This is a genomic window from Ruegeria sp. BE9 (assembly GCF_056538765.1).
This window is the reverse complement of the sequence record NZ_JBQFTS010000001.1, coordinates 111,998-169,668: the sequence shown is the minus strand read 5'-3', so window position 1 is coordinate 169,668 and position 57,671 is coordinate 111,998. Positions and strand designations below refer to the sequence as shown.

Here is a 57,671-nt window from a genome sequence, read left to right as displayed (position 1 = left end):
GCGCGACGTCCTGCCCGATCTGTGGGCTTAGCAATCGGCACGTCACTCTCTTCTACTGAAACAACCACCAGATTTGGATCTTCGGCATCTGTGATGTTTTCCATGAACAACGCCTTTTCCCCGTCGGCGATGACAACCCATGTTCCCTGTGCAAGTGCTACCATTGTGATCTCCTGTTATGGTTTTGAAACCATCCCTCATCCGTTAAGCACAGCTCTACCCGAGACGCGCTGGCCGATGGCCTGCGCGCTGACTGCTTGCTATATCAATTGGTTGGCGGCTCTCTCCCTTCCGCAGACTTTAGGTAAGCACTGCCCAGTCCCATACAATGCCGTCAGGATCGAAAGTTGACCTATAGGCAAGTTTCCACCTGTCAGGCGGACATCTCGATCACAGTGATTTCTGGCGTCACGCCGAAACGAACAGGGAGAATCGAGCAACCGATTCCCCCCGAAACGACTAAATCACGGGAATCCTCGCGCACGTGCCCATAGGCATATCGGTTGCCAAATCGCGAAGGTACGACCGGCGACCAGCCGAACAGCCGCACCTGCCCGCCGTGCGTATGGCCGGATAGTGTCAGCGCAACGCGCGCCGGAACCTGTGGAAAAATATCCGGTTCGTGCGCCATCAGCACGACCGGAGAGTCATCCGTGATTTGCGCAAGTGTTCCGGGCAAATCGTCCAACCCTCGGAACTGACCATGACCTTGGGCGATGGCCAGTTGGTCCTCAAGACCGGCTAACCAGATGCCGGCGTTCTCAAGTTTGAGCGCCTCATTTGACAGCACTCTGATACCGTTTTGCTGCAGGGCATCCGCATAGAGATTTGGTCCACCACCCCGCTTTTGGGCCTTTAGGTCATCCCACCAGTCGTGGTTTCCCAACACGGCGAAAACACCTTGCTTGGCCTGCAGCTTAGCCAATTCCGGGGCAAGGTCAGCTATAGCTACTGGCTGAGAAACCATTTTGTGCCCAGCAGCAAAATCACCCAGCAATAGAACCAGATCGGGGGACATTGCGTTTGTTCGGCGTACGACCTGCTTAATCCGGTTCAACCCGACATGAGGCTCGCCAACATGCAAATCAGCGAGAACCACTATGCGTAATGGCGGCGCAGTCCAGTCCGAACGCTTCAAGCGCCACTGCTGAACACGCAACCGAAGAGCGGGCTCGATAAAGAACCCGTATAAAGAAGCAAAAAGGCCTGCCAGCATTACCGCCAGCAGGCCCTTTATGAACCCTCGTCGGGTCAAAGATTACATCCGCGATGCAACGTTTTCCCAGTTCACCAGGTTGTCGAGGAAGTTCGACAGGTAAGCCGGACGCTTGTTGCGGAAGTCGATGTAGTACGAGTGCTCCCAAACGTCACAACCCAGCAGAGCGGTTTGGTTGAAGCACAGTGGGTTCACGCCGTTTTCGGTCTTGGTAACGGCCAGCGAGCCGTCTGCGTTCTTAACCAGCCACGCCCAGCCTGAACCGAACTGACCGGCACCAGCCGCGCTGAACTGCGACTTGAACTCGTCAACCGAGCCGAAGCTCTCGACCAGAGCTTTTTCCAGCTCGCCCGGCATCGCGTTGTCGCCGGGGCCCATCATTTCCCAGAACTGGTTGTGGTTCCACAGCTGGCTGATGTTGTTGAAGATGCCGTTTTGCGCGACAGCGTTTGCATCGTAGGTGCCAACGATGATCTCTTCCATCGACTTGCCGTCCCACTCGGTGCCGGCGATCAGCTTGTTGCCGTTGTCGACATAGGCCTTATGGTGCAGGTCGTGGTGATATTCCAATGTTTCCGCGGACATGCCCTTGGCTGCCAGCGCGTCATGTGCATAAGGAAGATCAGGAAGTTCAAAAGCCATCTCGGCCCCCTGTTGAAATGAATGTTGCGGTTTCCAAAGGTTACATGCTTTGGCAAGCGCCGTAGGTCAAGGGCCGTGACAAGAAAACCCGGAGGTCCGCGATGCTGACGCAGGCGCGCAAGATGTTTTACCGCGCCCGCGGATACTATGCAGGCAACCTGAACGGAGAACCGTTCCGACTGGATCCCTATCATTCGAAGTTCTGGCGCAAAGCAACCGCCGGAGCGTGGGAACCTGAGACATTTGCGGTACTCGATCAATACCTGACGCCAGAAAGCGATTACCTCGACATTGGCGCGTGGATCGGCCCCACGGTGCTCTATGGCGCACGCAAGGCACGCCACGTTTGGTGTTTCGAGCCCGATCCCACAGCTTACCGCCATCTTGCATGGAATCTGGAGCTTAACGACATAAGCAATGTGTCGGCTTTTGGAGTGGCACTCTCGGACAGGTTCGGCGTGGCCCGCATGGCGTCGGTGCGCGGCGAACCCGGCGACTCAACCAGTTCGTTGCTGCATGACGCGGCTCACGGAAACGATGCGCTGACGATCGGCTGGGATCAGTTTGAGGCCGCAAATGATCTTTCTGGTGTTTCGCTGGTCAAGATGGATGTCGAAGGGGCTGAGTTCTTCGTTCTTCCCACGTTGCTTCCTTGGCTAAAGCAGGTCCGACCCGCGCTCTACCTTTCTCTACATTCACCGATGATGGCCCAAGAAGATCGTTTTGAAGCCACATTGAACTTGCTGGAAAGCCTTTCGTTTTACTCGGAGATATACGACGAAGCTGGGCAAAAGATCAGTATCCAGCAGATGTTGGAACCGCAGGAATTGGATCGGTACAGAGCGATCGTTCTGCGAGGCTAAATCGCGAGTTCCTTACCCCGCATTACTTGCATTGAGATTTGTTCTCATCGGCAATGTACGCGCGTCCAACAAGCCTTACGGAACCGGGCGCTGCGTGCTGGTCAAATGAGAAAAGCCCCAGAACTTCCCGGGCTTATCAATTCCGATCGGGCTGATACCGGGGCCCGCAAAGATTAGGAGTCGTAAAGTGAATCGTTGGGCTGCACGGTGTAGCTGCCACAAGCCAATGGCCTATTGAGCGCCTTAACCTGCGGGAATCTTGCGTTCAAATCTAAACGCTTTCTTTCCGGGTTCAGTTTGGCGGTGCAATTCAGTGAAACAAGTCCACTGTTGCAGGCAGGGATTTTCATGTTCCACATCAATCTGAACTCGCCCTTGCGGGTTTTCTTATATCTTACGTCCTTGGGCTGCTCGTTATTGTGATGATGTATGTATGCATTATAAACCCGCCCTCGTTTGTTTTCATCTTCCACGCTCAGGATCACACGCTCGAAAATTCATCCACGCTCCATCCGATACAGGCTGCAGTCATAGGTGAAGACTTCGGCTTTTCCTGAAGTTGCGGCCAAGGAAATTACAAGGGCAGCTGTACTTTTCTTAAGCTTAGATCGCACATTACCATCTCCGATAAGATGCGCTCAAAGGTTTTACATTCCCGAAAGCAAGACGACCGCCTGATGGAACAGGCGGCCGTTTATTGTGACACTTCTAGTTTGGAGGAGATTAGTAAAACCCAACCTCACTACCTGGCTGCGCAGCAACCTTGAGTAGCTTGAACGCGTAGTCGGCAGCCGACCGGAAACAAACGATGCGGAAGGTCTCTGCATCATCCATCCAGAACGCCCCTGCGACCTGTGCCAGACGCGAGCGGCGGATTTGACCCGGCTGAAACGCCTCAGCCGAGAGGTCGACCGGTGTGAGCTTGCCCAGAACCTCGCGTGCGTTTGCACCCGAAACCCGGAAAACTGCACGCGCGTCAGAAACGTTCACCGCCAAGGCGTGCGTACCGCTGAGCGCGTTGGCCATAGCAGCCAACTTGGCTTCGACCTCGGCATAGGGGACCAGGATCAAAAGCTCATCGGTGGACATCCAGCACACGCCAGTATCGCCATTGACCAGAACTTCACGCTGACCGGGCACAGCCTGCCCGGTCGCGTCTTTTACGGCCTTGGCCAGCACTTTGTCTGACAGGTCGCCGCGCAAGGTGATCATACCCTGCAGGCCGCATTCCTGGACCTTGGCAATGCCATCATAGCTGGCGTGGTTCAGTGCGCTGATAGGCTCAGACATTCTGCTTCTCCCCATCTTTGTCGAAGAAGATCGGGTCCACGATCTTTGCTTTGTAAGATTTACCGTCGGTGCCCGGGAACTCGACAATCTCGCCCATCCGATCAGGACCGTGCTTGATCAGACCCATGGCAATGCCCTTACCAAGGTTTGCCGAGTAATAGGTCGAGGTCACGCGACCGATCATATTGCGTTGACCGTTTGCGTTGACGCCCTCGCCCACTGCGTAAGCGCCGTCAGGAATGACCGAACCATCCACAGTCTCAAGCCCAACCAGTTTCCAACGCTCTGGATCCGCCATGTGAGTACGCGAATGGGCGCGTTTTCCGAGGTAGTCCTCTTTCTTTTTCGAGAGCGCCCAGTGCAGCCCAAGATCCTGCGGGATCACAGTGCCATCGGTCTCGTCCCCGATCATGATAAAGCCCTTCTCGGCCCGCAGAATGTGCAGACATTCGGTACCGTAAGGCATCACTCCGAACTCTTTGCCTGCCTCCATCAGAGCGTTCCAGAACGCCTGACCCTGGCTGGCAGGAACGGCGATCTCATAGGACAGCTCACCCGAGAACGAGATGCGGTAGGCACGGCAATCGAACTCACCGATCTTACCGTCGCGCCACTCCATGAACGGCAACGCCTCTTTGCTGACATCCATGCCCCCAAGCTTCTCCAAAACCTTGCGGGCGTTGGGGCCGACAACGGCGACCTGAGCGTACTGCTCGGTCACGTTGGCGACATAGACTTTCCAGTCCCACCACTCGGTCTGCAGCCACTCTTCCATGTGCGCGTGGATACGTTCCGCTCCGCCGGTGGTTGTGTGACACAGCCATGTATCTTCATCGATACGGGCGACAACGCCATCGTCGATCAAGAAGCCGTTTTCCGAACACATCAGGCCATAACGGCATTTGCCGACCTTCAGAGTGGACATCATGTTGGTATACAGCATGTCCAGGAATTTACCGGCATCGGGGCCCTTAACGATCAGCTTACCCAGCGTCGAAGCATCCAGCAGGCCGAGGTTTTCACGAGTGTTCTTCACCTCGCGATTCACGGCGTCATGCACGGATTCACCGGGACGGACATAGGCATAAGTCCGGCGCCAGTGACCGACGGGTTCCCAGTCAGCACCGTTCTTGTCGTGCCAGTTGTGCATCGGAGTTTGGCGAATCGGCTGGAAGACCTCACCACGTGCCTCACCACCGATCGACGCCAGCGAGATGGGCGTATAAGGCGGACGGAATGTAGTGGTTCCGACTTTTGGAATCTCGGCATTAAGTGCATCAGCAAGGATCGCCAATCCGTTGATGTTGCTCAACTTTCCCTGATCGGTAGCCATACCCAAAGTGGTGTAACGCTTGGTGTGCTCAACGCTCTCGTAACCTTCACGGGCTGCCAGTTGGACGTCGGATACTTTGACGTCGTTCTGGAAGTCCAACCAGGACTTCATGCGCAAGCCGATCTCGGCATTAGATGGCATCAACCAAACAGGCTCCATCGCAGCTTCTGCGGTGGTCTCTCCTTTCGGAGCATCAGCCGACTTGGGCTTGAAGCCAGCACCGTTGGCTGCAGCTTCACCTGCGGTCTGAGCGTCTGCTAGTACGTCGCCCAGCGCCAGCGGGCCATTGGCCGAACCGGCGGCGACGACAAAGCCTTCGCCATTTGCACCCAGCGGCGGGCGTTCTGGATCGGGGCGGAAGTGTGCGTTCGCCTCATCCCAGATCAGCTTGCCGCCGCAATGCGACCACATATGCACAACTGGGGACCAACCGCCGGACATGGCAACTGCATCGCACTCAACTTCTTCGCGAGCACCGCCGATGCCTTCCTGATTACACAGTGCGACCTTTTTAACGCGCTTGCCACCTTTGACTTTGGCGATCGCCTTGCCTGGGTCGACCTGGATCCCAAGCTGACGCGCTTCCTCAGCCAGAGGACCGGCCGCAGTCCGGGCGTCTACGATACGCAGAACGTCCAATCCGGCTTGCTTCAGGATGATCGCAGTGCGGTAAGCATCGTCGTTGTTGGTCGCAACAATTACGCGCTCACCCGGGGTTACGCCCCAGTTGACAACGTAATCGCGCATGGCCGAAGCCAGCATCACGCCGGGCACATCGTTACCCGCAAAAGACAGCGGACGTTCGATTGCGCCAGTGGCGGTCACAACCTGGTTCGTACGGATGCGCCACAGACGGTGACGTGGTCCCTGAACGCCCGGTGTGTGGTCTGTCAGTCGTTCATAGCCCAGCACATAACCGTGGTCGTAGACCCCCGCGCCCATGCAGCGATTGCGCATGGTGACGTTGCCCATTGTTTCGAGTTCGGAAACTAATTGTTCCACGAACTTATCCACAGGCTCGCCATCAATGGTTCCACCGTCGACAGGTGCACGACCGCCCCAGTGCGCGGTCTGCTCGATCAGCATGACCTTGGCACCGGACTGCGCCGCAGCTTTTGCCGCCTGCAAACCAGCAACACCGCCGCCGATCACCAATACATCGGTGAAGGCATAGAAGTGCTCATAGGTGTCCGCATCACGCGAGTCCTTGTCGGGAGCTTTGCCCAAACCGGCGGATTGACGGATGAACGGTTCGTAGACGTGCTTCCAGAACGGCTTCGGATGGATAAACGTCTTGTAGTAGAAACCAGCCGGTAGGAACCGGGCCAACGCCGTGTTAACTGCGCCGATGTCGAACTCGAGGTTCGGCCAATGGTTCTGCGAGATAGCAGTCAGACCGTTGAATACTTCGGTGGTGGTGGCACGCTGGTTAGGCTCGAACCGGTTGCCCTCGCCCAGCCCAACCAGAGCGTTCGGCTCTTCGGCACCACTGGCGACAACGCCGCGTGGACGGTGATACTTGAACGACCGGCCCATCATCATCTGGTCATTGGCCAGAAGAGCCGAGGCAAGCGTGTCACCTTCAAAGCCCTGCATCGAGGTGCCGTTGAAGGTAAAGGTGACCTGTTTCGACCGGTTAATCAGCCGGCCTTGTTTTGCGAGACGGGTGCTCATGTTGCGGACCTTTCGCAGGCGGAATTACGGATGGCGGCGCGGATCATTCGAACTCTCTCCACTTCCAGCCAGGGCGCTTGGCGGCAATCGCCTCGCGGATTTCTTTCGGCGGCTCGGTTGTCTGGGCCGAATAGGTTCCAAAGACCTCGAGCGTGCTGGTGCAGCGGGCCGCGTGGAACCACTTGCCGCAACCATTCACATGGCGCCAGCGTTCAAAGTGAACACCTTTGGGGTTTTCACGCATGAACAGGTAGTCGTGGAAATCGTCGTCCGACGAGCCCGGTCCGAAACGCTTCAGATGCGCTTCGCCACCGGCCGACAGTTCGGTTTCTTCGGCGTCAACGCCGCAATACGGGCAGTTCAGGATCAGCATATGGTCATCCTTTTGGCGGTCGGTCGGCGCGCGGGCCGACCTGAATTCTGTTTGCTGGCCACCTCGGGCAAAGCCCTTAGTGTGCCACCCCGGCGGCGACGCTTTCGTCGATGAAGCGACCCTCTTTGAAGCGGTCCAGCGTGAAGGCTTCGGTCAACGGCGAATGGCCGGTTGCCATCAGCTGAGCCATTCCCCAGCCGGAACCCGGGATCGCCTTGAAGCCCCCTGTACCCCAACCGCAGTTGATGAAGCAGTTGCCCAATGGTGTCGTCGACAGGATGGGCGAGCGGTCACCGGTCATATCGACGATACCGCCCCATTGGCGCAGCATCTTCAGACGCGAGATCATCGGGAAGGTCTCGACCAAGGCACGGACAGTTTCCTCGATATGATGGAACGATCCACGCTGAGTGAAGTTGTTATAGGCGTCGGTGCCGCCACCGATGACCATCTCACCTTTATCGGACTGAGACATATAGCCGTGCACTGTGTTCGCCATCACGACCACATCCATGCAGGGTTTAATCGGCTCGGACACCAGTGCCTGCAGCGCAATCGCCTCAAGCGGCAGCCGGAAGCCAGCCATCTCGGCCAACTGACCGGAGTGACCTGCAACCACGACACCCAGTTTGTCACAATCGATGGCACCCTTAGTGGTGTCGACCCCGACAACGCGACCGTTTTCCGAACGGACACCGGTAACTTCGCATTGCTGGATGATATCCATACCCATCGCAGAACAGGCACGGGCGTAGCCCCATGCCACAGCGTCGTGACGTGCGGTGCCACCGCGCTCTTGCCACAGAGCACCCAGAACCGGGTAGCGCGGACCATCGATATTGATGATCGGAACCAGCTCTTTGACGCGCTGGGGTGAAATCCACTCGGTCTTAACACCTTGCAGCGCGTTAGCGTGTGCCGTGCGTTGATAGCCGCGAATTTCGTGCTGAGTCTGCGCCAGCATCATAACGCCGCGCGGGCTGAACATAACGTTGTAGTTCAGATCTTGGCTCAGATCTTCGTACAGGCTGCGCGCTTTTTCATAAAGCGCCGCTGACGGGTCCTGAAGATAGTTCGACCGGATGATGGTGGTGTTCCGGCCGGTGTTACCACCGCCCAGCCAGCCTTTTTCAATCACGGCGACATTCTGGATGCCGTAGTTTTTGCCAAGGTAGTAGGCTGTCGCCAAACCATGGCCACCGGCACCAATGATGATGACGTCATAGCGTTTCTTGGGTTCGGGCGAACGCCAGGCGCGCTCCCACCCGGTATGATAGCGCAGCGCTTCTCGCGCCACAGCAAAGGCTGAATAGTGTTTCATAGGCGAATCCATCCGGTTCGGTGATTGGGCGAAGATATGCCGCGTAACGACACAACACCCCTGCCGTGCAACGCCGTAATATCGCACTATTGCGACATAGCCCCCAATATTGCGACATGAAGCCCTCTAGCGGCCATTTGTCCCTTTTTTCTAACCGCCCACGGGTCTAAGTCAGGGCAGTCAATTCGGAGATACCATGTCGTTCTGGGCCCTCACCATTCTGACCGCGCTGGCAGTCGCGGTCTTCCTTGGCTACTCGATGCTGCGCAGCCGCAAATCACGCGAACCCGCAGAGGCGTATGACCTGCGCGTCTACCGCGAACAACTGGCCGCCGTAGACAAGGATCTGGCCCGTGGCGTCATTGGCGAGGCAGATGCTGAACGGGTACGGACAGAGATTTCACGCCGGATTCTGGCCGCCGACGCTCAGATGCAGTCACAGTCCGCCCAAACAGGCCCGTCCCGTTGGGTGAGCGTGGTCGCGATTGCTACCGTGACGGTTACTCTGGTCGGCGGCGCAACGTGGTTGTACCGCCAAATGGGCGCAGCCGGTCTGCCGGACCGCCCGTTGTCTTTGCGGATTGAAATGGCTGAAAACCTGCGTGCGGAACGACCAACCCAAGCAGAGGCAGAAGCCGAAACACCTCAAGCCCCCTTGCCTGAGCTAGACGAGAACTATGCCAACCTTCTCGCCCAGCTGCGAGAAACCGTGGCGGAACGACCAGACGACCTGCAGGGGCAGATCCTACTGGCGCAGCACGAAGCAAACGCAGGAAACTTCCCGGCTGCTTACAAAGCGCAACTTCGTGTCATCGAACTGTCCGGAGACGAAGCGCCCGCTGACGCTTATTCCCATCTGGCAGAAATGATGATCCTGTCTGTCAACGGTTACGTTTCGCCCGAAGCCGAAGAAGCGCTGAGGCAAGCGCTGCAACGTGATCCGCGCCATGGCCCGGCGCAGTACTACCTGGGACAAATGATGGTACAAGTCGGACGCCCTGATATCGGTTATCGCGTTTGGGTCGACGCACTGCGTGATGCACCCGCCGGTGCGCCTTGGGCCGATGCGATCCGCGTACAGTTAGACGAAGTCGCCTTCCGCGCCGGTGTATTCAATGCTCCAGACATGCAGGTTGCGCCCACCTCTGGCCCAAGTCAGGATGATATCGATGCAGCCGCAGCGCTAACGCCGGAAGAACGTCAAGAGATGATCGTCGGGATGGTCAATCAGCTGTCCGACCGATTGGCGACCGAAGGCGGCACTCCAGAAGACTGGGCCCGCCTGATCGCGGCCTTGGGCGTGATTGGCGAAGGACAACGCGCGATCGACGTCAAAAACGAGGCCATGAACGTCTTTGCAGGCAACGCTGAAGCACTTGAGATGATCGACGCCGCAGCGATGCAAGCCGGAATTGCCCAATGATCCACGACGAATTCCAAGATTTCGCCGCCGCTTTGGCACCCATGACTGCCCTCATGGGTTTGGATCTGGGTGAAAAAACCATCGGTGTGGCCGTTTCCGACAAGATGCGCGGCGTGGCAAGCCCACTTGAAACGGTCCGCCGCAAAAAATTCACCCTGGATTCCGCTCGACTTCTTGAGATCATCGCAGATCGCGAAATCGGAGGCATTATTCTGGGATTGCCGAAAAACATGGACGGGACCGAAGGCCCACGCTGTCAATCGACCCGTGCTTTTGCCCGCAACCTGTCCCGATTGACTGAGGTTTCAATTGGCTTCTGGGACGAGCGACTCAGCACAGTTGCGGCCGAAAAGGCACTTCTAGAGGCGGATACGACACGAAAACGTCGCGGACAGGTTATCGACCACGTCGCGGCTGGCTATATTCTGCAAGGAGCGTTGGATAGGCTGCGCTTTCTTTAACGGAACGGGATAAGCCGATGACGAACATGGTTTGGAAACGGAACGAGGTCGAAAGCCCTTGCGTCCAGATCTGCGTCGTTCACCCAACTGAACGCATATGCACCGGCTGCTATCGCACTATCGACGAAATCACACGCTGGTCGAAAATGGATCACTCCGAGCGGGCCGAAATCATGGATGATCTGCCATCGCGTAAGCCTCGTCTCGCCAAACGTCGTGGCGGTCGCGCTTCGCGCCTAAACAAAGCCTAACTCACGTCTCTGCCCGTATTCTGACTGAGCCTGCGCCGCTGTAGGTTGGTCTGAACTCCGAGGGGGGGGTAAGTTCAGCAACATCCGGTTTTGAGTGGCAACCCACAGCGGCGCTCTTCAGCGTCAACGCCCTTCCGTAGTGGTTCGACGGAAGAACAAATTGTAAGTACGTTTTTTTTGACCAACCGATCAAGAAAAACGGGTATTTTACATTTTGTGACGTGGCGTCACTTTTTCACCAACGCGTGATTGCCTAATTTTTAAGCTCACCCTGCGGCAAGCCAAGTCTTTGCATTTTCTACATCTTCTGACGGAAAGTACTCTGTCCGCGTACCCAGAACATGGCTAGCAACTCTTTGGGCCATGCGTTGCCACGCTTTGTCCCCGACGATGGCCGCTCGATCGAGTAAACCAACGTGTCCACGTGCAAGTTGGAAGTGTGCGGCCAATGCTGTCAGCCCCTGCCAGCCATCGAATTCACGCAGGTCAATCAGCAGCCTGAACCCATCCTTATCGGCAAGCAGCGTATCCAAATCGCGTTCCGCCTGCTTGTATTCTTCCGGGTCAAGCCTGCCCAACAGGCTGATTTGAATGCAAGGACCACCCAAGTCAGTTACGTGAATGGACCCTAGGGATTCTCGCATCCAACGTCGCGCGGCCTCTAGGTCAGACAACTCAAAGACTTGCACAGGACAAGGCAAGATAGGGGCCGCAAGACGAACACTGGTTTGAACCCAGCCCTGATCCGCGGCAACCGCAATACGATCAAACCCGCGCCAGTGGCTAAGGCCAAGCTTTGTATCCGCCCATGCGGCGCCCAGATCATAGCCCTTGAACTCTGGCTGAACGACCGCCAGCAAACGAACGGTGTCATGATCGGCCAACGCCGCCTCGATGGCGGGAACCAGTGTTTGACTGTAATCAGCGCTGGTTACCTCGCCAGACAATTCGACCTCGATCAGGGCACCATCGGAATTCGTGTGGATCGTAATCATCGAACAAAACCTCCAAACCTTAATAAGGACAGGACGTTAGGGGGATTCGATCCATTCGGCTACACCCTCTGCACATTCGGGGCGGAAATAGGCGATCATCCGTCCATCTTCTCCGGCTGTCGCGTCTACCCCCCACGGAGCAACGCCGTGCAAACAATGCCGATGCAAAAGGTAAGCTTCCCCTGGTTTTGCAGGCAGCTCGATACGTTTGCAGGTCTCAAAAACCTCTCGGCGGGCTGTTTGGTAGATGTCGGTTATATCGACTTCGTGAAGGCTGTCTCTCGAGTGTCCATTCAACGCACTTTCGAAAGCGGAACGCAGAACCTTGTGGCTCCCCTCCCACAGCACCATGGGCGCGGCATCCTCGCTGGCCTCGGTCAAAGGAATACCCAAAATCCAGGCATGCGGCTCATCCACCCGCCGTCTGCGATCAGGCCCCATCGGGCGCAAGCCATCCACATGCGCGGCATCTCGGTTCGAACGGTATCTAGCGGCACTTTCGCTTTCGCCACGACGAGGACGAGGATATCCGGGATAAATGACCGAGACCTGCCCCTTATGCAGCGGCAATTCTCCGTAGTGCTCGGCAATAAAGGACATGGCCTGCCCCGTCAGCGCTGCAGAGTGCCCCACCCTGCCCTGTGCGTCATTGTCCAAAGCATCAACACCGATAAACCACGTTCCCTCACAATCCAGCCACTCTGAATGGATCGGATCGCTGACAGACGCACGCGCGACGGGCAGAGCGTGCTCAACCCAATCGGCTATTGCCGGATCATAAGGAAACTTGATCCAGCCGTTTTCCCAAAACCCACTCAAAAGCCCAGCGCCTTGCGCAGCATGTTCAAAGCTACCAGCGTCAAGAACACAGCAAATACACGCTTGAGCGGCTTCGGATCCATCGCGTGGGCCAATTTGACCCCCCAAGGCGCGGTAATCATCGTCATTGCAACTACGATGGCAAACGCAACCAGATTAACGGCACCGATGGTTAGCGGCGGACGGTGTTCCGGCGCGATGTCTAGAAACAGGAACCCCAGAACCGACGGCACAGCGATGATCACACCGAAACCCGCTGCAGTCGCGACAGCCCGGTGAATGGGGGTGTTGAAAAGGCTCATCAACGGCACGCCAAAGCTACCGCCACCGATCCCCATCAGGACGGATAGAAACCCGACGGAGGGTGACAGCACCGCGCGGCGAAGCCCTTTAGGCATCGCATCGCCGAGACGCCATTCGGATTTACCTAGACCCAGATAAGCCCCAATGACCATTCCCAAAACACCGAAAAGCGCTTGCAAGGCTTCGGTCCTAAGCGCCGAGGCGACCAACACACCGATGACTGCTCCGATAGCGATCCCCGGCCCCCAACCGCGCAAGATGTCCCAGTCTACGGCACCCTTTTTGTTATGCGCCATCACAGATCGGAGCGATGTCACAATAATCGTCGCCAAAGAGGTTGCCAGACACAGCTGCATCAACTGTGGCCCACCGTATCCAAGCGTTTGAAATGCATAGAAAAAGGCAGGTACCAGCACGATTCCCCCGCCAACACCAAGCAATCCGGCCAGCACACCAGCCAGCGCCCCGATCACAAGCAAAAGGCCCAGCATCTGGGCCAGCAACATCGTCTCGGGCATTCTTCCCCCATACCGGCCAGTGGCCGTATCTTAGTTCATTCAAACCTCGGCCAGAGGCGCAACGCGCTCCAATGCCTGCAGCATTACTTCGGGGCCTGCGCCCTCATGCACCGCGCCTTCGGACAACGCTCTTCGCCACGCGCGTGCGCCGGGACGACCAGCGAACAGGCCCAGCATATGACGCGTGATTTGGTGCAGTCGCCCCCCTTCGGCAAGGTGGCTTTCGACATAGGGCACCATTTTGTGAACAACTTCAATCGGGTCGATCGCCAGACCGGCGCCGTAAATCAAAGCGTCTGCCTCAGCCAGAATGTCGGTCGGTTGATGATACGCTGCGCGACCGATCATGACACCATCCAACCCGGCCTCAAGATGCGTGCGCGCCTGCGCCAAAGAAGTAATCCCGCCGTTGATCGAAATATGCATTTCAGGAAACGCAACCTTCATGCGATGGACCAAATCATAGTCCAAAGGCGGGATATCCCGGTTTTCCTTTGGGCTAAGACCCTGCAGCCAAGCCTTGCGCGCATGAATAGTGACGCGTTCGCACCCAGCGGCACGAATCTGCTGCAAAAATGTGGGCAGAACTTCCTCGGGATCCTGATCATCCACACCGATACGGCATTTTACGGTGACCTCGACATCAACCGTCTCACGCATCGCGGACACACATTCAGCAACTCGCGCGGGTTCTTTCATCAGCACTGCCCCAAAGGTACCGGACTGAACCCGATCGGAAGGGCAACCGCAGTTAAGGTTAATCTCATCATAGCCCGCATCTGCCCCAAACCGAGCTGCCTGTGCCAGTTCCTCGGGATCAGAGCCGCCTAGCTGCAACGCAACAGGATGCTCCTGAGTATTGTAATCCAAAAGGTGCATTGCACCGCCGCGAACCAAAGCCGGGGCTGTCACCATTTCGGTGAAAAGCAAAGTTTTCTGGCTCAGCAATCGGTGTAAATAGCGGCAATGACGATCTGTCCAATCCATCATGGGTGCAATGGATAGGCGTGCCGCTCGCCGCACGTCGGAAAACCCTGATTTTTCTTGGTTTTTCGAAACCACCATCTTCACCGTTTTCCTCGTTTTGGCTCGATTTAGCCCCGTTTTTGGGTGCGGTGCTACAGAATGTAGCACCGACGGCGCCGTGTAGCACTTTTTTCGCCCCAAGTTCCAGCACTCCGGTTCGAGCACTGCCAGGCTGCCATCCTACCCCATCAGTTCCGCCCCATTCGGCTCGATCGCCCCCGATTTGGGTTTCAAACCCAATCAAACCCGCTTCCGAAAAAATCAAACGATCAGATGTCCCGGCCATGGAAAACCCGTGACTGAAAGGAACTCCCATGGGAACTATCACAGAACGCCTCAAAGCCAATGGCAAACCCAGCTTCACCGTCCAGATTCGCAAGAAGAAAAACGGAAAGGTCATCCTCAACCTTGTCGAGACATTTGCCTCGGAACAGGCTGCAAAAAGCTGGTTGAAGCGTCGTGAAGACGCCTTGAAAAAGCCGGGCGGCCTGGAACGCGCCGTAAAGGCAAAGACGCGCAAAAGCGTTGCCGATTGCATCAGCGACTACATTGATGCCTCCCCTGAAGGTTTCGGCAAATCCAAGTCCCAGATGCTGAGTTATTTTCAGCGACTGGATTTTGGCGCGTCTGCCATCGAAGATCTGTTGGCACGAGATTTCGTAAAAATCGCAATGGAGCTTCTGTCCGGGCTTCAAGCGCGCCCCGTTGATCCGCAAAGGGATACGCCCGCACATTACACCTTCAAACCCCGCAAACCGCAAACGGTCAACGGATATATGGTGACCCTGGGCACGCTGATCCGTTTTGGCGGGCCAATCTGCGGGGTCACCATGCCACGCGCTGAATTCGAAGAGGCCATGCGCACCCTTCAACATCAGAAGATCGTCACGAAGTCAGCGCAACGAACTCGTCGACCGACCCTCAATGAACTCGACTTGTTGATGAACCACTTCGTCAACGGCTACCTGAAAAACCCTCGGATGATACCGATGCACAAAATCGTGTCGGCGGCGATCTTCGAAACCCATCGCCAAGGGGCCATCCTGTCGCAAACCTGGGAAGATTATGATCTGGAAAATGAGGAGATCACCATCCGCAACATGAAACACCCCAGGCAGACCCAAGGAAATGACATGACGCTCTCCATTCAGCAGGAAGCTCGGGCGATCATCGAATCCATGCCTCGCACTGAGGACAGGATTTTCCCCTACAACAGCGACGTCGTCAGCCGTCGGTTCACCGATGCCTGCAAACTGCTTGGGATCGAAGACCTGCATTTTCACGATTTGCGCCACGAAGGAATTTCCCGCCTGTTCGAGATGGGCCTGACTATCCCCCAGGTGGCTCAGATCTCCGGCCATCAGTCCTGGCAATGCCTCAAGCGCTACACACAAATCAAACAGCGTGGCGACAAATATGACGGATGGAAGTGGTGGGACGTGGTAACAGCACCACTGTGATTTGAAGGAAACCATTATTTGACTGTCGAAAGCCAGGGAGGCGTCAACATCGCCTTCGATATTCGAAGGATTAACAATTGTGGCCACCCGGGCCTCACAGTGGGGACAATATGGAAGGTTTGAACCTCCGCCCCCTGGCCTCCCGAAGACAGCACCAAAGTGTAAATGCTTTGAAAACAAGGAGAAAACTCAAGGAATATTCGAAGGGATACCCAGAAATGGGCAGTATTTCCGGGGCATCTCCGGAAATGGCTCCGACATCCTGCGCAGACCATTGCCGAAGGTTCATACACCGACGTTAATGAAAACTCGCCTGGAAACTCGTGGCGGTTAGATCGACATGCGCATCCAAGGGAGGACGCAACTCGAATGCCCTCGGTTCACGTGAGAAATTCCAGAGCCTGAAAAGGGTCCAAGTGTCTCGGTTATCCTCTGCGACCGCCAGTTCATTTCGGGAGATGTGAAACGGTGTGCGTTCCCAACCGTTAGTCGTCTTCACCTCAATAAGGCGGCTGTTTCCTTCGGGTGTGAAGCTCGAAATGTCATATCCGGCACCATCGCCGTCTTCCTCGCTAACCCACCGCACCTTCTTGGCAAGGTCATGTCGGCCCGCGCTGATTAGAATGGCACGTTCATGATGAAGGACGCGCTCCTCTCCAGCCTTACCCAGAGATCTATTCCTTTCATCTCGACCCGCCACATCGAATTTCCGAGCCACGGCTTGCATTTGTTCCAATTCGACCGGCGGCGGCGTGTTCTGCATGGTGGGTGGAGTGCCAATCCAGATAGCCCCCGGAGGCTCCGATGCTTCCATTTTGGGAGTGGGTCTTGGGGTAAGCCAGCCACCATGCTGCTGGAGTCGCCGAGCAACGGCATCCTCCAGGGACTTCTGAAAATTGAAAGCGGGCTTGTAACCGTTAATCCAGGTTTCACCCAGCCCCTTAAGGACTGCCGAGATATTTTGATGTTTGAACTCGATCGCCCCCTTAGAGCGGCCAACCAACTCTTGCAGGGCACGGTTGTGAGCCGCTTTGCTGTACCTGCCGCCCGACAACTCATCTGTGAGCATGGAAAAGTAATCCGCCACGATAGCGTCATTCTCCCAATCTGACCATTCCTCACCACTCATTGCGCCAGGCTATGCGAAGGGTTTTCCGATGTCACGCACTGGAACCACAGAGAATTGTAGAGGGTGGCCAAGGGGAAGGGATTTATTGGAGAATAAGTGCTTTGCTTTCTCAATTGAATGTCCACTGGCCGCCGAGGCGGCCATGTCATTTCCCACCAAGAAATCCAACCAGCTTTTCTTTTAGCGCGGTTTGCTCTTTTGTCTCGCACTCCCAGATTATCAGAACTTGCCACCCAAGAGTACAAAGTTCCAAAATTTGCCGCTCATCACGACTAACATTGTCGGCAAATTTCTTCTCCCAAAACGCAGTTCGTGTTTTAGGCGTGGTTGTTCGAGAGCAGTTTTCATGTCTGTGCCAGAAGCACCCATGCACAAATACGATCTTCTTGAGCCGCGGGAACACAAGATCGGGAGATCCAGGAAGAGTTTTGACATGAAGCCGATACCGAAACCCAAGCGAGTGACATATGCGGCGCACTATCATTTCGGGTTTTGTCCCCCGCTGACCAATTGATGCCATCATCTTGGATCGCTGAGGGTCAATTGGCTCCTGAAAGTCGGGTTTTGCTTTGGCCATATCTCAAAAGAATTATCTTGCTTCTGGAGAAGGGAGTTTTCTCACTCATACTACAGATTCAAGAATAGGCTGTGGCTCAAAGGCGCAACCGGCAGCTGCGTCCAAACCGGAAAGCCATTCGGCTATAGGTTTCAAAAGTGCTGCTCCGAGGTCAACGGGTACAGCGTTTCCAATCTGACGACCCGCAGCAGTGAGGCCACCCGAAAAGACAAAATCGTCAGGAAATGTTTGCATTCGAGCGGCCTGTCGAACTGTGATCCCATGATGCTCTGTCGGATGGACAAACCGCCCTTTGGATGGATTGATGCAGGCAGTTGTCATCGTCGGCCCCGGTTGGCCCGGGTCAATTCTTCCATACACGTCTTTATGACCGTCGTGTTTTTCGTGGCACGGTAATGTTCTGCCAGAATCCTTGCGCGATCCCCCGTTGGGCGGAGTGTTTCGAAACGCTTCGACCAACTCACGACCATGCTTCATGTGTATGTCGTTGGGGTCATTATCTGGTGCTGCTTGGAATACTTCCCTGCAACTCACCCAAGGAGACAATCCGTCCTCAAAGCTTGAATGACTCGGCTTGGGAGGCCACGAGAGCGCAGACGTGGAAAGATCATTTCGTATACCCAATATGAACACCCGCTTTCGCCTTTGCGGAACGCCAAAGTCTCTTGCATCCAAAACAGCTGGAGGGAACAGCTTGTAGCCAGCTCCCTTCGCTCTTGTGTTAAATTCATCCAGAAATTTTCCATGGCGTGGCCACAAAATCCCGGGAACGTTTTCCATCAGAAACGCACGAGGCCGTAGTGCGTCGACGAACTTAAAGTAACTGAGGATGAGCTTGTTTCTTGGGTCGTCAACCCCGGCATCGTTGATGCGATGAGTGGAAAAACCTTGGCAGGGAGGGCCTCCAAGAACGATGTCGCATCCGGATTCAGAGAAATGCTTCTCAACAAGACCTTTAGGCTTCAGGTCATTGATGCTGTCGTCGTATAGAGTCGTTTCTAACTGTCGCTTCTTGTTAAAGTTATTCCGGTAGGTATCGACAGCATGATTGTCATTCTCAACCGCAAATTCCACATGGAACCCGGCATCGAAGGCTGCCAGAGAAAAGCCTCCGGCCCCGCAGAACAAGTCCACTGCCTGCAGTTCATTAGCGGCGGTGTCCACGAGGACCCGATGTAGGTTGTTCCCTCCGTCCAACCGAGGCCCTCCCTTGAATCATCTAATTGTCAATAGCTCATCACAAACCGTTCCGCACTACCTTAGGGCGTCTAACGCGGTTTTCAAGAAAATGGCGGGCCGGATGGCGCTGAAGACCCACACTTCCGAGCAAAAGCACAGGAGGATGCCACCCTTCCCTTCAGTTCCTGGAGAAACTTGGGGCACAACTCTCGTATGGTTGTGAAGACTTCTGTTTTGAGAAATTGGTTGCAGGGGAGGTCACTCACAGAGAACCAACGAAAAACATCGCCAGTTTGCATTCAAGTCGATGAACTTTGGGAAGAACCGCCGCAATCAAAAATTGATCGACATTTCTAAAATGGTGCTTAGAGTTGCTGAAGAGTTGATGGGTCGTGCGTGCTGGCGTCAGCGCGATTTTGCAGGTGAGCGGCCTTTTCAGAGAGGTGAATAAAGTGAAATCCGGCCCCTATGGCCAATTTGAATGCGACTATCCCCCAAGAAATCGTATTGAGGCACTAAACATCGAGATTGACACAGTCTCCAAGTCAATCGGAACAAAAGTAGATGGATGGGAGACAATCCTGTCCGGCATTTCAGCATGTTTGGAGGCATTTGCAGAGTTACCAACAACCAACGGCTACCAAGTTCTTGGCTGGTTGCGTCTTGCAGCGATTTTCAGGCGCAAAGCGATCAAAGGGGATGACACTGCACGTGACGCTCTCGCTGCTCTGTATTTCCTCAATCAGTCAAGGAAGTCGTGGCAAGTAAAAGACAAATTGCGGGAATTGAACTGGGTTCAGGATCGAGCTCTTGATTTGTTGGGAATGAACTTCGAGGGCGGGTGGATATACAATGCCATCACAGACGAAGAAATGCGATCCATTCAGCAGAGTGTGCTCAGAATTTCCGAGGTTGACAAGCGATGTGTCAGCGAGATCGCCCAGGAGATCTCCATGCAGGTGGAAACCATCCGAGGACTGAAGATTATCGCGGATATCACCGACTTTGATCAGAAGCTGGAAGCATTGATCGAAGCAGCTGGCAAAAAAGGCCTTGGATCCGACATGGCTCGAGCCGCGCTCGTCTACCTTGCGAAAACAGATGACGTTATTCCGGATGACATGGGTATATTGGGGCTTCTTGATGATCTCTATGTGATTGAATGGGCCTTCGCCACTGTTGAAGAACAAGCATACGGCCTTCCGCATTTAAGTAGTTTGCAGCAACGTATTCCCCACTTGGAGAGCTCATATCTCACAGCAGGTGGCGTGATGCTGGATCGCTTCGGTCAGTATGTCGTCGGAAATGCGCAAGCTGTGCTTGAAAGCTCTCAGAATGACCATATTGCTTTACGAGATGCAGAAGTCTTTCTCGCGCCTGTAGTCGGGGCAGTCACGCTTGTTGCAATGCGAGAGAATGCACAGACCGGCGCGAATGCAAGATGGGAAGAGGGTACAATCCTCAACCTGCTAAACTTCGGCCAGCGTCCAGAGCGAGTGCGATACTTAGGGCATAAAGTCATCGCTGGTGACGATAAAATCGTTTTGGAAGTGAGTTCATCTGGTCGGCTATACCTACCTGCAAACTTGGCAGCCTGCATGGAGACATCGCCTCGACAAGACTACAAAACCTTGTCGAACGGATCTGCCGTTTCGGCATGGCAGCAACACCACTCTATCGACCCATTACATTTTCTTCTGAAAGGGCGGCCTCGAAGCGATGCACGGCGTGCCGTACTTGTCGTAGCTCCCCGCAACTTGCTGGAATATTACTTGCCTTCCCTACAATGTCGCGGCGAAGCAATTTCGAAAATGGTTGGCGCCACTTGGGTTAACGGGACCGAGCGCGAAGAACCTATGTCACAAAGCGTTATTGATCGGGCAATGATCTACGCATGCGGGTCCGCGATGGTCGCAAGAAATCTGATCGAAAATCCCCCTGCGGGAGTGACCGCATTCGATTTGATAGCCTTTAGTTCGCAGACCTATCGTGAGATCAATGCTGAATTCGCCGGACGAGAAATTCCAAATCTACGGATGCTTTGTTTGGCGGATATTTCGGAATTGCCTGGCCCACCCCAGGATGCCTTGGTCATGGAGGACAACGTAGTGTTGCCGTGGTCCTTGAGACCACGAGGTTTTAGGCAAACTGACCCTTTGGCGCGCGGGCTGAAGCGTCAATACAACCATTGGATCGTTGATCGACGAATTCGGGTGTTCCGCAACCCGGCATTGGCTACAATCAACCAGTTCTTGCAAGATCGACATGATGATCTCGAAGACGACTTCGTTCCAATTGTACCGCAATTAAGAGGGTTCCTTTCCGATGCGGGAAAAATGCCGCGTCCAGGCAGTTCCGTGTCTATCAAACTACAGGAACGAGCCTTTGCTCTGTCGAAGGCAGCAAAGGTTGAAGCGCTTTTTGACCAATCCTTGGTTGGAGTCGCCCGCGCACTCGATGAGCTCTCTGAGAAGGGTGAATTCTCCCCGGACATTTTTGGTAACATGATCGCCAATGATGGCAAACCAGTCACAATCCTCTGCCGCTCCCATCAGGAAGCCCAAGAAACCACTGTCTTACTGAACAAGTGCGGTTTCTACGGTGCCGGCCTTACCGCACCAGAGCTATTTCGCATTTCTCCCGTGGAGCATTTGGTCGTTCCCGGCTGGCACGGTGCGGAAACAATTCGCCGGCTCGATACAATCGTTCCTGCAATAAAGTTGGACTACCTAATGTTCGATTTTCAAGAAGAATGGCTCGAAAGAGTGACGGACGGGGTTCGTAGGCGCGTCCGTTCTTTCAACACGCCTATCGAACATTCAAATGAAGGGCATAGGCCCGGCGGGGAAGAGGCGCAGTTAGTATGGCCCACTCCTGCGAGATCTAAGCCCATGCCAAGTGATGATCTATCGGAGTTCATCCCACCGACTGAGAAGCGCCCTGATCTTGATGGATTGTTCGAACGTATCAACCGAAGTTCGGAGTACGGAAACGATGCAAAGGTTAGCGGAACACCTGTCATTCTCGATGACTACTCAGCTTACATGTTCTTGCCACCTCATGCCGACCTGGTTCTCTTGAATAGAGATGCGTCGCGGCCAGAAGATGCCTGCATACCAGTCAGCCAGTTACGAGAGGGCGATGTTTTTGTACGGAAGGACGGTTCTCACCGAGAGCTTTTTCAAGAACTCGCTCCCAACTATTTACGAGACCCCAAATCGACATTGAAAATGGCCGATATGTGGCGCCAACCCCTGAAAAAAGCTTATGCCGCTGGGTCTGTTTCATGGAGCAACTTTCGCAAGCAGTTGGCTGCTGCTGGATTGCAGCGATCCGATATGGCTTATCGAAACTGGATTAGCGGACAAACTGTCGCGCCAATGAACTATCTGGAAGTCATTCCGAAAATCTGCGCCCTATCCGACGACCCGGAAATTCAAAGTTCCGGTGAGGCTTCCGCTCAGGCCGTTTCGGCACTGTATGGAGCCCGACACAAAGCCGCGGATCACATTTTTGAGCAACTTGTAAAAGGAACAGCTGACCCGACCACAGGCAAATTGCGCATCGAAGTAGGAAGCACTTGTATCGACCTCCACCTCCATCGCGTGGAATTTGTTGGTCAGGTAGCGACTTGTGCGAGTTCACTTCTGTGGCAACGGCAAAGACTTAATCACAAAGCAGCAGCGAGATTGTCATGACTGTTCATATGATTCCTCCGATTTGCAGCCCGAGCGCCACCTTTACGGAGCAACAAATTTTCAACGAAATCAGAGACATGAAGACAAAGGAGGACATATACTGCTTCCAATCAGTCGGATTAGAAAAACATGGCACGAAGGAGCATGCTGAATGTGACTTCGTGTTGATGACTCCACGGGGAGTTTTCTGCCTTGAGGTCAAAGGCGGTGCAATTCAACGAAAGAATGGGATCTGGACGATCGGGTCAGGAGTGCGTTCGTACACCACTACTGAAGGTCCGTTCAAACAAGCTGAGGGTTGTCGTTGGGCGGTCTTGAAACATCTCCAAGAAAAGCGAGTGCTTTCCCGTAAAGACGCTCTTTTCGGTTGGGGTGTGATCTTACCTTCGGTCGTTTTTGACTATCACGACGCGGAGTGGAGCCATGAAGTAGTTTATGATCAACGCGATCTGAAAAGCTCGTTTTCAGAATACATAAAGCGACTGGAAGCATACTTCGAAAGCAAGAGAAAAGGGAATGGAGAAAGATCTACACCACCTCTCTCCTCAGCAAAACTACGAATTTGCGCTGATGCCATGCGGCCCGACTTCGAAACTGGATTGACGGTGTTGGGCCTGATGATCGAGAGCCAGCGTGAAACACCTACTCTTAGCCGGGAGCAGTTTCGAGTTCTCGACCTCGTTTTGAGTCCGCAAAATCCGAGACTGATTTGTTCTGGAGGACCGGGAACCGGAAAAACCGTGTTGGCGCTGGAAGCCGCCCGGCGGGTTTATGAAGAACGGCAGAAGGTTCTCTATCTTTGCTTCAACGCGGAACTTGCTGCTCATCTTACCAAGGAACGAGGAGACGCAAGGTTCAAGATTTCTACGCTCCATAAATACATGCACGATATCATTTGTCGTGCGGGCTTGCCTCCAGCTGTTCCTTTCGGAACCTCAGAAGAGGAACATTTCTCGAAAGGTTATCCTGAACTCTTTGAAGAGGCTTGCGAAATCCTGTTGGAGACAGATGAGCTTCCTCAGTTTGATGCACTGATTTTAGATGAGGCCCAGGATATCCTCAACGAAAGAAACCTCGCATGTCTGACGCTGATCCTTAGTGGGGGGCTGAAGGGGCGTTGGGCGATCTTCCTGGATCAGGGCGATCAGGCAAATGTCTATTCACGCTTTGAACGAGATGCCTATGACGCACTCTTAGATGCCGGAGCGGTTTCTGTAGAGCTGAAGGAAAACTTCAGAAACCCTCCGAAAACAGCCGCCGAAGCATACTTCTATTCCAAAGCTGTCGCGCCGGAGTGTCGCCGCAAACTCAATTCGCCTGTGAAGTTTGTTGGAGTTACCAGTGAGAAAGACGCCGCTGCGAAACTACGGGCACTTCTTGTTGAATTGATCCGTGATGGTGTTTGTCCTGGAGACATTGCGATCCTGTCCTGGCGAAAGGTCGGACAGCGGCTTGCAGATCGTTTTCCGCCAGATGTTGGCAAGCCATTGGTCGCGCCCCGAGAGGCCCAACCAGATAAGCAACAGATTCTTTCCACCGGGATTGCAGCCTTCAAAGGGCTCGAAGCAGAGATCGTAATTGTCACTGATGTTCCGGATAGCCTCGACGACGAGTGGCAGACCAGCCTCATGATCGTGGCACTCACTCGGACGCGGACAAAGTGCTATGCCATTGTACCAAACGACTTCATTCATTGGCGCGCAATCGAAATGCTGAATTCTCAAAAGAGTACCGAGGGCGAAACATGAGCACCATTCCGAACGATTTCAGAGAAATGCGTGCTGCAATGGTGGATGAACTGCAGGCCAAACTTTTTGGTCCGCTGAATCCCGAGGACACCAGCCCAATTCGACTGAATCCGTTGCAACTCTATGCAACGGGAGTTTTGTTCCCCCAACGTGTTTTGATCGCTGAAGTGGACGTTGCTGGGAGCGCCAGTGAGGATGCTGATCCGCTCGTCGATGGGGATATTCCAGACGCTGGCGCTATGGCAGTCGGAGGCTCCGAAACTGACAAGACAGATCGTGCCACTGATGCCACCGAACCATTGAACCTTGCGAATGAGTTCAGCCCTGCGGCCATGGGCTTGACCTTTAGGGTGCCAAAGGGAACCGACTTAGTCTGCAGAATCCGTGCGGCCACATATCGCTCAGAGCCAGATCCCGAAAGAACGCACCTTCAGCGCTATATTCGAGAACCAATAAACGAAACTGTCCCAATTACAGCGAAACAACTTGGCGTGTTGGAACCCATTCAGGTTCCTACAGTGCGTGGAGAGCTTTCGTTTGAGCTCATCATGCGCGAGAACAACGACAGCGTGATTGTCTCGGCTATGCTGGTGAACAAAAAAACCAGCAGTGAACGGTCTGCAAGGTATGATGCTTGCTTCTTCCAGGTCGGTCTCGAAGTGAGTTCGGTAGATGATGGGTTGGTTTTTGAGCCCATAGATCGACAGGATGGAGGTGTTCGAGAAGACGAGCTGGATCAACTCGAGCTCCTCTATCGACACCGCCGCTCCTTCGCATTGGGGCATGGAGTAGCAGCAGATTGGAACCGAAATCAACGTATCTCAGAGGAAGGACGCTGTAATTTGGTTCGTACGGCTGCACTTCCTCAATATGAAGTGCAACCTGTCGACCCGAGATCAAAACACTATCGAGACGGTTCCGAATTCAACCTTTCCATGGGTTTTCTCCACAGCGGAGGCGAATCCGACGATCCCGAAGCAGCAATTCTGGGGGTTCTTGCGGGTTTGGTAGACGACTACGCTGCTTGGATTGAAGACTTGGCGCTCGAAGCCATCCCCAGCCAATTACGTCACGTGTCTCAAGACAACATTTCTAAGTGCAGAATTTGCCTGGAACGCATGCGTGAAGGGATAGAGCTACTGCGGATTGATGCCGATGCGATGATCGCGTTCCGATTGATGAATCGTGCAATGTTCACTCAGCAGCAACGTTCCCGCCTAAAACCACGAAAACTCGGTGGCGATGTTGTTCAACAGGTCGATGCCGGTATGGAGAACAAGTGGCGTGCATTTCAGCTTGGCTTCATCTTGATGAATCTGGCCTCAGCAACAGATCCTGATCATCCCGATCGGTCACTTGTCGAGTTAATTTGGTTTCCGACTGGCGGTGGTAAGACCGAGGCGTATTTGGGCCTGGCAGCCTTCAGCACTTTGATGCGTCGCCTGAGAAACGAGGGGGGCGGTACGACTGTTTTGATGCGCTACACTCTTCGCCTTCTGACACGCCAGCAATTTGACCGCGCTTCTGCTCTGGTATTCGCATTGGAGCAACTAAGACGCGAGAATGCGATGGGGATGGACTTAGGAGATGAGCCGATCACTATCGGAATGTGGGTGGGCACGAGCCTGACGCCCAACCGCAGGACCGATGCATGTACGAAGCTTAGGGGGCTGAAGAATAAGCCATATCAATCAAACCCATTCCAAATATTGCATTGCCCATGGTGCCGGACGGACCTCACGGACAACAACTTCCAAGGCTACCGACAAGAGAACAACGACTCAGGGGAAAAGACAGTTCGTTTCCGTTGCCCTGAGCCGAGTTGCGAGTTTCACCACGCCTATTTACCTATTCTTGTGATTGACGACGACATCTACGACGCGCCGCCCACTCTGGTCATTGGGACTGTTGACAAGTTCGCGCAACTCGCTTGGGAGGATCGTACTCGCAACCTTTTTGGTGGAGATGATGGTGTTGCGCCTTCATTGATCATCCAAGACGAGCTCCACCTCATATCCGGGCCATTGGGAACAATGGTCGGGTTATATGAAACACTGATTGATAAATTGTGTTCCCGCGATGGTGTCCAACCGAAAATCGTCGCCTCTACGGCCACGATCAGGAGAGCGGCAGACCAGTGCAGGGCACTCTACAATCGGGACGCCTTCGAATATCCCCCCCAGGGCAACAAAGCCAACGACAGTTACTTCGCTCAGCAAAATGACGATGCACCAGGGCGCTTATACATTGGGTTTCTGGGCAGTGCTCTTTCGTCGCATCAAACAGCTTTGGTTCGCGTGACAGCGCCTCTACTACAATTCCCAAACCGATTTGATCCCAGCGATGAAAGGATTGCCGAACACCTCAATCCTTACGGAACACTGGTTTGGTATTTCAACACGCTGCGTGAGCTCGGCCATGCGGCAACACTGTGTGCAGGTGACATTCCAGAATATTTGAAACAGCTTTGCGGACCTCGGATAGATAATATTCCGCCCGGAGATCGGCGAATGCTCGATGAACCTGCGGAACTTACAAGCCGTCGCAAGGCTGAAGAAATCCCGGAAATTCTTGATCAGCTTGCGATAAATTGGCGGCGTGGCCAGAGAAACCCAGCTCCGGTGGATATCCTACTGGCGACCAACATGATAGCGGTTGGGGTTGATATAGATCGGCTTGGTCTCATGCTTGTGAATGGTCAACCCAAAGGGACGTCGGAGTACATTCAGGCCACCTCACGTGTCGGCCGCAAATACCCAGGCTTAGTTGTCGTCGCCTATACTCAGACGAAGAACCGCGACCGATCTCACTACGAGAGGTTCGTTGGTTATCACCAAAGCCTTTATCGGTACGTTGAGCCAACCAGTGTGACACCCTTCTCTCCGCAGGCACGTAGTCGTGGAATGCGAGGTCTTTTGGTTGCCGTTGCAAGGCATCTGTGTGAATTCGATACCCCAAAAGATATCAAGGATCCTTCCAAAGTCATGAAACTGGAAGAAGAATTGAATTGGGTTTTCGACAGGATCAAAGACATCAACATAGACGAGCTCAAAGATGCCAAGCATGAGTTGGGAGAATGGCTTCGAGATTGGCGACAATATTCTCCAACTGCATGGGGAAAGATGGCGGGAAGTGTTGATGAAGCTTCTTTGATGTTGCCATTCGGCGCGCCTAAGGACGATCAACTGTTAAAAGCTGCATGGCCAGTAATGACCTCAATGAGAAACGTGGACGGCAGTAGCTCAGCCAGCGTGCTTCAAATTTACCCTGAACCGGATCAATAATATGGCCAAGAATGAATTCAGAACCTCTCAAGGAATCGTCCCCTTTGGCGTAGGGGCAATCGTTGATTTTCTTGATGACACGCTGATGATGGCCGGTCTCGACGCTTGGCCTGTGGCGCAAGCTGGCGTTTCGGTAGACCTGGAGAGATCAACGAAAGTGATGGACAGTCGCTTGGCTCATCGTTTGAGCGCTGAAATGGGGCGTAAGATAACTCATTTCTACACCCCATCGCTTGCGCGCGAAAACACAACCCGTGGAATGGCGCCACAAGAAGACCGCGCCCCAATGCCTTTTGTTCGCTTTCCACGCTGGCATTATTGTCCACGTTGCCGACGCATGAAGGAGCTTGATTGGAACACGCAACCAAATGATTCGAACATTCGGTGCAGAAACAACGAACGGTTAAAGGGAGGGAAAGGAAAGACATGTGGGGAACTGCATGAGAAAAGACGTCCTCGTCTGATCCCAGTCCGCTTCGTTGTTGCGTGCGAGAGCGGTCATGTCTTTGATTTTCCATGGGAGCGCTGGGTCCACAAAGGATTTGATTGTACCGATGGAGCTACAAAGCTCTATTTCACTTCTTCTACCACCCCTGGCACCGCTGGTATTCGCATCGTTTGCAGCACTTGCGGTAAAGAAAGGTCCATGGTCGGAGCCTTCAACCGGACAGTTTTGGCAGATACATTGGAAAGCTGCCCTGGAGAACGGCCATGGCTCGGTCCAGACGGCAAAGAATTCTGCCAACACAGCGCCATGCAAACCATCCAACGCGGTGCATCCAACGCATATTTCGCAAAAGTTGCGAAATCGATCCTCATTCCACCCCACTCTCAACGGGTGATGAAGGTGTTGGCAGAGACCATCGCTTTCAAGATCCTTGAACCTTCTCTGCCCGATCCTCCGCGTCAGGTATTAGAGGAGTTGGCAAAACAATATGGAGTAGAAGCCGACGATCTTTTGAAAGGGGCTCTTGAATTCAAAGACGGAGCTTCAAGCCAAAACATCGTCTCAGAAACCTCCTTTCGTCGTGCTGAGTATGATGCGTTCACTGGTCCAAGACCCTCCTCCAAGGACAGGGATGACTTTGACCTTCGCCCAGTTGAACTGAAGGACTACGGCGCTTGGTTTGAAGATCACTTTGAAGAAGTTGCACTCGTAACACGACTCAGAGAAACACGCGTCCTTCAAGGTTTCACCCGACTGCTTCCACCAGGTGCGAATGAGAATGATCTCGCCCCTTTATCCCTGGGCAAACCGGATTGGTTGCCAGGTGTGTCAGTCCGCGGTGAAGGTATTTTCCTTCAGTTTCGTAAGAGTCGGCTTGAGGAGTGGGCCGCGAACGAAACAGTGCGAGATCGATTTGAACAACTCCGCGCGGCTCACAATGTCGTGGATGCAGGGATGGCGAGAGTTGATCTGGAAGGCGGCGTAATCAAGGTATTGCTGCACAGTTTCGCGCACCTCCTCATTAGACAGCTCGCCTTTGACTCCGGTTACGATAGCTCCAGTATCTGCGAACGCATATATGCATCGGACGGACATGATGGCATGGCTGGCGTGTTGCTCTACACTGCAAGTGGAGATTCAGAAGGAACGCTTGGAGGCCTTGTTAGACAAGGCCGACCAGAGTACTTGCCTTCGACGGTCTTCGCAGCGCTTGAGAATGGACGATATTGCTCATCCGACCCACTGTGTATTGAGAGCACTGGGCAAGGTCTGAATTCGCTGAATTTAGCGGCTTGCCATGCATGCTCTCTCTTGCCCGAAACAAGCTGCGAGATGTCGAATATGCTGCTTGATCGCGCCATAGCTGTCGGTCATCCGAGTATTCCTGAGCTGGCCTATTTCGGTGAGCGGGACCCGGATTGAGCTGGGGATAGGATCATGCTTGACCGAAAGTAGCTGCTGAGAACTCAAACCCGAGCAATTCTCGTTCCGCCTTCTTGGTGATCTGTTCATGCAGGCGGTTCAGTGTAGCTGGACCGCCACCGTTATCCGAGCATTTCGTCACCCAAAATTAGAACCCTTTGTCCTCATAAGGCTGCGAGATCGCAGCCAGTTCTTCAGGCATCATAAAATCCCGGTCGCGGTGGATCAAAATCTGGATGGTTTCGCCAAACAAGGATTTCAGCCCAGATATGGTCTCGGGGTTGGAAGCTTTCCTGTTCCGTGAAATGGCCCAATTTCCGTTGCTGGTTCCAAGTCTGGCCATTGAGCAAGAATTGACTGAAGCATTGACGATCCGTGTCCTCGGTCATCAGCAGAATACGCTTATCCAGAAGCCCCCACCCTATCTGGTTCCGCGCTACGGTGTCACCATCCTCTTGCACGGAGCCCTCTTTCATCCAAATCACATTGGTCTCTGCTGGGAGGGCTCTCACAACAGACGGCTATGGCATCGCCGAAATTGACTATGTGCGAAATTTCTATGAGCCGGTAGTGGCTTGCGCAACCTAACGTAGATTGTATTGGCCGAAATTCAAAAACCGAAGCCACTTTATTTGCATTTTCGGCATAAAGTTTTGTTTCATACCCCTTGAACGGCGTCGAGAAAAACCCCAGAAAACATAGCACTTAGCTCTCTTCAGAGTTCAGTGAGACCGGAGCAGAGCTTGTGTCGCTCCGGTTCACATGAACTCGAAGAGAGCATTCAGAGACATCCGAAGGATGGATCTGAAGAAGGGGCGACAAGATCTTCCTCAAATCTTGGAGCCCATCATGACGGCATATGTGCCGGGCGCAGCGCGTCCGCTTTTCACCGGCGACATCGTTTCATTCCGCTTCCCTCATTCTGACGGTCCTGGTGACAAGGACCGCCCCTGTCTGGTCATCCACGTTGATGATGCGACGGGTGAGGCTGTTCTGGCCTACGGAACGTCTGTCTTTCCTGAAAAACTTACGGAATTCTCACTGACGGTGAAGAATGCAGCCAATCTGGCGGTGCTCAACCTGGTTAAACCGACGCGATTTCTCTGCAAGCGGCGTATCCGGGTGCAAACGTCGGACCCGAGGTTTGCGTCTAATTCCGAAGGTGACGTGCTTATTGGCCAGTTTCCCGGTGAAGGCATTGGCTGGGGGCGATTGTATTCGAACCTCCCCTTCAAAACACCTGACCGGGAACGTCAGGGAATTCACCCTAAAACAGCAAAGCCTACTCCAGTGAACCATCCTCTGTTTGCTCGGCGCAAACCTCGCGCTGCCATTGTTGTTTGAGAAGGCCTCCGCATTTTGGTTCCCGGGCAATAAGCGCCCGGGAACCGTATTCGGAACACGGGCAGCGTCACCCGGCTGCTCGCGCTTCTTGAAAGAGGTCATAGCGCCATAGTTCGAACAGCTCTTCGGCATCTTTGCCGCTTACAGCGGCATTCAGAATATTGACTCCACGCGGGCTGATGTCGGCGGCTTGCAGGCCTTGTTCGTGAATGCTTCCGGTTTCTTCGTCTCTGAAGATAAGCATGTAGGAAGACAGGATCCCATCGGCATCCTCGAAATCCTCCCAGGAGGCGTCATGAGTTTCGACAGCATCCAAAGCGTATTCGTAGAGCCAATAGGTAGCGTTATAGGCTTCCAGATCGGTGTCGTTGCAAATCTCATATGGTCCACCTACACGGCTGTGCAGATAATCTTTTGGCCCGTCTATCAACCGACGCATGTCTATTCCTTTCAATTCAGTGTCGTTTGCCAAGGGCGATTTGACGCCCAGAAAGGAAGTTGGTTCGTGGTGCCAAAACGGAAAACTTTAACTTGAGGAAATTGAATTTTCCTCAAGCCCGAGAAATTCACGATCCGAAGGTCGCGTGATTTTGGACTGCACCTTTGTGAGGAAACGGTCACGCCGGTCGCTCTCAAGCTCTTTCGCCAGAGCCAGGGCGGCTGCGCCATAGAGGATCAGCTTTCGGGTTTCGTCCCTTCGCTGCTGCTTGCGGGCTTTCGTCTGAAGATCTCTGAGCCTCTGTCGGGTCTGTTCGATTTTCACGTCAAGGTTGGCCATTTCATTCTCCCATTTGGATGCTGGTCGAACAGGAAATAGCTCTCTGGTGCCTGCGCCGCTCCCTCTACACCAAAAGAGTTTCACACGACCACCCAGAGCGCGGCCCCCGCGCACCTTGAAAAGGTGATGCGCGCAGTTACGCAAACTGAAGTTTGCCTGCGCGCCTGGCCGGCGGGGCTTTGGAGCGTATATCGGAATCGGGCCCGACATCCCTTGGATGATACATCCAGCAAGCCGCCTCGAAGTCGTTGTTCATTCCAGGGCCGATGGCAGATCTGCCGTCAAATCTGCCGCCTATACCGCCCGCACGTCCTACCGTGACGAGCGGATGGGGCAGCGATTTCGAGCAGGCAAACGTGGCGGGCTTCTGTCGCATGAACTCATCAACTGGAACGGCGATGCCGAAGCTCTCTGGAACGAGGCAGAGCGTGCAGAGACTCGGCGCAATGCCCGGGTCATCAGGGAACTGCGCCCATCCCTGCCGGCCGAGCTACCGCTCACCGAACAGGTGAGGCTTGTTCGTGGATTTTCACTGTGGCTGCGTGACGAATATGGCGTTGCCGTCCAGGCCGACATCCATGCGCCCCGATTTCTGGATCGGGGCGAGGAACGGCGTCACAACGCCGGCAAGCTGGCGACGGATGCCGAGGAATACCTGGCGGCGCTTTTCGACCCGACACGGACCAATCGAAATTTTCATGCGCACCTGTTGCTCACGACCCGAAAGGTTTGCTTGGAAACCGGTGCGTTCGGCGACAAGACCAGAATTCTCGACGACAAGAAAACCGGCCCGGAAGAGGTTCTTCGCATTCGTCAGGAGTGGCAGAAAAGAACCAATGCGGCGCTGAAACGGATCGGCTCGCCGGCACGGGTCGATCTGCGATCCTATGAAGATATGGCCAGGGCCGGAGATGCCCCGGCCGGCCTCATTCCTCAGGATCACCTCGGTCCACGCCGGGCCGAAAGGTCACGCCGTCTGGAAGAAGATGGAGGCGATACCAGCACGGCGGGGCAACGCAGGGCCGAAATCCGGGAGCACAATGATGAGCTCTGGCGCACTTGGCTGCAACTGCGGGCCTTGCAGCGCGAACAGGGTCGGTTGGAAGAATCTGCCCGGATTGCAACGGAGCGGGAAGCCGAAAGAAAAGAAACAGCCGACGCTGAGAAACGCCGGCTGCAGGATGCGCGGACTGCTGCGGAAGCGGAGGCGGTCGTCGAAGCCTCCGCGCAGTTCGACAGCGTCAGGTCGGCTTCGATGTGGGAGCTGGCGATTTCTTCGGCACAGGCGGGAGCGACAGAGCCGTCTTGCGAGCAGCCGGATGAGTTTTCTTCAGAGGTCGATTTGGACGCTTACGACCCTCCGCCAGGGCGGCCGCAGCCGGAGCCGGTTTTGACGCCGCAGGTTGTGCGGGTACGACGTCGGGGGCATCGACATATGTGAGCACTTTTTCTGCTTCAATCCGGTCGAGGCAGTCGGTCAAATATGCGATCTCTTCCTCCAGCGCCTGAACTTTCTTCGCATGTTCGGCCTCCAGCATGGCAAAGTCGCGTTCGCGGAGAGCGAATTGCCGGACACTCTGTTCCGTCATTCGAGCGATCTGCCCCCGAACGATGGTTTCCACACTCGCTTCAAGTGCAGTCATCGCTTTGCTGATCTGTTCTTGTGTGTCGTCTGGCAGCGGGGTGTCCTGGGGCTGTTCTTCACCTTTCATTGCAAGATGATCTTCCCAGACCCTGCGAATCCGGGCGTAGTTGCCCTTGCCTTCCAAGGCTTTGTGAATGTCTGTGGCCGTGACCTCCCGGCCAAGTTTTGTCGCCAGGGTCTCACCAGTTTCGATGATCTTCTCGTCGGAATTGAGAGGGGTGCGAGGCATGACTTACTCCTGTTATTGCCGTTTGCAGGAGGGACTTGGGTCCGTTTCCAAAAACGGAGAAACAAACTTTCCAACTTTTTTCGCCCAGCGTGGAAAAGTAAGTAATGTCAGTTTGTTGGTAAGTGCGTTTGTATGTTTGCAAGGTCTGAAAGTTTGTCAGTAAGTAAGTCAGATAAGTTTGTCTGAATGTCGCTGGCAGACATTCGGACGCGTTGTTGCCTGGCCCTGGTTTCGGCCTGAAAACCAATTCAAGCCGATTTTTTCCGTGCTTTCCGCATGGGACGTAATTCCCCGGGATGAAGCATTCAGATCCCAGCGAATTCGCCCCGCTCGACCAGATTTCGGACCTCTCTGCCGAGGAATATTTCCGCCTGCTGCACCCTGAAGGCTCCCGCGGGCGCGCGGCGGTTCTGTGCAAACAAGGCGGTGACGAAGTCGAGAACTTCTCGCTCGAACACGCAGGCATGATCATGCAGATGCCGCTGTTGCTCGATCAAACCAGCTTTCTGACCCTCAACCGTTTCTGGAAGGGGCGACAAGGCAGGCACCTGGCTGCGCTGAACTCGCTCTATGTAGATCTCGACTATTTCGACGCCCCGCAATGGTGTGGGAAATCACCGGACGAGGTGCAGGCGGCATATTCCACGCATCTGCTGGTTTCAGGAATGCCACAGCCTTCCATCTTCATCCACACCGGCCGGGGCCTCGCTGCAATCTGGCTGATCGAGCAAACCCCGGTTTCGGCGCTCCCGCGCTGGCAGGGGGCGATGCGCGCCCTGATCGAGTTCTCCACATCTTTTGGGGCGGATAAGGCCTGCAGGGATGCCACAAGGGTTTTTCGTATCCCCGGCACCATCAATGAAAAATCCGGCAAGGAGGTCCGAGTCTCGAGCGGCACCGGAAGGCGTCACGGCTTTGATACCCTGGCAGATCAAATCTTCAGGGCCAGCGGCAGACCGACCCGCGAGGAATTGGAGGAGCGTAAAAAGCATAAGAAAGGGAAAAAGCGGCCCAGTGGCATATCAGTGCCCAAAGGGCTGCCGCAGGCGAAGCGTTTCAAGTTGATCCTGGATGATCTGGAAATCTTTCGAAATTCCCACGGCGGTGTGATCCCGTCAGGCTTGCGGAACACCTGGCTGCATTTTCATGCGACTTGCCTCACGCACATTCCCGGCATCAGGGACATCAAAGGGGAAGTGAAGAAGATGGCCGCGAGGGCAACGCCCGGGCTGAAGCCCGGGGAAGTTAATGCGATCGCCAGACAGGCCGAGAAGAAGGCCAGGCTCACCAGAACGGCGTCGGTCTGGGGTGACGGTCGATATCATTACAAAGGCGCGACGATCGCAGATGGACTCGGCATCACGCCGGAAATGGCGCGCCACCTTGGCCTGCAGCAGGTCATCCCGGCTTCGGAAAGAAGGCGTCGTAAGGCGGAGGCGGAACGGCAGCGTCGCTCTGAGAATGGCGCCGTGTCCCGGGAGGAATACCTGGCAAAAAATAATGCCTCACGTGAAAAACCCTGGGAAAAACTCGGCATCGGGAGAACCAAGTTCTACGAGCTGAAACGCGCTGGAATGCTCCCTGTTCTGGAGGCGGTGTGATGCCGGACAGGTCCGTGCCCGTTTCAGGGGCGTAGCCAGCGACCCTGGCCACGCCAGGAGAAGAAAAGCCCCCCACCCACCTCCCCAATGGGGCACACCGAGAGCAATCAGGATGTGAACCTTCCGGCGGACAGTTCCGCGGCAACAGCGCCGGCACAGACGTGTCCGGAAAGAATCCCGATGACTTCAAGGATCGTCGGGGAAACCCTGATGGATCCTGCATTTCCGGTCGCACCCTTTGGGCCGAGGGCGCGACCGGAAACGCAAGCTCCTCAGGGGCCGGGTAAAAACGGTTCCTCGTTTCGAGAGTGTGGGTGCCCGGGTCGGCTGTGAATGGCCGGTCCGGGAATGCCCAAGCCCAGCCGGGTCTTGAAGCCGCGCGCGTCCTGCGCTCGGTAACCGAGGAGAACGTGATGTTCGACCTGACTACCCCGGCGCATGGCGAATTGCAGGATTTTCTGCGGTTCCATTCCGAAGCCCTACAGAACGCCTCGCTCTTGCTCGGCGGCAAACCTGCGTTAAAGGCGACTCTCGCGCTGATCGACGATATCTGCAACGCCCCAGTCCTCACCCGGCGTCTGCAACAGGGCCTGGCGCGACTCCATGAGTTGCTCTCGCTGGAGCATGTGCATGATCCAAACCGACCGGAAGCAGCGTATTTCGCAGACCTCGACCCCAGTGCCCCTTGCGTCGAGGACGTGTGCTTACTGACTGACGCCCTTCAGGACGTCCTGCTCCGGCTCTACGATCGGCTCGACTTCCCGCGCGCCGCCTGAGCGCACCCGCCGGTGGCGTCCTCCCTCCATCGGCGACTTGAGAGGCCGCATGGGGCGGCCTCACCCACTGGAGAACTCAATATGGATGAACAGACGGAACGGGAAACACACGAATTGGTGCTGGCGGTAATTACCCAGGGTCGCCTGTTTGCGCAGGAATGGCGGGAAGTCGGTCTGGTTCCACAGGGCACATCCAAGCCATTCGTGCTGGGATTGTTGCGCAGCCTTGGGGATCGCCGTGATCTTGACGAAATGGATGATGAGCGCATCGACCTCTTCGGGGATCAAATTCGCCGATTCACAAATAGCTATAGGGAGGGCCTCGGCGACCGGGTCCTCGAAAGAGATGTCGAGACTGAGCATATCTTCGATCTCAAAGCTATCGATCTTATCAATTTAGCCTGGCGCTGGCGGCAATTCCGCAATGCGAAATGGGCACTCGACGACAAAACAGCTGCCATCCGTGAAACTGAACGGTTGCTGGCTCAAGTTTGAAGCTGGTCTTCCCGGCAGCAGCTTTGTTCGCCGGAAAATTAGGTTTCAAACCCCTAAAAAAATCCTTCTGCAAGAACCGATTTGAGCCATTTCCTCAAAACCGTCGCCAAGGGTGGCGGTTTTCGCAACCCAAGCAGCCACACCGAAAAGGCTGTCAATCAAGAGGAAATCTAATGAACACGGCGATCATGATGATGGCAATGTATAACGCCAAAGCGATTATCGACACTGAAACCGTCGCGCGGGATTGGTTCAACCTTTCTGTCGGGAAGTTCCATGAAAAGATCCGATCTGGGGAAATTCGGCTTCCACTCGTACTGATGGAGGAAGAAAGCCAGAAATGCGCAAAGGGCGTCCATTTGGTTGATCTGGCGGACTACATTGATGCACGCCGTGCAGCTGCTGAGAAAGAACTGCGACTAATGGGGCATTGAGGCCAAAATGACGACACTAATGCTGCTGTTGGCTCGACATGATGGGCAAGAGGATATCCCCTTCTCGCAGATGGCAAGAGAGTATTTTGGTCTCAAACCAGAGGCTCTTGAACGAAAAATCAAAGGAGGAGCAATCCAATTCGACCTGCCGTCCAGTAACTTGAAAGCAGTCCGCTCGAGCAGAGTACCCTTAACAATTCTGGCCCGATACATCCAAGATCGGCGTTCTGCTGCGGCAATCAGGATGGAGGAATTCACACATGCGGCCAAGGGTGAGAGACTATGAATAGTCAATGGAACTCCATCTTAGTCGATGCAAACCTTATTAAATCAATGCCTCAAGCTGGCCATTTAGATAGGCAAATGCTGAAATAACTTCATCAAAGACCGTGTCGAGGGCCCGTCCATAGCCCTCGTTCAACGCCGCAACATCAAAACCAACACTCTCCAACGCGGCATACACGCCACCAGCGTCGTGAGCGTCAGCTATACGCAGTTCGTTGTTAATAAACAGTGGGGCAAGTGCAGGATTCCTTTCAGTGAGATCTCCGGTTTCCGGGTCTGCATCAAATGAGTCTACGTCATCGCCTTCTGTGTTTAGGCGCTCGGCGATGTTCGACAAAGCCTGCAGGAGCTTCAAGCTCCCGAGTCCATTTACGTCATTTGTCGAATGGCCAGCCTTCCGGACAATCTGACGCAAGAAACTATTGGGGATACGTTGCCATATTTCATAGAGACTTTTGCATCGCGTGAGGAATGCTTGCTCAGTCATTGAAAGAGGAGCCACTTGCGCAAGACGCGAAAGCTCGGGATATCCGAGCCACCCATTGGCGGCAATTTCCGCGCGGGAAAAACCGACAATTTCGCTGGGCGTCTTCGAAATGCCGAGTTTTTCACTCAATGCCGCGAGATGATCGCCAAGGTTTAATAATTGGTCAGCCAACCTTTCGACTTTTGAAGCTACATGCTCTTCTTCATGATCGAGCTCGCCGACCAGCGCGGGTTCCAAGGCGAAAGAATGCGCGTGGACAATTTCTCGATCAGGCTTAGGTTTGTAGAGCTCTCTTATCGATGCTCTAACCATGTTTCGACCGACCCGGATTAGATCCGTAAAGCTCCATTGCCCTTTGTAGGATGGACTGCAAATCCATCTTCCCTCGGCATTGACTGGCATGGTGTCGAAATGATCACTTTGCTCGTAGCGTTCAAGAAATCGGTCATCAAGATAAACAACTTCTTCATACCCAACGAGCGCATTTGCACGATCATGTGTCATAGAACCTTCAACGCCGGGCCAAACGAGGCCATCGGCATCTGGCGCCGAACAAAGCTCAGGAGACACTGCAACGACCGACGCCCAAACTTGGATCAATAGTCCACCGTTGTGTTCGCGCAAGTCGAGTTCATACCAACCACCTTCGGGCTGTACATTAAAATGGGATGCGCCTTCCATCACGGATCGAAGTTCAGGTGTGTCCGGCAACACCGCTTCGTAAAAGAATACGCGAACTCCAAAGCTGCCACGCATCCATAGATACCGGCGCAGGTATTCGTTACTCATGACCCATTGAACATTTCTCTTCGAGGAATAAAAATATTCCGTCGAAATCTCGCCCTCTGCGACGCCGAATTCCGGCAACCCAAAATCATCATAGGAAAGTCGTTGATGTTCCCCGCCGATACAACGGGGGGAAAGCCCAAGAGACATCCAGACTTTTTCAGCAAGATTGTAGCTAAAGAACGATCCATCGCCCCAGGCTGCGACCACGTAATCAAATCCGGAAACTGATGGAACATACTCCGCACACCCACCCTTGTCTTGGACGTAGGGCGTAGAAGAGGAAACAAGGCCATCGCCTGCTTCTTGCAAGACACGTAGCCCTTCAAGCTTGTCCTCTGGCACACATGCCATCAGCATATGAAGATGCTCACGGCTTGGCCCGTAGGGGTCAAGCTCATGCCTTTTTGCTACGATAACTTTGTGCTGAGCTTCTTCACCCACGGGCTCAAGCATGCCGTGTAACAGCTCGGGCAATTGATCCTCGGGGATTGGAAAATCACTAAGATAGTTTTTAGGCAAAGAACTGTTTCCTTGAAATATGCTTGGCTATACTGGCTGTGATAGAATGGTCATTAAATATAACGGTGCTACATCCAGTGCTACAGATTCTGATGGCACCAACTAAACCCAACAAAACAAGGGGTTTCAGAAAGCGTCGCTCCCATCCATCATCGGCGCGACAGATAGACGTGCAGCTTGCCGCACGTCTGCAGAACCTAGTTTCTCAGGATTTTCCGAAGTTCCCATCCGTCGCACTACTCAGTCTTGGCACCAATTTGAGCCGTTTCCATTCGCGGCCCCATTCCATACGGCGCCGAGCGCGCCTTGTAGCATCGTTTTGGAGCGGAACGCCACCTTTGCATATAGCTTTTAGGTTTCTTTGCGGCCTGACTAATTCTATTGCGTAGTTTTTAGCGTGAATGCGGCATGCCCTGGAAAATCCAACCCCTCTTACGCACCATTCGAACTCACAAATAGCACCACGACCGAACCCCCAAAGCACTGACGCAGTTACGTTTTACACGTCATCTTGTGGTTTTACAGCGACCGTGACAAACCTGCATTGTCGGGTGGTGATGCACCCATCACTTCTTTCTGGACCTGTATTTTTGCCCCAAGGCCGTTTCTTAGATCACCTGATACTTATTGCCGGGGTCATTCTCATGACCGGCCCGGTTTGCTTTTTGCTTTGGCAACTGTTTTCTGCGCTAGAACCCACAGCGCTTTGGGTTCTTTTTTTAAAGGTGTGGAATGGGGGGCTGAGCGGCGCTGGGTTGGGCGCCGCAAAAATGATGTGGAACTCGCTCGTGCTAGCCCTGGGCGTCGCGGTTCTGAAATGTTCGATGTCGCTCGCGGCAGCCTACGCCCTTGTTTTCTTCCGCCTGCCATTTAGTGGAGTAATTTACGGCGCAATTCTTGTAGCGATGTTCTTTCCGATCGAGACCAGAATTCTGCCTACATTTGCGATAGCCAGCGATCTCGGACTTCTTAACTCCTATGCCGGTATGATCCTGCCGATTACAGCCAGCGGATTAGGAGTTCTGGTCTTTCGCCAGTACATGCGCCAGATTCCCGGATCGTTGATCGAAGCCGCCCAATTGGATGGCGCCGGTCCCATGCGCATTTTGTGGGACATCATTGTACCGCTGTCGCTGCCTATGATGGCCGCACTTTTCGCCATTCTCTTTGTGCTGGGCTGGAATCAGTATGTTTGGCCAATCATGATCACCACTACCAGCCAAGATCACGACACTCTCGTTCGTGGGATGGCCTATACAGGGTTTGGTGGCACTCCTGGCATGATACTGGCACTGCTGTCGCTGCTGCCGCCCGCCGTCGTAGTGATCCTTTTACAAAGATGGCTGGTGCGCGGCCTGACCACGGGCATTCACTAAACGACGCAAAAAGCAGCAACAAAAGACAACCGCGATTTCCGTGTAGAAGCCGACGCTCAAAAATCCCTACAGAGGGTTGCACAGAACATCTGATCGCTCTTCCAAAGGAACCCTGTCGCCTTCGAGATTTTCACTGCGGTGGAAAATTTGATCAAATTTAGTGACAACGCGCTCTGTGTCGACTACACCTCGGGAAACCAGAGTGATGGAGACACCAATGGACCTGAGCGCCCTGCATAGCTTTCGCGTCGCTGCTTGTGACCTGAACGGCCAACTGCGCGGCAAACGCGTTCCGCCCTCTTACGCCTCGAAGCTGGACAAAGGCGCGGTGCGAATGCCCTTTTCCGCGCTGAATGTCGACCTGTGGGGCGCTGACATTGATGGCAGCCCATTGGTCTTTGAAACAGGTGATGCGGACGGAATGTTGCTGCCTACAGATCGTGGCCCGGTTCCAATGCCCTGGCTGGCGGCAGACACAGCTCTTGTGCCGATGTGCCTTTACGACGACGCTGGCGCACCATTTGCCGGTGACCCACGGCATGCTTTGGCGGCAGTGCTTGAACGCTATGCTCAGCACGGCTGGTCCGTCATCGCGGCGACTGAACTGGAGTTCACCTTGCTGGATGCTTCGGGATCACAACCGCAGCCTCCGATAAACCCGGTCACCGGGCGACGTCTGGCGGACGAAGCCGTTCTTTCAATGGCGGAAATGGACGCTTTCGATGCGTTCTTCACCGAACTCTATGACGGTTGCGAAGCGATGGGTATTCCTGCCCAGACGGCAATTTCCGAAAGCGGCGTTGGCCAGTTCGAAATAAACCTGAACCATCAGCTCGCCATGCGCTGTGCTGATGATACGTGGCTTTTCAAGGCGTTGGCCCGTGGGTTGGCTCGCAAGCACGGCTTTACCGCCACCTTCATGTCTAAACCCTATGACAATGATGCTGGCAACGGGATGCACGTCCATTTCTCGGTTGTGGATGAAAAAGGCCGCAACGTGTTCGACGATGGCGGACCCGAAGGCACAGATCTGTTGCGCTGGGCGGTAGCGGGGTGTTTGGCCGCAATGCCAGGCAGCACGCTGATATTTGCGCCCCACGGCAACTCATACACGCGTCTCGTTCCCGGCGCACACGCCCCTACCGGAGCAAGCTGGGCTTACGAAAACCGCACTGCCGCGATCCGCATTCCCGGTGGCGCGCCGGCCGCACGACGGATCGAACATCGCGTCGCAGGCGGCGACATAAACCCTTACCTCATGCTGGCCGCAGTTCTTGGGGCAGCGTTGAATGGGATCGAAGATCAGCAAAACCCACCCGAACCAATCTCGGGCAACGCCTATGAGATCGAAGGCCTGCCACAGTTGGCCAGCAACTGGAGCGCAGCGATCGACGCTTTCAAAACAGACCCGCACGTGGCGCGCATTTTTCCTGCGGATCTGATCCGATACATGGCCATGACCAAGCGGCAGGAAATCCGACGCTTTGGCGAACGCCCACCCGAAGAACACTGGCTCAGCTATCTCGAGGCAGTATGACCCCCTTGCTCACCTGAATTCGGTGGGCTAGAATAAATTTGATCAAATTTGGTGACCCATGAAAATCGGCATCCTAGTGACCGGCCATCCACCTGACGAATTGCACGACCAATTCGGCGCATACGACGCAATGTTTCGTGCGCTTTTGGATGGCAACGGCTTTGACTTTGAAACCTTTGCGGTCGTTGACAATCAGTTCCCCGAAAGTGCGTATCAGGCCGATGGCTGGATCATTACTGGCTCGCGCCACGGAGCGTACGAAGACCATGTGTGGATTCCGCCCCTTGAGGATCTCATTCGCGAGATCCAGAAAAGCGGCAACCCCTTGATCGGTGTTTGCTTTGGCCACCAGATCATTGCGCAGGCGCTCGGCGGAAAAGTCGAAAAGTTCAACGGTGGCTGGGCCGTAGGGCGCACTGACTATGATTTTGACGGCCAAACCGTAACGCTGAATGCATGGCATCAGGATCAGGTCGTTTCGCTGCCCGAAGGCGCAGAGGTCACCGGATCGAACGCCTTCTGCCAGAACGCCATGGTGGCCTATGGCGATACCATCTGGACTGTTCAGGCCCACCCTGAATACGGCGACGGCTTTATTGCCGGCCTGATGGAAACAAGGGGAAAAGGCGTTGTCCCCGATGAACTTATGCAGGCTGCTTCCAATCGCCTGCCCGCAAATGATGACAACCCAAAGATTGGGCAACACATGGCGGAATTTCTGAAGAAAGAGAGGGCCTGATGGCCGACTGGAAAGATCAGCTGCCTCAGGCAGCCCGGACCTATATCGAAGGCCAGAGACTGGACGAGGTCGAGTGTATCATCTCGGACCTGCCCGGCATTGCCCGCGGCAAGGCGGTGCCTGCTTCGAAGTTTGCGAAACAAACGTATTTCCACCTGCCCGATAGCATCTTTTACCAGACTATCACCGGCGACTGGGGCGAAGCCGCGGGCGAAGACGGGTTCATTGAACGGGATATGATCCTTAAGCCCGACTTCACGACCGCCTCCGCCGCACCGTGGACCGGCGACTGGACGCTACAGGTAATTCACGACGCTTATGATCGGGACAACAACCCGATCCCCTTTAGCCCGCGTAACGTGCTGAAGCGTGTCGTGCAGCTATACCACGACAAGGGCTGGAAGCCGGTTGTTGCCCCTGAGATGGAGTTCTTTCTGGTAGCCCCGAATGTAGACCCCGCGCAGGGCATCAAGCCGATGATGGGTCGTTCGGGTCGACCAGCAGCCGCACGACAAGCCTATTCGATGACCGCCGTAGATGAATTCGGCCCGGTGATCGACGACATCTATGACTTCGCCGAACATCAAGGCTTTGAAATCGATGGCATCACGCAAGAAGGCGGCGCAGGCCAACTGGAGATCAACCTTCGCCACGGCAACCCGGTCAAACTGGCCGACGAGGTGTTCTACTTCAAACGTCTGATCCGCGAGGCTGCCCTACGGCACAATTGCTTTGCCACCTTTATGGCGAAACCGATCGAGGATGAGCCCGGCTCGGCCATGCACATCCATCACTCGATTATCGATATCGAGACCGGACAGAACATCTTTTCGGGGCCGCAAGGCGGTGAGACGGATGCGTTCTATCACTTCATTGCCGGATTGCAGAACCACCTGCCAGCCGGGCTTGCAGTAATGGCACCGTACGTGAATTCCTATCGCCGTTACGTCAAAGATCACGCTGCGCCTATCAACCTGGAATGGGCACGCGACAACCGGACGACTGGCATCCGCGTTCCTCTGTCAGGCCCCGAAGCACGACGCGTAGAGAACCGCATCGCAGGTATGGACTGCAACCCATACTTGGGTATCGCGCTGTCGTTGGCCTGTGGCTACTTGGGCCTGACCCAGCAGGAACGCCCCCGCCGTCAATTCTATGGCGACGCCTACGAAGGAGAAGGCGATATCCCGCAGGTCATGGGCAATGCGCTGGACCTGTTTGATGAAGCGACTGCCCTGCACGAAGTGCTCGGCCCCGAATTCGCGCGCGTCTATGGCATCGTCAAACGCGCCGAGTATGAGGAGTTCCTGCAGGTTATCTCTCCGTGGGAGCGTGAGCATCTACTGCTGAACGTCTGAGGCGTGGGATGAATCTTCTCTATTCTAACGATCGCAAAGCCGAGTACCCGGCCAGTTGGTATGCGGCAACAGCCAACCAGATTGACCGGTTTCCCGCGCTTTCAGAGGATGTGAAAGCCGACGTTTGCGTGGTCGGTGGCGGCTATACGGGCCTCTCGGCAGCCCTGCACTTAGCAGAGGCCGGGTTCGCTGTTGTATTGCTAGAAGCGCACCGCGTTGGATTTGGTGCATCTGGCCGCAATGGTGGCCAGCTAGGCAGCGCTCAGCGGATGGATCAAGAAGACCTTGAGAAGTTGGTCGGCGATGGTGATGCCGCAAAACTCTGGGGTCTTGCGGAAGACGCCAAGGATTTGGTGAAATCGCTGATCGCCAAACACCAAATCGAATGCGACCTAAAATCCGGTGTAGCAGTTCTGAGCCTTTCCAAGTCCGAACAGAACGCGCTCCACGAACACGCGGGCCATTTGTCTGACCGGTACGGTTATGACCAGATGGAGATTCTAGACGAAGACGCAGGTCAAGCGCTGTGCCCCTCGCCCGCCTACAAAGGTGGTTACCTTGATATGGGGGCCGCACACTTGCATCCCCTGAACTTCGCCTTGGGTCTGGCCAAAGCGGCGGCGAAGGCAGGCGTGCGCATCTTTGAATGCACCGAGGTTACAGGTGTTGAGGAAACTAGACCGGCAGTCGTGAACACAGCGCTGGGTAAAGTGACCGCCGAGCATGTAGTTTTGGCGTGTAACGGCTACCTAGGCGATCTGAACGGCAAAGTGGCATCGCGCGTTATGCCCATAAACAACTTCATCGCCGCGACTGAACCACTCGGCGCCGAAACAGCTCGGGTATTGACCCAAGATGTCGCGGTCGCCGACACAAAGTTCGTTGTGAACTATTTCCGCCTCAGCGCCGACAACCGCCTGCTGTTCGGCGGCGGTGAAAGTTACGGTTATCGTTTTCCAACCGATATCGCCGCCAAGGTGCGCAAACCTATGGCCGAGATTTTTCCTCATCTGCAGGATGTGAAAATCGACTACGCATGGGGCGGTACATTGGCGATCACTATGCGTCGGATGCCTTACCTGGCGCGGCTCGCACCGAATATCCTGTCAGCTTCGGGCTATTCAGGTCACGGCGTGGGAACAGCCACGCATGCCGGGCAACTCATGGCATTGGCGATCCAAGGGCAAGCCGAAGGGTTCGATACAATGGCGCGTGTCCCGGCCCAGCCCTTCCCAGGCGGCCCGGCGTTGCGAAGCCCGCTGTTGGTTCTTGCGATGACTTGGTTCGCCCTCAGGGACCGCCTCGGGTTCTAATCTTTTGATTGCAACAAAATGGTGAATTTTCGCCAACTCGGCGATTGGGGGCTTGGATTGCCCAAAGTTTAGCTTTATCTTTCCCAAAGATAGAATTCGGGAAAACCAAATATGACGATTGTACCAAACGTTCATGACGCCGAACCCATCCCCGCAGCCGCCAGAGAAGCCATCGACGCCCTGATGCAGTCCGGCGACCTGTTCCGTTATACCGCACCGCAAGACGCGCCTGTCGCTCTGCTTGAAGCTGAATTCGCAGAGCTGCTGGGCACCAAATACGCGCTAGCCGTTTCGTCTTGCTCGGCGGCTTTGTTTCTTTCGCTCAAGGCGCTGGGTCTGCCGCGTGATGCACGCGTTCTGATCCCCGGCTTCACCTTCGCCGCCGTACCGTCGTCCATCGTACACGCGGATTGCATTCCGGTTCTGTGTGAAGTCGGTGAGAACTATCGCATCGACTTGGCTGATTTCAAAGCAAAGCTAGATGGCGTGCAGGCCGTAATCATCAGCCACATGCGTGGCCATACCTCGGACATGGACGCAATCATGGCCTTGTGTGATGAGCGTGACATTCCGGTGATCGAAGACGCAGCTCATTCGTTGGGCACCACTTGGCACGGACAAAACATTGGTACGATTGGTAAAGTCGGCTGCTTTTCGTTTCAGTCTTACAAGATGATCAACGCCGGTGAAGGCGGCATTTTGATCACCGATGACGCCGATCTGGTGGCACGTGCCGTCATCATGTCTGGCGCATACGAGCATAACTGGAAGAAACATAAAGGGCCGCATGGGGATAACTCTCCAGAACTGGAGCAAGCCTTTGCACGCTGGCAGAACCAGTTGCCGCTTTATAACCTACGAATGAGCAATCTGAGCGCCGCCGTTATCCGACCGCAAATCCCCGAATTGGCGCGACGCGTGCGCGATGGTTTGACTAATCATGACTATGTAGCCGAACGCCTGAACACATCGCCGTATATCGACGTCCCTGCCCCCCTAACACCCGAGCGTCGAGCACCGGATTCAATTCAGTTCAATCTGGTCAATCTGAGCGAGGAAGACACTCGCGCATTTGCTTCTGCAGCAGAGGCCCGAGGAGTGAAGGTGCAAGTCTTTGGTCTCAGTGAAGACAACGCACGTGCATTCTGGAATTGGCAGTTCCTGCCAGAGCAAGTAGATCTGCCTCAAACACGCGCGATGCTGATGAATGCCTGCGATGTACGGCTGCCAGTGCGACTGACCCGCGAAGAATTGGACGCAATCGCTGATATTATCTTGGCTTCAGTCGGTGAAATCACCGCTCCTACAATGGCGTTTGGCACTTAAGCTCATCCCAGAAACAGCGAAAGGCCCGCCAGTTGCGGGCCTTTTTTAACAGCCGAGATCGGTTAATCAATTAAGTTTGGAAAGCTTCTGCTGCAGTTCGGCGAGCTGCTTTTTGATGTCATCCAGATCTTCTTTGGATTCCGGTTTGTCCCCTTCAGTTTTTTCTGGGCCGGACCACCCGCCAGACAAACCACCTGTCATTGCCTTTAGGAATGCTTGTTGCTGCGCTTGCAGTGCTTCGAAACCCGGCATCTGCGACATCGGGTTCATCGCATTCATGTTTTCCATCATCTTGCTTTGATTTTCACGCAGCATCTCAAACGAGCTTTGCAGGAATTGAGGCATCATCCCACCGCCCGGCAGCATGTAACTGCGGACCAGATCATTGAGTACATTGACTGGCAGAACGTTTTCGCCACGGCTTTCATGTTCTGCAATGATCTGAAGCAGATATTGCCGGGTTAGATCGTCGCCGGTTTTCAGATCAATGATCTGCACTTCACGCCCTTCGCGAATAAAGACCGCGATATCTTCTAACGTGACATAGTCGCTGGTCTCGGTGTTATACAGCCGCCGGCTTGCATAACGCTTGATCAACAGCGGTTTTTCTTGTTCTGACACCGTTTGCCCTCCCCAAGGATGATGCGTTGCAGCAGAGATTATGCGAGCGCAGAACAAAAAGAAAGGGCAGGTCGAAAGACCTGCCCTGCGCGATTGCACCCGTTGGGAGGATTGGATGCGCCTCGCGGCATTCACTTACTTGGCAACAGCGGCTTTCTTGGCAGCAGCAGTTACGTCGTTGGTGGCTTTTTTGACAGCGGCAGTTGCATCTTCTGCTGCTTCTTTGCCAGCAGCCATCAGCAGCTCGACAGTTTCTGTTTGCAGTTTTTTCGCGATTTCAGCGAATGCAGCCATGTTTTCAGCAGCAACTTCAGCCGAAGCGCTTGCGAAATCGGTGGCGGCTTTTGCGTAGTCGGCCGGCTCAGATTTTGCTTTCGACATCTCGGTCAGTTTGGCCAGGGTGTCTTTGGTCCATTTGTTCGAGATTTCAGCCGATTTCTCAGCAGCTTCCAGAGCAACGCCCGACAGCTTTTCGTTCAGCGACGCGGTCGATTTGAAGGCTCCTTCCAGAGCGGTGGTGTCAACAGGGAACGCGCCCATTACTTCTTTCAGGGTCGCGGTAAAGTCTTGAGTCTTTGCCATTGTATTAATCCTTTTTGCCGAACCGAGCCCACCCCGGTTTTCTTCAGCTTGGGATCAATATGATTGCTGCACCGCAGCATTGCAAGACTTTTCGCTGCGATGCAGCAAGAAAATTTGAAAATGGCTATAATTCAATCAGTTGCCTTAACCAGAACGTAGGTTCCCGGCGCCGGGGCCAGCGGAGGGTGATCCGAATCGCCGATTGTGCGTGCTGGAATCTTCTTACCGGAACGTTTACGCAACCATGCTTCCCACAGCGGCCACCACGACCCTTCATGGAAGTCTGCCTCTTTCAGCCAGGTATCAGCATCAACCTTCAAATCAGGGTTGGTATAATGCCCGTATTTCTTTTTACTGGGTGAATTTACGATCCCCGCAATGTGGCCGGACTCGGACACTACAAAAGTCTTTGATCGTGAACCCATTTGCTGAACACCGAGGTAGCAAGCCTTCCAAGCCGCGATGTGGTCAGTTTCGCACGTGATTGCCATCACCGGGACGTCTACATCACGAATATGCAGTTTGTGTCCAAGCAGCTCGAAACCATCAGTGACGAACTCATTTCGCTGGCACAATCCACGCAAATACTGCACCGCCATGCGTCCGGGCAGATTTGCGCCGTCGCCGTTCCAGTACAACAAATCGAAAGCTGGAGGCGTCTCGCCCATCATATAGCTGCGTATTGCAGGAGCGTAGATCAGATCGTTGGACCGGAGAAATGACATTGTCCGCCCGATCACCCACGACCTGAGAACGCCGTCTTTAGAAACCTGCTCTTCAATGCCATCGACAAAGTCGTTTTGCAGGAATGGCGTGAACTCGCCCTGATCTCCGAAGTCCGTCAAAGTTGTGAAGAACGTTGCCGATTTGACCGACTTGTCACCGCGTTGCTTGAGCAAAGCCAGTGTCAGGTTCAAGGTTGTGCCGGCAATACAGTAGCCAACCGCGTTGATTTGTTTAACTTTGCAGATGGATTTGACCTGCTCGATAGCAGTCAGAAATCCCTCTTCGATATAGTTGTCCATGCCAATGTCTGCGTGGGACTCGTTGGCATTGACCCAGCTTACAACAAACAGGGTATAGCCCTGCTCGGTGATCCATTTGATCAGGCTGTTCTGGGGTTTGAGGTCCAGAATGTAGAACTTGTTGATCCACGGCGGGAACAAGATAATCGGCGTTTCATGGACGGATTCAGTAGACGGCTTGTACTGAATAAGCTCCATCATGCGGTTGCGATAAACGACATCGCCCGGGGTTGTAGCAATGTTTTCACCCACCTCGAACGCGTTTTCGTCTGCAAGGCGGACGACCATTTCGCCATCATTGGCCTCAAGATCCGCCACAAGGTTTTCCAACCCTTTGATCAGCGACTGGCCCTCAGTCTCAACTGCCCTTTCCAACGCGTCTGGATTTGTGGCGAGGAAATTGGTTGGCGACATCATGTCGATGATCTGCTGCGAGAAGAACCGAAGCCGTTGCTTGTCCTTGTCCTCCAGATCCTCGACCGACGCGACAGCTTGTGAAATCGCCTCGGCGTTTGTTTGATACTGCTGGCGTATGAAACGGAAATAGGGGTTGTTGTCCCACATCGGGTTGGCGAAGCGTTTGTCCTTAGAACCAGTTTCGCTTTCCACGGTCTCGCCTTTGGCAAAGGCCTGTTGGGCTTCGGCAAAGTTCAAAACCGACTTACCCCAGAACTCAATTTGATGCTCCAAAAGCTTGGCTGGATTCTGCCACGCCTCGGACATGTAAGCCGTTGCTGCTTTTGCAAACAAATCTTGATTCGGACCGTCAAGCGCAGGGGTGTGCGTCTTTTTTCCAGCCATTACTTCGACAAGTCGTTTTGACAGCTCTTCGACTTTGCTCATATTTTCTTTAAGTCGTTCAATATGTTCGTCGGGCAAGTTCGGCGACTGGTCTTCACTTGTTGTCATTTTAACAATTCCCCCCTAATCTCGCTGCCATGCAGAATAACGTCGTGGGCGTCGGGGGGCAAAGCGACGAATGGTCCGAACTTTCAAGCTGAGACTCAGGAGTCCCTTCACATGCGCTACATGATGACCTACGACCTGATGGAGACCATGCGCAACACCAATCAGTGGATGGGTGCCACTGCGAGCGCGATGGCTTCTTACCCCCTCTTTTCGATGGTGCCCAACCCCGCATTTAGCATGATGGCTGCTTGGGGCGAAGTGACCGAACGCACCTTCCAGCGTATGATAACCAAGCCCGACTGGGGCATTCGCACCTACACCTGTGAAGATGGAAAAGATCATCTGGTCGAAATCGTCCCTGTGTTGGAGCGCCCCTTTGGCGACCTGATCCACGTTCGCGTGAATGGCCGCGAAGAGCAACCCCGTAAAGTTTTGCTGGTGGCGCCCATGTCTGGCCACTACGCGACCTTGCTGCGGTCCACGGTAAAAAGTCTGCTGGTCAATTGCGAAGTATATGTCACAGATTGGCATAACGCGCGCGATATTCCCGTGTCCGAGGGCAAATTCGATGTTGAGGATTACACCCTCTACCTTGTCGATTTTATGAAAGAGCTTGGACCGGACACACATGTTGTTGCAGTTTGTCAGCCCGTCCCTCTTACATTGGCAGCCACAGCCTATCTGGCCGAAGTCGAGCCCAAGGCACAGCCCAGTACTCTGACGCTGATCGGTGGACCGGTCGATCCAGACGCGACCCCAACGGACGTGACCGACTTTGGTCGCCGGGTAACGATGGGTCAGCTGGAAGAAACCATGATCCAACGCGTTGGTTTTAAATACAAAGGCGTCGGGCGCATGGTCTACCCTGGCCTTCTTCAGCTGGCGTCCTTTATGTCAATGAACGCGGACCGTCACTCCAAAGCGTTTTCGGACCAAATTCAACGCGTTATGCGGGGCGAGGCCTCGGATCATGATGCGCACAACCGGTTCTACGATGAATATTTGGCGGTCATGGATATGACCGCCGAATTCTACCTGTCCACGGTCGAGCGGATCTTTAAAAACCGCGAAATCGCTCGCAACGAATTCATCGTAGCGGGGCACAAGGTGGACATCGGGAAAATCACTGATGTCGCAGTCAAAACGGTCGAAGGCGCGAATGACGACATTTCCGCCCCAGGTCAGTGTATCGCGGCTCTCGGCCTTTGCACCGGCCTGCCTGACTCTAAAAAGGCCAGCCACGTTGAACCCGGAGCTGGACACTATGGCATCTTTGCTGGCCGCAGCTGGCGCGACAATATCCGCCCGCTGGTCATCGACTTCATGAATGCCAACTCGCGCAAATCTCCGCGGCGCGCGGCGAATAAAAACAAAGTCGCCTAAACCAGATGAGCAGGAATGCGGCCAAAGATACGGCTTTTTCCTGTTCCTGCGGCACTCTGCATGGGTACATTACAGCGGCCGGTGTGCAATCGGCCACTCATGTGGTTTGCTTCTGCCACGACTGCCGCGCTGCGCAGTTGTATTTTGGCCAACCTGATCCCGCTCCCGGACCCGTTGAGGTTTTGCATATGGCCCCGGAAGAGGTTGTGATCGACGCAGGTGCAGAACACCTTGCCCTTATGCAACTAAGCCCAAAAGGGATGCTGCGCTGGTATGCCAGTTGCTGCAACGCTCCGATCGCCACAACTACGCGCACTCCAAAGTTCCCTTTTGCTGGCTTTATCGTTCATCGGATACCTGATGCCAGTGGGCTCGCCCCAATCACTACAAGAGGGTTTGTGCCTAAGCCGAACGGCAAGCAAACGCATGAAAAGCTGGGATCTGCCATTTATGGGCTAGTGACGCGAGTTTTAAAGTCTCGCGTATCCGGAAGTTGGAAGAAGACACCTTTCTTCGATGCAGAAACTGGGCAACCTGTGGCTGAACCAACCATCCTCAGCAAAGCCGAACGGGCCACGCTCTATCCTTGAACGGCTCGCGCCGGAGTAGCTAGCCACTCATCAAGCGCCTCATTGACGATCTTCGGGGCTTCAAGGGTGGGCAGATGCCCCGCGTCATCAACCACTTTTAATTCAGCCCCCGGGATCAGATCAGCCATAAACGCATGTTTTCTTACCGGTGTCAGCGTGTCATGCGCACCGCACAAGATCAGCGTCGGCACTTTGATATGCCTTAGCTCACCCTGCTGATCCGGCCGCCTTTGCAGGGCTCGAACTTGCCTTTCAAACACGTCGGGACCCATTTCCATCGCCATGGAAATAACCTCATTCAAAATCGGAATGCGCCGCGGACCCGGTGCCAACGTGTCAGACCCCATTATTCGGCGCATGACATCCTCCAAACGGCCCGTTTTTGCCCCGATCAGAAGCTCTTCGCGCGCGGCCGCAGTTTGAGGCGTATCCGACTGTGCATCCGTTGCCATCAAACAAAGGCGCGACACCCGGTCCGGAGCTCTCCGGATGATTTCCAATGCAACGACACCACCCATGCTCAATCCGCATAACGCAAACCGGTGCGGCAGTTGATCTAAAAGCCGAGATGCTATTTCTTCGATCCGCTCGCCAAGGGAGATGGGGGCCACCGTCACGGCTCGATGTCGCGACAGTTTGACAATCTGGGGTTCAAAAAGTCGTGCATCACACATCAGTCCGGGTAGTAAAACCAGCGGCTCGATCACGCGGGGCCTCCTAATACTCGACCTCTAAGGCGTTCTTCTTTTCTGCAAGGATGAGAGGTTTTCGAGGAACGAGCAAGTTAAAGTTCAGGGATATTCAATGCCCCTGAATTCCGGGAAGTCAGCGTAACGTTTGCGGCGCGTGTTCAGGTCCTCATCAGGCTCGGCGCCCGGACGCAGCAAGCATCCTCGTGGCACGATATAGCTGTCTATCCTGCGTAAAGGTACGGGGCGCCACACAAGGTTAAAGGCGCAAAGCTTGGGAAAGAACCAAATCTCAGAGTAATCCAAATGATCGTGCATCCACCACGCCAGATCCCGCCAGTCCCGACCTTTTTCAAACTGATCGGCGAACCACGGAATTACAATCGAGGCACCTGCAATCCGCGCGTCGCCCACGCCCCGATCCCAAATGTGACACTCTAAAGGATTGTCATTTCTGGCGCAGTTCAGACGGTTTTCATTGCCGAACTGATTAAGCGACGGTGATCGATATCCAGAGCGGACCGCGACACGGCCAAAGGTTTCCTCAAGAGGATCCAGCAGGGTTTGGCAAAATGCCCGACCGGTTTCGATTGCGAGATCCGGGTTCTCGGGAAGGTTCTGTTTCTCATGGAAATTTCCGATTTCGGAATATAGGAAATCCCGCATAAAAAAATGACGAGACAGGCGCACACGACCAAGCGTTTCAAGGCTCCACATGCTGCCGGGTTTGCGCATCGTTAGTCCACACCTATTCCTTTGAGCCAGTTCAGAATGCCTGAAACCGTCGCGTCGGTCTGCCCCGGTGACATAAGACGCCCCGCGATCACGTGCGAAGACGGATCATCCCCTGGCCCCATTGTCACCAGATTGACCGTCGAGGGACCGCCCCATGCTTCTGCAACCTTGTGCGTCTTGTCCGGCCGTACCACCTGATCGTCATCCGAGAACCAGAACAACGCCGGCACCTGTGCGCCCGAAAAGTCCAGCGCATAGACGGTTTCAACCAGTACGGTCATAGGCACGACGGCCTCCCACGGGTAGACCGATGTCCAATACTTGTTCTTTTCGGGGTCCGGGCCGGAAACGTCGCGCTCCTCACCCATCACCAATGGCAACCACTCGCGTGCCCAAGGCAGGCCGGGAAGCCAAGCGCCGAAGGTGTTTACGCCGAAATTGGGCGAGACGAAGATCATCGCCGCAACATCCTGACTGAGTTCCGGGTCCAATGCAGCGGCAGCAGCCAGCGTTCCGCCGGTTGAGGTTGATATAACGACGACCTGATCACCCACGGCCCGCGCAGCGGCCAACCCCTCGGCCATGTCCCGCATCCAACCTGAAGCGGTAGCCTCAGCCATTGCGTCACTGTCTCGCCCATGACCCTGCAACCGGGTGTAAATCAAATTGGCGCCCAATGCGTCGGCGACCTTATCAGGCACAGGGCGAATTTCTTCTGATGAGGCCGAGAAACCGTGGACGTACAGAACCGATATGGGTGTGCGTTGTTCTTTGAAACCGTCCTGCCAGATCACGCGCTTCTCGACCCCGGGAACGATGTCGTCAAAGGCAGACTCGGTACTTTCGAAATAGACCTGAACCCCCTCACCAAACTTACGTGGCTCGAAACGCGGGTGCAGTTCGACTTCTTCACGCGGCCCAAACCAATAGATGAGCCCACCCAAAAAAACCAAAGCCAGCAAAAGTCGGCCAAGTATCCATCCAAAGCGCTGCATCAATTACGCTCCATTACCTCGAGAACCGCGGTTTCAATCAGTCCCAAACAGGGGCCGTCCGAAAACCGGTGATCGGCATCTTTCACCAATAAAAACCGCATGTCCGCGCCCGTCGCATGGTCCATCAACCGAACAGCTGTTTCAGTAGACACCGCCGTGTCTGCTGTGCCCTGCAAGAACCGCACCGGGAATGGCAGTTCCAGCGCGTCCCGCAACACCAGTTGCTGTCGCCCGTCTTCAATCATCCGCTTGGTGATGATGTAGGGCTCCATATAATCAGAGGGCAATTCCACATGGCCGACCGTCTCAAGCGCCGCTTTTTGTTCGTCAGAGAACGACGCCCAATAGCCATCTTCAGTAAAATCAGGTGCAGCCGCGATAGTAACCATCCCGGCAATCCGCTCGGGCATAGCTTTTGCCAGCAGCAGCGCTTGCCACCCTCCCATAGAAGAGCCGACAACAATAAGCGACCCCTCGGTCAGCGTGGATACGGCGGCCACAGTGTCCTGATGCCAGTCCCCAATACACCCTTCTTCGAAGGAGCCTGAGCTTTCGCCGTGACCGGAGTAATCAAACCGCAAGAATGCCTGCCCACGCGCCTGCGCCCAAGCCTCAAGGTGTACGGCCTTGGTACCCTCCATGTCCGACTTTAAACCACCCAAGAAAACGATAGTCGGACCAGAGCCTTCACTCTTGTGATACGCCAAGCGCCGCCCCTGCGGTGTTTCCAGAAAATCCGTCGCTGCCATGAAATCCTCTTTCTCTTTAGGTGACATCATGCACGGCAAACCGATGGTCGCAATTCCAGAATTCAGCAATCGCGCAGCGTCAGCGCCCTGCCCTTCCGCTCTTGACAGGTTTTGCTGCACCTGCCAAATGAGCCGAACACACATAACCCGCAACCGGGCGTTCAGTGGGCGCCAAACCGACGAGGAGAGCCGATATGGCCTTGGATTCAAAATCCGTCTCTCTCACCTTTCCCGATGGCAATGCACGTTCCTATGACGCTGGCGTTACGCCCGCGCAAGTGGCTGCCGATATCTCGACCTCGCTGGCGAAAAAAGCCATCTCGGCCACAGTGAACGGTCAGCATTGGGACCTTCAATGGCCCATCGAGGCCGATGCCGACATCGCCATCCACACCATGAAGGATGAGGAACAGGCCAATGAGCTGATCCGCCACGATCTGGCCCATGTGATGGCTCGTGCAGTGCAGGAAATCTGGCCCGCGACCAAGGTCACTATTGGCCCCGTTATTGAAAACGGCTGGTACTATGACTTTGACCGCGAGGAGCCGTTCACGCCCGAAGATCTCGGTCTCATCGAGAAGAAGATGAAAGAGATCATCAACAAGCGTGACCCAGTCACCACCGAGGTCTGGGACCGTGACCGCGCGATCGAGTTCTACAAGGCCAACAACGAGCCTTATAAAGTCGAGCTGATCGAAGCCATTCCGGGTGACGAACCCCTACGCATGTACTGGCACGGCCATTGGCAGGACCTCTGCCGCGGCCCGCACCTGCAGCACACCGGCCAACTGCCGGGCGACGCTTTCAAGCTGATGTCCATCGCTGGCGCCTACTGGCGTGGCGACAGCGACCGCGCGATGCTGCAACGTATCTACGGCGTGGCCTTCACCGGCAAGGAAAAGCTGAAAGCCCACCTGCACATGCTGGAAGAGGCGGCCAAGCGCGACCACCGCAAGCTGGGCCGCGAGATGAACCTGTTCCACATGCAGGAAGAAGCCCCAGGTCAGATTTTCTGGCACCCGAACGGCTGGAAAATCTACACCACCCTGCAGGACTACATGCGCCGGATGCAGGAACGTGACGGCTATGTCGAGGTCAACACTCCGCAAGTCGTTGACCGCAAACTGTGGGAGGCCTCTGGCCACTGGGACAAATACCAGGAAAACATGTTCATCGTCGAAGTCGACGAAGAGCATGCCCGCGAAAAGGCGATCAACGCGCTGAAGCCGATGAACTGCCCCTGCCACGTGCAGGTGTTCAATCAAGGTCTTAAATCTTACCGCGACCTGCCTTTGCGCATGGCCGAGTTCGGGTCCTGCGCGCGCTATGAGCCCTCGGGCGCGTTGCACGGGATCATGCGGGTGCGCGGCTTTACTCAGGACGATGGACACATCTTCTGCGCCGAGGATCAAATCGAGTCTGAGACCGCCAAGTTCATCGCCTTCTTGTCCAAGGTTTATGCCGATCTGGGCTTCCACGACTGGACGATCAAGCTGTCCACCCGTCCGGAAAAGCGGATCGGCTCGGATGAAAGCTGGGATCTGGTCGAAAAGGCGCTGGGCGATGCCTGTAAAGCGGCCGGTTATGACTACGAGATCCTTGAAGGCGAAGGCGCGTTTTACGGGCCTAAACTGGAGTTCACTCTGACCGACGCCATTGGCCGGACCTGGCAGTGCGGCACGCTTCAGGTTGACCCCAACCTGCCCGAGCGTCTCGACGCCAGTTTTATCGGGGCAGATGGTGCCAAGCACCGTCCGTTCATGCTGCACCGCGCGACGCTGGGCTCGTTTGAACGCTTCATCGGTATCCTGATCGAAGAGCACGCCGGCAAGCTGCCGTTCTGGCTAGCCCCGCGTCAGGTAGTTGTCGCCTCGATCACGTCAGAAGCCGATGACTATGTGCTGGAAGTGGTCGAAACGCTAAAGGCTGCGGGCGTGCGCGCCGAAGCGGATATCCGCAACGAAAAAATCAACTACAAGGTCCGTGAGCACTCGGTTGGCAAAGTACCTGTCATCCTGGCCGTTGGTCACCGTGAGGTTGAAGAGCGCACCGTCAGCGTCCGCCGTTTGGGCGAAAAACAGACGCAGGTTCAACCGCTTGACGTTGTAACAAATGAACTGTCGCAGGCGGCAACCCCACCGGACCTTCTGTAACATTCGGCGGTAATTTGCCCCGAATCCGGCCCCTGTTTTGGGGCCGGATTGAAACAAATACCCTTTTTCTTTTCAAAAACAATTTGTTAACCTTCAAGAGGGCATGTCATGTCCTGACGGGGTTGTGAGACACGGGCTCGTGAATTCAACTGCAGCCCTGCAAGCACTACCTTTGTCATTGTCACAAGCAGACATACGCAGTCATCAAAAGGGATTACCGAGATGTCGAACACCGCAAAAACCCTGGTTATCGCAAGCGCAGTCGCAGCAGCCGTATCGGGCGCAGCAACGACCGCCACAGCACAAGCCAAAGAAAAATGCTATGGCGTATCGCTGGCCGGTCAGAACGACTGTGCCGCCGGCCCCGGCACCACCTGCGCGGGCACCTCGACCGTAGACTATCAGGGCAACGCCTGGACTCTGGTCGACGCGGGCACCTGCGCCGATATCGAGCTGCCCCAAGCAGCTGACGGCTCGGCACGCAAAGGCTCGCTCGAGCCGCTGGAACGCGACCTGCCTGCATAAGATTCAGCTTTCAGAAACCGAAGGGGCGGGCATATCGCCCGCCTCTTTTTCGTGATTGGGGAGCAAGCAAATGTTGGACAACACCACCAGATCGAACAAGCTACCTGCGGCGCCGGGCGTCGGCTACAAACCCCAGCACTTTGCGCAGATCCAGGACCACGCCAACCCCGTCGCATGGCTTGAGATTCACGCTGAAAATTACATGGGTGACGGCGGTCGCCCCATAGCGCA

General features: G+C 54.8%; 52 protein-coding genes (2 of these 52 running past the window's edge). 27 read left to right on the top strand and 25 right to left on the bottom strand.

From position 1 onward, the window contains the following. The 3 genes from ACR0EO_RS00815 to ACR0EO_RS00805 all read right to left on the bottom strand — a co-directional run. Positions 1 to 164 carry the 5' portion of a host attachment family protein gene (locus tag ACR0EO_RS00815; RefSeq protein WP_480686495.1) on the bottom strand. Its footprint begins 289 nt before the window's first position, so 164 of the gene's 453 nt are visible here — the first part of the coding sequence; the start codon lies at positions 162 to 164; its stop codon lies beyond the left edge, outside the window. Between the two features lie 209 nt (positions 165 to 373). Further along, on the bottom strand, positions 374 to 1,255 hold the full coding sequence (locus ACR0EO_RS00810) for a metallophosphoesterase (protein WP_480686494.1): 882 nt from the start codon (positions 1,253 to 1,255) through the stop codon (positions 374 to 376). Between the two features lie 3 nt (positions 1,256 to 1,258). Beyond that, complete coding sequence (locus tag ACR0EO_RS00805; protein WP_480686493.1) at positions 1,259 to 1,858, bottom strand: superoxide dismutase; 600 nt, start codon at positions 1,856 to 1,858, stop codon at positions 1,259 to 1,261. 101 nt (positions 1,859 to 1,959) lie between these two features. On the opposite strand from ACR0EO_RS00805, the gene ACR0EO_RS00800 reads away from it, so the two are divergent. Then, positions 1,960 to 2,721, top strand: a complete 762-nt coding sequence (locus tag ACR0EO_RS00800) for an FkbM family methyltransferase (protein WP_480686492.1) — start codon at positions 1,960 to 1,962, stop codon at positions 2,719 to 2,721. Positions 2,722 to 3,444: 723 nt separating this feature from the next. On the opposite strand, the gene ACR0EO_RS00795 is transcribed toward ACR0EO_RS00800, so the two are convergent. From ACR0EO_RS00795 to ACR0EO_RS00780, 4 genes are all read right to left on the bottom strand, one after another. Next, complete coding sequence (locus tag ACR0EO_RS00795) at positions 3,445 to 4,011, bottom strand: sarcosine oxidase subunit gamma (protein ID WP_480686491.1); 567 nt, start codon at positions 4,009 to 4,011, stop codon at positions 3,445 to 3,447. Beyond that, positions 4,004 to 7,018, bottom strand: coding sequence for a sarcosine oxidase subunit alpha family protein (locus ACR0EO_RS00790; RefSeq protein WP_480686490.1), 3,015 nt, complete (start codon positions 7,016 to 7,018; stop codon positions 4,004 to 4,006). The genes ACR0EO_RS00795 and ACR0EO_RS00790 overlap by 8 nt, the downstream gene beginning before the upstream one ends. Before the next feature lie 43 nt (positions 7,019 to 7,061). Next, positions 7,062 to 7,391: a sarcosine oxidase subunit delta gene (locus ACR0EO_RS00785; RefSeq protein WP_480686489.1), complete on the bottom strand. Its 330-nt coding sequence runs from the start codon at positions 7,389 to 7,391 to the stop codon at positions 7,062 to 7,064. Between the two features lie 76 nt (positions 7,392 to 7,467). Further along, positions 7,468 to 8,712, bottom strand: a complete 1,245-nt coding sequence (locus tag ACR0EO_RS00780) for a sarcosine oxidase subunit beta family protein (protein ID WP_480686488.1) — start codon at positions 8,710 to 8,712, stop codon at positions 7,468 to 7,470. Positions 8,713 to 8,908: 196 nt separating this feature from the next. Between ACR0EO_RS00780 and ccmI the strand changes: the two genes are divergently transcribed. Genes ccmI through ACR0EO_RS00765 form a run of 3 tightly spaced genes read left to right on the top strand, consistent with a single transcriptional unit; the run spans position 8,909 to position 10,847 of the window. Then, positions 8,909 to 10,135 (top strand): c-type cytochrome biogenesis protein CcmI, encoded by a 1,227-nt coding sequence (gene ccmI / locus ACR0EO_RS00775; protein WP_480686487.1) that lies wholly within the window; start codon positions 8,909 to 8,911, stop codon positions 10,133 to 10,135. Next, on the top strand, positions 10,132 to 10,596 hold the full coding sequence (ruvX, locus tag ACR0EO_RS00770) for a Holliday junction resolvase RuvX (protein WP_480686486.1): 465 nt from the start codon (positions 10,132 to 10,134) through the stop codon (positions 10,594 to 10,596). Before ccmI ends, ruvX begins: the two co-directional genes overlap by 4 nt. A 17-nt stretch (positions 10,597 to 10,613) precedes the next feature. Beyond that, on the top strand, positions 10,614 to 10,847 hold the full coding sequence (locus ACR0EO_RS00765; protein WP_480686485.1) for a DUF1289 domain-containing protein: 234 nt from the start codon (positions 10,614 to 10,616) through the stop codon (positions 10,845 to 10,847). A 266-nt stretch (positions 10,848 to 11,113) separates the two neighbouring features. Here the strand turns inward: ACR0EO_RS00765 and ACR0EO_RS00760 are convergent, their stop codons facing one another. From ACR0EO_RS00760 to dusA, 4 genes are read right to left on the bottom strand one after another with little or no spacing between them, the layout of a single operon-like run. Next, entirely contained in the window at positions 11,114 to 11,842 is a 729-nt protein-coding gene (locus tag ACR0EO_RS00760; protein ID WP_480686484.1) for a SpoIIAA family protein, read from the bottom strand. A 36-nt stretch (positions 11,843 to 11,878) separates the two neighbouring features. Further along, a complete protein-coding gene (locus ACR0EO_RS00755; protein WP_480686483.1) occupies positions 11,879 to 12,661 on the bottom strand; it encodes a hypothetical protein in 783 nt (260 codons plus the stop codon). Then, on the bottom strand, positions 12,658 to 13,482 hold the full coding sequence (locus ACR0EO_RS00750) for a sulfite exporter TauE/SafE family protein (RefSeq protein WP_480686482.1): 825 nt from the start codon (positions 13,480 to 13,482) through the stop codon (positions 12,658 to 12,660). Before ACR0EO_RS00750 ends, ACR0EO_RS00755 begins: the two co-directional genes overlap by 4 nt. Before the next feature lie 39 nt (positions 13,483 to 13,521). Then, positions 13,522 to 14,547, bottom strand: a complete 1,026-nt coding sequence (gene dusA / locus ACR0EO_RS00745; protein ID WP_480686481.1) for a tRNA dihydrouridine(20/20a) synthase DusA — start codon at positions 14,545 to 14,547, stop codon at positions 13,522 to 13,524. 275 nt (positions 14,548 to 14,822) lie between these two features. On the opposite strand from dusA, the gene ACR0EO_RS00740 reads away from it, so the two are divergent. Next, positions 14,823 to 15,968 (top strand): tyrosine-type recombinase/integrase, encoded by a 1,146-nt coding sequence (locus ACR0EO_RS00740; RefSeq protein ID WP_480686480.1) that lies wholly within the window; start codon positions 14,823 to 14,825, stop codon positions 15,966 to 15,968. A gap of 298 nt (positions 15,969 to 16,266) precedes the next feature. Here ACR0EO_RS00740 and ACR0EO_RS00735 read toward each other — a convergent pair whose 3' ends face one another. From ACR0EO_RS00735 to ACR0EO_RS00725, 3 genes are all read right to left on the bottom strand, one after another. Further along, positions 16,267 to 17,097 carry a protein NO VEIN domain-containing protein gene (locus ACR0EO_RS00735; RefSeq protein WP_480686479.1) on the bottom strand — a complete coding sequence of 277 codons (831 nt, stop codon included), beginning with the start codon at positions 17,095 to 17,097 and terminating at the stop codon, positions 16,267 to 16,269. Between the two features lie 145 nt (positions 17,098 to 17,242). Further along, positions 17,243 to 17,620, bottom strand: a complete 378-nt coding sequence (locus ACR0EO_RS00730; RefSeq protein WP_480688206.1) for a very short patch repair endonuclease — start codon at positions 17,618 to 17,620, stop codon at positions 17,243 to 17,245. 99 nt (positions 17,621 to 17,719) lie between these two features. Then, positions 17,720 to 18,808 carry a DNA cytosine methyltransferase gene (locus tag ACR0EO_RS00725; RefSeq protein WP_480688204.1) on the bottom strand — a complete coding sequence of 363 codons (1,089 nt, stop codon included), beginning with the start codon at positions 18,806 to 18,808 and terminating at the stop codon, positions 17,720 to 17,722. 437 nt (positions 18,809 to 19,245) lie between these two features. Between ACR0EO_RS00725 and ACR0EO_RS00720 the strand changes: the two genes are divergently transcribed. The 4 genes from ACR0EO_RS00720 to drmB all read left to right on the top strand — a co-directional run bounded on the left by ACR0EO_RS00720 (position 19,246) and on the right by drmB (position 29,453). Next, complete coding sequence (locus ACR0EO_RS00720) at positions 19,246 to 22,551, top strand: YkvA family protein (protein ID WP_480686478.1); 3,306 nt, start codon at positions 19,246 to 19,248, stop codon at positions 22,549 to 22,551. Continuing rightward, positions 22,548 to 24,299, top strand: coding sequence for a nuclease-related domain-containing DEAD/DEAH box helicase (locus tag ACR0EO_RS00715; RefSeq protein WP_480686477.1), 1,752 nt, complete (start codon positions 22,548 to 22,550; stop codon positions 24,297 to 24,299). Before ACR0EO_RS00720 ends, ACR0EO_RS00715 begins: the two co-directional genes overlap by 4 nt. A 548-nt stretch (positions 24,300 to 24,847) precedes the next feature. Then, positions 24,848 to 27,583, top strand: a complete 2,736-nt coding sequence (locus ACR0EO_RS00710) for a helicase-related protein (protein WP_480686476.1) — start codon at positions 24,848 to 24,850, stop codon at positions 27,581 to 27,583. 1 nt (position 27,584) lies between these two features. Then, positions 27,585 to 29,453, top strand: coding sequence for a DrmB family protein (gene drmB, locus ACR0EO_RS00705; RefSeq protein WP_480686475.1), 1,869 nt, complete (start codon positions 27,585 to 27,587; stop codon positions 29,451 to 29,453). A gap of 194 nt (positions 29,454 to 29,647) precedes the next feature. On the opposite strand, the gene ACR0EO_RS00700 is transcribed toward drmB, so the two are convergent. Further along, complete coding sequence (locus ACR0EO_RS00700; protein ID WP_480686474.1) at positions 29,648 to 29,929, bottom strand: hypothetical protein; 282 nt, start codon at positions 29,927 to 29,929, stop codon at positions 29,648 to 29,650. Between the two features lie 373 nt (positions 29,930 to 30,302). On the opposite strand from ACR0EO_RS00700, the gene ACR0EO_RS00695 reads away from it, so the two are divergent. Then, positions 30,303 to 30,797 (top strand): hypothetical protein, encoded by a 495-nt coding sequence (locus tag ACR0EO_RS00695; RefSeq protein WP_480686473.1) that lies wholly within the window; start codon positions 30,303 to 30,305, stop codon positions 30,795 to 30,797. Between the two features lie 67 nt (positions 30,798 to 30,864). On the opposite strand, the gene ACR0EO_RS00690 is transcribed toward ACR0EO_RS00695, so the two are convergent. Then, complete coding sequence (locus ACR0EO_RS00690) at positions 30,865 to 31,236, bottom strand: hypothetical protein (RefSeq protein ID WP_480686472.1); 372 nt, start codon at positions 31,234 to 31,236, stop codon at positions 30,865 to 30,867. Positions 31,237 to 31,323: 87 nt separating this feature from the next. After that, on the bottom strand, positions 31,324 to 31,575 hold the full coding sequence (locus tag ACR0EO_RS00685; RefSeq protein WP_480686471.1) for a hypothetical protein: 252 nt from the start codon (positions 31,573 to 31,575) through the stop codon (positions 31,324 to 31,326). A 217-nt stretch (positions 31,576 to 31,792) separates the two neighbouring features. On the opposite strand from ACR0EO_RS00685, the gene ACR0EO_RS00680 reads away from it, so the two are divergent. The 6 genes from ACR0EO_RS00680 to ACR0EO_RS00655 all read left to right on the top strand — a co-directional run bounded on the left by ACR0EO_RS00680 (position 31,793) and on the right by ACR0EO_RS00655 (position 37,041). Then, positions 31,793 to 33,016 carry a MobA/MobL family protein gene (locus tag ACR0EO_RS00680; protein WP_480686470.1) on the top strand — a complete coding sequence of 408 codons (1,224 nt, stop codon included), beginning with the start codon at positions 31,793 to 31,795 and terminating at the stop codon, positions 33,014 to 33,016. Between the two features lie 729 nt (positions 33,017 to 33,745). Next, on the top strand, positions 33,746 to 35,050 hold the full coding sequence (locus ACR0EO_RS00675) for a hypothetical protein (protein ID WP_480686469.1): 1,305 nt from the start codon (positions 33,746 to 33,748) through the stop codon (positions 35,048 to 35,050). Between the two features lie 413 nt (positions 35,051 to 35,463). Beyond that, positions 35,464 to 35,826: a hypothetical protein gene (locus ACR0EO_RS00670; RefSeq protein ID WP_480686468.1), complete on the top strand. Its 363-nt coding sequence runs from the start codon at positions 35,464 to 35,466 to the stop codon at positions 35,824 to 35,826. 81 nt (positions 35,827 to 35,907) lie between these two features. Next, positions 35,908 to 36,321, top strand: a complete 414-nt coding sequence (locus tag ACR0EO_RS00665) for a hypothetical protein (protein WP_480686467.1) — start codon at positions 35,908 to 35,910, stop codon at positions 36,319 to 36,321. Between the two features lie 173 nt (positions 36,322 to 36,494). Then, positions 36,495 to 36,755, top strand: a complete 261-nt coding sequence (locus tag ACR0EO_RS00660) for a pyocin activator PrtN family protein (protein ID WP_480686466.1) — start codon at positions 36,495 to 36,497, stop codon at positions 36,753 to 36,755. 7 nt (positions 36,756 to 36,762) lie between these two features. Continuing rightward, positions 36,763 to 37,041, top strand: coding sequence for a pyocin activator PrtN family protein (locus tag ACR0EO_RS00655; RefSeq protein ID WP_480686465.1), 279 nt, complete (start codon positions 36,763 to 36,765; stop codon positions 37,039 to 37,041). A gap of 39 nt (positions 37,042 to 37,080) precedes the next feature. Here ACR0EO_RS00655 and ACR0EO_RS00650 read toward each other — a convergent pair whose 3' ends face one another. Beyond that, positions 37,081 to 38,835 carry a hypothetical protein gene (locus tag ACR0EO_RS00650; RefSeq protein ID WP_480686464.1) on the bottom strand — a complete coding sequence of 585 codons (1,755 nt, stop codon included), beginning with the start codon at positions 38,833 to 38,835 and terminating at the stop codon, positions 37,081 to 37,083. 770 nt (positions 38,836 to 39,605) lie between these two features. On the opposite strand from ACR0EO_RS00650, the gene ACR0EO_RS00645 reads away from it, so the two are divergent. The 6 genes from ACR0EO_RS00645 (at position 39,606) to ACR0EO_RS00620 (ending at position 46,484) form a co-directional block, all read left to right on the top strand. Next, positions 39,606 to 40,211: an ABC transporter permease subunit gene (locus tag ACR0EO_RS00645; RefSeq protein ID WP_480686463.1), complete on the top strand. Its 606-nt coding sequence runs from the start codon at positions 39,606 to 39,608 to the stop codon at positions 40,209 to 40,211. A gap of 217 nt (positions 40,212 to 40,428) precedes the next feature. After that, positions 40,429 to 41,748 (top strand): glutamine synthetase family protein, encoded by a 1,320-nt coding sequence (locus ACR0EO_RS00640; protein WP_480686462.1) that lies wholly within the window; start codon positions 40,429 to 40,431, stop codon positions 41,746 to 41,748. Positions 41,749 to 41,806: 58 nt separating this feature from the next. Next, complete coding sequence (locus ACR0EO_RS00635; RefSeq protein ID WP_480686461.1) at positions 41,807 to 42,487, top strand: type 1 glutamine amidotransferase; 681 nt, start codon at positions 41,807 to 41,809, stop codon at positions 42,485 to 42,487. Next, positions 42,487 to 43,845: a glutamine synthetase family protein gene (locus ACR0EO_RS00630; RefSeq protein ID WP_480686460.1), complete on the top strand. Its 1,359-nt coding sequence runs from the start codon at positions 42,487 to 42,489 to the stop codon at positions 43,843 to 43,845. Before ACR0EO_RS00635 ends, ACR0EO_RS00630 begins: the two co-directional genes overlap by 1 nt. Before the next feature lie 8 nt (positions 43,846 to 43,853). Further along, positions 43,854 to 45,158 carry an NAD(P)/FAD-dependent oxidoreductase gene (locus ACR0EO_RS00625; protein ID WP_480686459.1) on the top strand — a complete coding sequence of 435 codons (1,305 nt, stop codon included), beginning with the start codon at positions 43,854 to 43,856 and terminating at the stop codon, positions 45,156 to 45,158. A 111-nt stretch (positions 45,159 to 45,269) separates the two neighbouring features. After that, positions 45,270 to 46,484 (top strand): DegT/DnrJ/EryC1/StrS family aminotransferase, encoded by a 1,215-nt coding sequence (locus tag ACR0EO_RS00620; RefSeq protein ID WP_480686458.1) that lies wholly within the window; start codon positions 45,270 to 45,272, stop codon positions 46,482 to 46,484. A 66-nt stretch (positions 46,485 to 46,550) separates the two neighbouring features. Here ACR0EO_RS00620 and phaR read toward each other — a convergent pair whose 3' ends face one another. The 3 genes from phaR to ACR0EO_RS00605 all read right to left on the bottom strand — a co-directional run bounded on the left by phaR (position 46,551) and on the right by ACR0EO_RS00605 (position 49,621). Beyond that, entirely contained in the window at positions 46,551 to 47,105 is a 555-nt protein-coding gene (gene phaR, locus ACR0EO_RS00615) for a polyhydroxyalkanoate synthesis repressor PhaR (RefSeq protein ID WP_480686457.1), read from the bottom strand. Positions 47,106 to 47,240: 135 nt separating this feature from the next. Then, on the bottom strand, positions 47,241 to 47,687 hold the full coding sequence (locus ACR0EO_RS00610) for a phasin family protein (RefSeq protein ID WP_480686456.1): 447 nt from the start codon (positions 47,685 to 47,687) through the stop codon (positions 47,241 to 47,243). Between the two features lie 131 nt (positions 47,688 to 47,818). Continuing rightward, positions 47,819 to 49,621, bottom strand: a complete 1,803-nt coding sequence (locus ACR0EO_RS00605; protein ID WP_480686455.1) for a PHA/PHB synthase family protein — start codon at positions 49,619 to 49,621, stop codon at positions 47,819 to 47,821. A 111-nt stretch (positions 49,622 to 49,732) separates the two neighbouring features. Between ACR0EO_RS00605 and phaZ the strand changes: the two genes are divergently transcribed. Both phaZ and ACR0EO_RS00595 read left to right on the top strand, forming a co-directional pair. Next, entirely contained in the window at positions 49,733 to 51,004 is a 1,272-nt protein-coding gene (gene phaZ / locus ACR0EO_RS00600) for a polyhydroxyalkanoate depolymerase (RefSeq protein WP_480686454.1), read from the top strand. Positions 51,005 to 51,009: 5 nt separating this feature from the next. Continuing rightward, positions 51,010 to 51,594, top strand: a complete 585-nt coding sequence (locus tag ACR0EO_RS00595) for a DUF6151 family protein (RefSeq protein WP_480686453.1) — start codon at positions 51,010 to 51,012, stop codon at positions 51,592 to 51,594. Here ACR0EO_RS00595 and ACR0EO_RS00590 read toward each other — a convergent pair. From ACR0EO_RS00590 to ACR0EO_RS00575, 4 genes are all read right to left on the bottom strand, one after another. After that, positions 51,585 to 52,301, bottom strand: a complete 717-nt coding sequence (locus ACR0EO_RS00590) for an alpha/beta fold hydrolase (protein WP_480686452.1) — start codon at positions 52,299 to 52,301, stop codon at positions 51,585 to 51,587. The genes ACR0EO_RS00595 and ACR0EO_RS00590 overlap by 10 nt on opposite strands. An 84-nt stretch (positions 52,302 to 52,385) precedes the next feature. Further along, entirely contained in the window at positions 52,386 to 53,000 is a 615-nt protein-coding gene (locus tag ACR0EO_RS00585; RefSeq protein WP_480688202.1) for a hypothetical protein, read from the bottom strand. Positions 53,001 to 53,020: 20 nt separating this feature from the next. Next, positions 53,021 to 54,013, bottom strand: a complete 993-nt coding sequence (locus tag ACR0EO_RS00580) for an alpha/beta hydrolase (protein WP_480686451.1) — start codon at positions 54,011 to 54,013, stop codon at positions 53,021 to 53,023. Next, a complete protein-coding gene (locus tag ACR0EO_RS00575) occupies positions 54,013 to 54,762 on the bottom strand; it encodes an alpha/beta fold hydrolase (RefSeq protein WP_480686450.1) in 750 nt (249 codons plus the stop codon). The genes ACR0EO_RS00580 and ACR0EO_RS00575 overlap by 1 nt, the downstream gene beginning before the upstream one ends. Before the next feature lie 194 nt (positions 54,763 to 54,956). Between ACR0EO_RS00575 and thrS the strand changes: the two genes are divergently transcribed. The 3 genes from thrS to bufB all read left to right on the top strand — a co-directional run. Then, positions 54,957 to 56,915 carry a threonine--tRNA ligase gene (gene thrS, locus ACR0EO_RS00570; protein WP_480686449.1) on the top strand — a complete coding sequence of 653 codons (1,959 nt, stop codon included), beginning with the start codon at positions 54,957 to 54,959 and terminating at the stop codon, positions 56,913 to 56,915. Positions 56,916 to 57,137: 222 nt separating this feature from the next. Next, positions 57,138 to 57,440, top strand: coding sequence for a BufA1 family periplasmic bufferin-type metallophore (locus tag ACR0EO_RS00565; RefSeq protein ID WP_480686448.1), 303 nt, complete (start codon positions 57,138 to 57,140; stop codon positions 57,438 to 57,440). Positions 57,441 to 57,510: 70 nt separating this feature from the next. Further along, a protein-coding gene (gene bufB / locus ACR0EO_RS00560) for an MNIO family bufferin maturase (RefSeq protein ID WP_480686447.1) crosses the window boundary here: on the top strand, positions 57,511 to 57,671 show its start. Its footprint extends 697 nt past the window's final position; 161 of the gene's 858 nt are visible here — the first part of the coding sequence; the start codon lies at positions 57,511 to 57,513; its stop codon lies beyond the right edge, outside the window.

Bases quoted from the DNA above. Each gene is read 5' to 3' on its own strand.
- ACR0EO_RS00805 (WP_480686493.1), bottom strand. From the start codon at position 1,858: ATGGCTTTTGAACTTCCTGATCTTCCTTATGCACATGACGCGCTGGCA.
- ACR0EO_RS00800 (WP_480686492.1), top strand. From the start codon at position 1,960: ATGCTGACGCAGGCGCGCAAGATGTTTTACCGCGCCCGCGGATACTAT.
- ACR0EO_RS00795 (WP_480686491.1), bottom strand. From the start codon at position 4,011: ATGTCTGAGCCTATCAGCGCACTGAACCACGCCAGCTATGATGGCATT.
- ACR0EO_RS00790 (WP_480686490.1), bottom strand. From the start codon at position 7,018: ATGAGCACCCGTCTCGCAAAACAAGGCCGGCTGATTAACCGGTCGAAA.
- ACR0EO_RS00785 (WP_480686489.1), bottom strand. From the start codon at position 7,391: ATGCTGATCCTGAACTGCCCGTATTGCGGCGTTGACGCCGAAGAAACC.
- ACR0EO_RS00780 (WP_480686488.1), bottom strand. From the start codon at position 8,712: ATGAAACACTATTCAGCCTTTGCTGTGGCGCGAGAAGCGCTGCGCTAT.
- ccmI (WP_480686487.1), top strand. From the start codon at position 8,909: ATGTCGTTCTGGGCCCTCACCATTCTGACCGCGCTGGCAGTCGCGGTC.
- ruvX (WP_480686486.1), top strand. From the start codon at position 10,132: ATGATCCACGACGAATTCCAAGATTTCGCCGCCGCTTTGGCACCCATG.
- ACR0EO_RS00765 (WP_480686485.1), top strand. From the start codon at position 10,614: ATGACGAACATGGTTTGGAAACGGAACGAGGTCGAAAGCCCTTGCGTC.
- ACR0EO_RS00760 (WP_480686484.1), bottom strand. From the start codon at position 11,842: ATGATTACGATCCACACGAATTCCGATGGTGCCCTGATCGAGGTCGAA.
- ACR0EO_RS00750 (WP_480686482.1), bottom strand. From the start codon at position 13,482: ATGCCCGAGACGATGTTGCTGGCCCAGATGCTGGGCCTTTTGCTTGTG.
- dusA (WP_480686481.1), bottom strand. From the start codon at position 14,547: ATGGTGGTTTCGAAAAACCAAGAAAAATCAGGGTTTTCCGACGTGCGG.
- ACR0EO_RS00740 (WP_480686480.1), top strand. From the start codon at position 14,823: ATGGGAACTATCACAGAACGCCTCAAAGCCAATGGCAAACCCAGCTTC.
- ACR0EO_RS00735 (WP_480686479.1), bottom strand. From the start codon at position 17,097: ATGAGTGGTGAGGAATGGTCAGATTGGGAGAATGACGCTATCGTGGCG.
- ACR0EO_RS00730 (WP_480688206.1), bottom strand. From the start codon at position 17,620: ATGATGGCATCAATTGGTCAGCGGGGGACAAAACCCGAAATGATAGTG.
- ACR0EO_RS00715 (WP_480686477.1), top strand. From the start codon at position 22,548: ATGACTGTTCATATGATTCCTCCGATTTGCAGCCCGAGCGCCACCTTT.
- ACR0EO_RS00710 (WP_480686476.1), top strand. From the start codon at position 24,848: ATGCGCGAGAACAACGACAGCGTGATTGTCTCGGCTATGCTGGTGAAC.
- drmB (WP_480686475.1), top strand. From the start codon at position 27,585: ATGGCCAAGAATGAATTCAGAACCTCTCAAGGAATCGTCCCCTTTGGC.
- ACR0EO_RS00700 (WP_480686474.1), bottom strand. From the start codon at position 29,929: ATGAAAGAGGGCTCCGTGCAAGAGGATGGTGACACCGTAGCGCGGAAC.
- ACR0EO_RS00695 (WP_480686473.1), top strand. From the start codon at position 30,303: ATGACGGCATATGTGCCGGGCGCAGCGCGTCCGCTTTTCACCGGCGAC.
- ACR0EO_RS00690 (WP_480686472.1), bottom strand. From the start codon at position 31,236: ATGCGTCGGTTGATAGACGGGCCAAAAGATTATCTGCACAGCCGTGTA.
- ACR0EO_RS00685 (WP_480686471.1), bottom strand. From the start codon at position 31,575: ATGGCCAACCTTGACGTGAAAATCGAACAGACCCGACAGAGGCTCAGA.
- ACR0EO_RS00680 (WP_480686470.1), top strand. From the start codon at position 31,793: ATGATACATCCAGCAAGCCGCCTCGAAGTCGTTGTTCATTCCAGGGCC.
- ACR0EO_RS00675 (WP_480686469.1), top strand. From the start codon at position 33,746: ATGAAGCATTCAGATCCCAGCGAATTCGCCCCGCTCGACCAGATTTCG.
- ACR0EO_RS00670 (WP_480686468.1), top strand. From the start codon at position 35,464: ATGTTCGACCTGACTACCCCGGCGCATGGCGAATTGCAGGATTTTCTG.
- ACR0EO_RS00665 (WP_480686467.1), top strand. From the start codon at position 35,908: ATGGATGAACAGACGGAACGGGAAACACACGAATTGGTGCTGGCGGTA.
- ACR0EO_RS00660 (WP_480686466.1), top strand. From the start codon at position 36,495: ATGAACACGGCGATCATGATGATGGCAATGTATAACGCCAAAGCGATT.
- ACR0EO_RS00655 (WP_480686465.1), top strand. From the start codon at position 36,763: ATGACGACACTAATGCTGCTGTTGGCTCGACATGATGGGCAAGAGGAT.
- ACR0EO_RS00645 (WP_480686463.1), top strand. From the start codon at position 39,606: ATGATGTGGAACTCGCTCGTGCTAGCCCTGGGCGTCGCGGTTCTGAAA.
- ACR0EO_RS00640 (WP_480686462.1), top strand. From the start codon at position 40,429: ATGGACCTGAGCGCCCTGCATAGCTTTCGCGTCGCTGCTTGTGACCTG.
- ACR0EO_RS00635 (WP_480686461.1), top strand. From the start codon at position 41,807: ATGAAAATCGGCATCCTAGTGACCGGCCATCCACCTGACGAATTGCAC.
- ACR0EO_RS00630 (WP_480686460.1), top strand. From the start codon at position 42,487: ATGGCCGACTGGAAAGATCAGCTGCCTCAGGCAGCCCGGACCTATATC.
- ACR0EO_RS00625 (WP_480686459.1), top strand. From the start codon at position 43,854: ATGAATCTTCTCTATTCTAACGATCGCAAAGCCGAGTACCCGGCCAGT.
- ACR0EO_RS00620 (WP_480686458.1), top strand. From the start codon at position 45,270: ATGACGATTGTACCAAACGTTCATGACGCCGAACCCATCCCCGCAGCC.
- ACR0EO_RS00610 (WP_480686456.1), bottom strand. From the start codon at position 47,687: ATGGCAAAGACTCAAGACTTTACCGCGACCCTGAAAGAAGTAATGGGC.
- ACR0EO_RS00605 (WP_480686455.1), bottom strand. From the start codon at position 49,621: ATGACAACAAGTGAAGACCAGTCGCCGAACTTGCCCGACGAACATATT.
- phaZ (WP_480686454.1), top strand. From the start codon at position 49,733: ATGCGCTACATGATGACCTACGACCTGATGGAGACCATGCGCAACACC.
- ACR0EO_RS00595 (WP_480686453.1), top strand. From the start codon at position 51,010: ATGAGCAGGAATGCGGCCAAAGATACGGCTTTTTCCTGTTCCTGCGGC.
- ACR0EO_RS00585 (WP_480688202.1), bottom strand. From the start codon at position 53,000: ATGTGGAGCCTTGAAACGCTTGGTCGTGTGCGCCTGTCTCGTCATTTT.
- ACR0EO_RS00580 (WP_480686451.1), bottom strand. From the start codon at position 54,013: ATGCAGCGCTTTGGATGGATACTTGGCCGACTTTTGCTGGCTTTGGTT.
- ACR0EO_RS00575 (WP_480686450.1), bottom strand. From the start codon at position 54,762: ATGGCAGCGACGGATTTTCTGGAAACACCGCAGGGGCGGCGCTTGGCG.
- thrS (WP_480686449.1), top strand. From the start codon at position 54,957: ATGGCCTTGGATTCAAAATCCGTCTCTCTCACCTTTCCCGATGGCAAT.
- ACR0EO_RS00565 (WP_480686448.1), top strand. From the start codon at position 57,138: ATGTCGAACACCGCAAAAACCCTGGTTATCGCAAGCGCAGTCGCAGCA.